General features: G+C 34.2%; 55 protein-coding genes (1 of these 55 only partly in view). 44 read left to right on the forward strand and 11 right to left on the reverse strand.

The features are described 5' to 3' along the window. Positions 1–509 carry the 3' end of a multicopper oxidase family protein gene (locus ACXVYO_RS25670; RefSeq protein WP_458468977.1) on the forward strand. Its footprint begins 1132 nt before the window's first position, so the window shows 509 of its 1641 coding nt (coding positions 1133–1641); the start codon falls outside the window, past its left edge; its stop codon occupies positions 507–509. Between the two features lie 51 nt (positions 510–560). Here ACXVYO_RS25670 and ACXVYO_RS25675 read toward each other — a convergent pair whose 3' ends face one another. Beyond that, positions 561–1106 (reverse strand): hypothetical protein, encoded by a 546-nt coding sequence (locus tag ACXVYO_RS25675; protein WP_458468979.1) that lies wholly within the window; start codon positions 1104–1106, stop codon positions 561–563. Positions 1107–1438: 332 nt separating this feature from the next. Here ACXVYO_RS25675 and topB point away from each other — a divergent pair, with 332 nt between their 5' ends. Next, the gene (gene topB, locus ACXVYO_RS25680; RefSeq protein WP_063260205.1) at positions 1439–3583 is read left to right on the forward strand and encodes a DNA topoisomerase III; all 2145 of its coding nucleotides are present in this window, start codon (positions 1439–1441) and stop codon (positions 3581–3583) included. Between the two features lie 349 nt (positions 3584–3932). Continuing rightward, positions 3933–5180 (forward strand): DUF4153 domain-containing protein, encoded by a 1248-nt coding sequence (locus tag ACXVYO_RS25685; protein WP_458468980.1) that lies wholly within the window; start codon positions 3933–3935, stop codon positions 5178–5180. 125 nt (positions 5181–5305) lie between these two features. Here the strand turns inward: ACXVYO_RS25685 and ACXVYO_RS25690 are convergent, their stop codons facing one another. After that, positions 5306–6271: an arsenic resistance protein gene (locus tag ACXVYO_RS25690; RefSeq protein ID WP_458468982.1), complete on the reverse strand. Its 966-nt coding sequence runs from the start codon at positions 6269–6271 to the stop codon at positions 5306–5308. 296 nt (positions 6272–6567) lie between these two features. On the opposite strand from ACXVYO_RS25690, the gene ACXVYO_RS25695 reads away from it, so the two are divergent. From ACXVYO_RS25695 to ACXVYO_RS25715, 5 genes are all read left to right on the forward strand, one after another. Continuing rightward, positions 6568–7260: an FMN-dependent NADH-azoreductase gene (locus ACXVYO_RS25695; protein WP_061676831.1), complete on the forward strand. Its 693-nt coding sequence runs from the start codon at positions 6568–6570 to the stop codon at positions 7258–7260. A 234-nt stretch (positions 7261–7494) separates the two neighbouring features. Beyond that, the gene (gene brnQ, locus ACXVYO_RS25700; RefSeq protein ID WP_458468984.1) at positions 7495–8850 is read left to right on the forward strand and encodes a branched-chain amino acid transport system II carrier protein; all 1356 of its coding nucleotides are present in this window, start codon (positions 7495–7497) and stop codon (positions 8848–8850) included. A gap of 85 nt (positions 8851–8935) precedes the next feature. Then, positions 8936–9355 (forward strand): VOC family protein, encoded by a 420-nt coding sequence (locus ACXVYO_RS25705; protein ID WP_000750833.1) that lies wholly within the window; start codon positions 8936–8938, stop codon positions 9353–9355. A gap of 332 nt (positions 9356–9687) precedes the next feature. Next, positions 9688–11337, forward strand: coding sequence for a copper resistance CopC/CopD family protein (locus tag ACXVYO_RS25710; RefSeq protein ID WP_458468985.1), 1650 nt, complete (start codon positions 9688–9690; stop codon positions 11335–11337). A gap of 89 nt (positions 11338–11426) precedes the next feature. Then, positions 11427–12047 (forward strand): YcnI family copper-binding membrane protein, encoded by a 621-nt coding sequence (locus ACXVYO_RS25715; protein ID WP_458468987.1) that lies wholly within the window; start codon positions 11427–11429, stop codon positions 12045–12047. A gap of 41 nt (positions 12048–12088) precedes the next feature. Here ACXVYO_RS25715 and ACXVYO_RS25720 read toward each other — a convergent pair whose 3' ends face one another. Next, positions 12089–12994 carry a DMT family transporter gene (locus ACXVYO_RS25720; protein WP_458468989.1) on the reverse strand — a complete coding sequence of 302 codons (906 nt, stop codon included), beginning with the start codon at positions 12992–12994 and terminating at the stop codon, positions 12089–12091. 97 nt (positions 12995–13091) lie between these two features. Here ACXVYO_RS25720 and ACXVYO_RS25725 point away from each other — a divergent pair, with 97 nt between their 5' ends. The 4 genes from ACXVYO_RS25725 to ACXVYO_RS25740 all read left to right on the forward strand — a co-directional run bounded on the left by ACXVYO_RS25725 (position 13092) and on the right by ACXVYO_RS25740 (position 15895). After that, positions 13092–13961: a LysR family transcriptional regulator gene (locus ACXVYO_RS25725; RefSeq protein ID WP_458468990.1), complete on the forward strand. Its 870-nt coding sequence runs from the start codon at positions 13092–13094 to the stop codon at positions 13959–13961. A 120-nt stretch (positions 13962–14081) separates the two neighbouring features. Then, complete coding sequence (locus ACXVYO_RS25730) at positions 14082–14513, forward strand: Rrf2 family transcriptional regulator (RefSeq protein ID WP_458468992.1); 432 nt, start codon at positions 14082–14084, stop codon at positions 14511–14513. 71 nt (positions 14514–14584) lie between these two features. Continuing rightward, the gene (locus ACXVYO_RS25735) at positions 14585–15235 is read left to right on the forward strand and encodes a DsbA family oxidoreductase (RefSeq protein ID WP_458468994.1); all 651 of its coding nucleotides are present in this window, start codon (positions 14585–14587) and stop codon (positions 15233–15235) included. A 57-nt stretch (positions 15236–15292) separates the two neighbouring features. Next, positions 15293–15895, forward strand: coding sequence for a nitroreductase family protein (locus tag ACXVYO_RS25740; protein WP_458468996.1), 603 nt, complete (start codon positions 15293–15295; stop codon positions 15893–15895). Positions 15896–16046: 151 nt separating this feature from the next. Here ACXVYO_RS25740 and ACXVYO_RS25745 read toward each other — a convergent pair whose 3' ends face one another. After that, positions 16047–16466, reverse strand: a complete 420-nt coding sequence (locus ACXVYO_RS25745) for a GNAT family N-acetyltransferase (protein WP_458468997.1) — start codon at positions 16464–16466, stop codon at positions 16047–16049. Between the two features lie 178 nt (positions 16467–16644). On the opposite strand from ACXVYO_RS25745, the gene ACXVYO_RS25750 reads away from it, so the two are divergent. From ACXVYO_RS25750 to ACXVYO_RS25760, 3 genes are all read left to right on the forward strand, one after another. Next, a complete protein-coding gene (locus tag ACXVYO_RS25750) occupies positions 16645–16776 on the forward strand; it encodes a hypothetical protein (RefSeq protein ID WP_000997341.1) in 132 nt (43 codons plus the stop codon). A gap of 109 nt (positions 16777–16885) precedes the next feature. Further along, on the forward strand, positions 16886–18496 hold the full coding sequence (locus ACXVYO_RS25755; protein WP_458468999.1) for an amidase family protein: 1611 nt from the start codon (positions 16886–16888) through the stop codon (positions 18494–18496). 178 nt (positions 18497–18674) lie between these two features. Next, a complete protein-coding gene (locus ACXVYO_RS25760; protein WP_458469000.1) occupies positions 18675–19688 on the forward strand; it encodes an AI-2E family transporter in 1014 nt (337 codons plus the stop codon). Between the two features lie 77 nt (positions 19689–19765). Here ACXVYO_RS25760 and ACXVYO_RS25765 read toward each other — a convergent pair whose 3' ends face one another. Next, positions 19766–20710 carry an L-lactate dehydrogenase gene (locus ACXVYO_RS25765; RefSeq protein ID WP_064476369.1) on the reverse strand — a complete coding sequence of 315 codons (945 nt, stop codon included), beginning with the start codon at positions 20708–20710 and terminating at the stop codon, positions 19766–19768. Between the two features lie 201 nt (positions 20711–20911). Between ACXVYO_RS25765 and ACXVYO_RS25770 the strand changes: the two genes are divergently transcribed. The 7 genes from ACXVYO_RS25770 to ACXVYO_RS25800 all read left to right on the forward strand — a co-directional run bounded on the left by ACXVYO_RS25770 (position 20912) and on the right by ACXVYO_RS25800 (position 28300). Then, positions 20912–22348, forward strand: coding sequence for a flavin monoamine oxidase family protein (locus ACXVYO_RS25770; protein ID WP_458469002.1), 1437 nt, complete (start codon positions 20912–20914; stop codon positions 22346–22348). A 103-nt stretch (positions 22349–22451) separates the two neighbouring features. Continuing rightward, positions 22452–23369: a CobW family GTP-binding protein gene (locus tag ACXVYO_RS25775; RefSeq protein WP_458469004.1), complete on the forward strand. Its 918-nt coding sequence runs from the start codon at positions 22452–22454 to the stop codon at positions 23367–23369. A 286-nt stretch (positions 23370–23655) separates the two neighbouring features. Further along, a complete protein-coding gene (locus ACXVYO_RS25780) occupies positions 23656–24873 on the forward strand; it encodes a substrate-binding domain-containing protein (RefSeq protein WP_458469005.1) in 1218 nt (405 codons plus the stop codon). Positions 24874–24962: 89 nt separating this feature from the next. Continuing rightward, positions 24963–25736, forward strand: a complete 774-nt coding sequence (locus ACXVYO_RS25785) for an ABC transporter ATP-binding protein (protein WP_210627216.1) — start codon at positions 24963–24965, stop codon at positions 25734–25736. Next, positions 25714–26415 carry a branched-chain amino acid ABC transporter ATP-binding protein gene (locus ACXVYO_RS25790; RefSeq protein ID WP_458469006.1) on the forward strand — a complete coding sequence of 234 codons (702 nt, stop codon included), beginning with the start codon at positions 25714–25716 and terminating at the stop codon, positions 26413–26415. The genes ACXVYO_RS25785 and ACXVYO_RS25790 overlap by 23 nt, the downstream gene beginning before the upstream one ends. A gap of 21 nt (positions 26416–26436) precedes the next feature. Further along, positions 26437–27297, forward strand: a complete 861-nt coding sequence (locus tag ACXVYO_RS25795) for a branched-chain amino acid ABC transporter permease (RefSeq protein ID WP_431142451.1) — start codon at positions 26437–26439, stop codon at positions 27295–27297. Between the two features lie 49 nt (positions 27298–27346). After that, on the forward strand, positions 27347–28300 hold the full coding sequence (locus ACXVYO_RS25800; protein ID WP_458469150.1) for a branched-chain amino acid ABC transporter permease: 954 nt from the start codon (positions 27347–27349) through the stop codon (positions 28298–28300). A gap of 96 nt (positions 28301–28396) precedes the next feature. Here the strand turns inward: ACXVYO_RS25800 and ACXVYO_RS25805 are convergent, their stop codons facing one another. Next, the gene (locus ACXVYO_RS25805; protein WP_458469008.1) at positions 28397–29185 is read right to left on the reverse strand and encodes a LysR family transcriptional regulator; all 789 of its coding nucleotides are present in this window, start codon (positions 29183–29185) and stop codon (positions 28397–28399) included. A gap of 120 nt (positions 29186–29305) precedes the next feature. Here ACXVYO_RS25805 and ACXVYO_RS25810 point away from each other — a divergent pair, with 120 nt between their 5' ends. From ACXVYO_RS25810 to ACXVYO_RS25865, 12 genes are all read left to right on the forward strand, one after another. Next, positions 29306–29854, forward strand: coding sequence for a DUF4865 family protein (locus ACXVYO_RS25810; RefSeq protein WP_458469009.1), 549 nt, complete (start codon positions 29306–29308; stop codon positions 29852–29854). 41 nt (positions 29855–29895) lie between these two features. Next, positions 29896–30291 (forward strand): tautomerase family protein, encoded by a 396-nt coding sequence (locus ACXVYO_RS25815; protein WP_458469011.1) that lies wholly within the window; start codon positions 29896–29898, stop codon positions 30289–30291. An 11-nt stretch (positions 30292–30302) separates the two neighbouring features. Then, complete coding sequence (locus tag ACXVYO_RS25820; RefSeq protein ID WP_458469013.1) at positions 30303–30626, forward strand: carboxymuconolactone decarboxylase family protein; 324 nt, start codon at positions 30303–30305, stop codon at positions 30624–30626. Positions 30627–30779: 153 nt separating this feature from the next. Beyond that, positions 30780–31223 (forward strand): MarR family winged helix-turn-helix transcriptional regulator, encoded by a 444-nt coding sequence (locus ACXVYO_RS25825; RefSeq protein WP_001205523.1) that lies wholly within the window; start codon positions 30780–30782, stop codon positions 31221–31223. Between the two features lie 83 nt (positions 31224–31306). Next, a complete protein-coding gene (locus ACXVYO_RS25830; RefSeq protein ID WP_458469014.1) occupies positions 31307–32362 on the forward strand; it encodes an LLM class flavin-dependent oxidoreductase in 1056 nt (351 codons plus the stop codon). Between the two features lie 616 nt (positions 32363–32978). Next, positions 32979–34382, forward strand: a complete 1404-nt coding sequence (gene cydA, locus ACXVYO_RS25835) for a cytochrome ubiquinol oxidase subunit I (RefSeq protein ID WP_458469015.1) — start codon at positions 32979–32981, stop codon at positions 34380–34382. Beyond that, complete coding sequence (cydB, locus tag ACXVYO_RS25840; RefSeq protein ID WP_458469017.1) at positions 34369–35385, forward strand: cytochrome d ubiquinol oxidase subunit II; 1017 nt, start codon at positions 34369–34371, stop codon at positions 35383–35385. The genes cydA and cydB overlap by 14 nt, the downstream gene beginning before the upstream one ends. Then, positions 35385–37100, forward strand: a complete 1716-nt coding sequence (cydD, locus tag ACXVYO_RS25845; protein WP_458469019.1) for a thiol reductant ABC exporter subunit CydD — start codon at positions 35385–35387, stop codon at positions 37098–37100. Before cydB ends, cydD begins: the two co-directional genes overlap by 1 nt. Positions 37101–37102: 2 nt before the next feature. Then, on the forward strand, positions 37103–38827 hold the full coding sequence (cydC, locus tag ACXVYO_RS25850; RefSeq protein WP_458469021.1) for a thiol reductant ABC exporter subunit CydC: 1725 nt from the start codon (positions 37103–37105) through the stop codon (positions 38825–38827). 436 nt (positions 38828–39263) lie between these two features. After that, a complete protein-coding gene (locus ACXVYO_RS25855) occupies positions 39264–41825 on the forward strand; it encodes a glycosyltransferase (RefSeq protein WP_458469023.1) in 2562 nt (853 codons plus the stop codon). A 206-nt stretch (positions 41826–42031) separates the two neighbouring features. Further along, a complete protein-coding gene (locus ACXVYO_RS25860; protein WP_458469025.1) occupies positions 42032–42253 on the forward strand; it encodes a hypothetical protein in 222 nt (73 codons plus the stop codon). An 89-nt stretch (positions 42254–42342) separates the two neighbouring features. Next, a complete protein-coding gene (locus ACXVYO_RS25865; RefSeq protein ID WP_458469027.1) occupies positions 42343–42789 on the forward strand; it encodes a DUF6376 family protein in 447 nt (148 codons plus the stop codon). 87 nt (positions 42790–42876) lie between these two features. Here the strand turns inward: ACXVYO_RS25865 and ACXVYO_RS25870 are convergent, their stop codons facing one another. Continuing rightward, positions 42877–43878 (reverse strand): S66 family peptidase, encoded by a 1002-nt coding sequence (locus ACXVYO_RS25870; protein WP_458469028.1) that lies wholly within the window; start codon positions 43876–43878, stop codon positions 42877–42879. Positions 43879–44066: 188 nt separating this feature from the next. Between ACXVYO_RS25870 and ACXVYO_RS25875 the strand changes: the two genes are divergently transcribed. Both ACXVYO_RS25875 and ACXVYO_RS25880 read left to right on the forward strand, forming a co-directional pair. After that, positions 44067–45020: a D-alanyl-D-alanine carboxypeptidase family protein gene (locus tag ACXVYO_RS25875; protein ID WP_458469029.1), complete on the forward strand. Its 954-nt coding sequence runs from the start codon at positions 44067–44069 to the stop codon at positions 45018–45020. 245 nt (positions 45021–45265) lie between these two features. Next, positions 45266–45868, forward strand: coding sequence for a nitroreductase family protein (locus ACXVYO_RS25880; RefSeq protein WP_458469031.1), 603 nt, complete (start codon positions 45266–45268; stop codon positions 45866–45868). Positions 45869–46018: 150 nt separating this feature from the next. Here ACXVYO_RS25880 and ACXVYO_RS25885 read toward each other — a convergent pair whose 3' ends face one another. Continuing rightward, positions 46019–46189 (reverse strand): hypothetical protein, encoded by a 171-nt coding sequence (locus tag ACXVYO_RS25885; protein WP_011040231.1) that lies wholly within the window; start codon positions 46187–46189, stop codon positions 46019–46021. A gap of 696 nt (positions 46190–46885) precedes the next feature. Here ACXVYO_RS25885 and entFM point away from each other — a divergent pair. Further along, complete coding sequence (gene entFM / locus ACXVYO_RS25890) at positions 46886–48178, forward strand: enterotoxin EntFM (protein WP_458469033.1); 1293 nt, start codon at positions 46886–46888, stop codon at positions 48176–48178. Between the two features lie 98 nt (positions 48179–48276). Here entFM and ACXVYO_RS25895 read toward each other — a convergent pair whose 3' ends face one another. After that, positions 48277–49041: an alpha/beta fold hydrolase gene (locus tag ACXVYO_RS25895; RefSeq protein WP_001194295.1), complete on the reverse strand. Its 765-nt coding sequence runs from the start codon at positions 49039–49041 to the stop codon at positions 48277–48279. A 240-nt stretch (positions 49042–49281) separates the two neighbouring features. On the opposite strand from ACXVYO_RS25895, the gene ACXVYO_RS25900 reads away from it, so the two are divergent. From ACXVYO_RS25900 to hitS, 3 genes are all read left to right on the forward strand, one after another. Further along, positions 49282–51042: an ABC transporter ATP-binding protein gene (locus ACXVYO_RS25900; protein WP_458469034.1), complete on the forward strand. Its 1761-nt coding sequence runs from the start codon at positions 49282–49284 to the stop codon at positions 51040–51042. 88 nt (positions 51043–51130) lie between these two features. Next, complete coding sequence (hitR, locus tag ACXVYO_RS25905) at positions 51131–51808, forward strand: envelope stress response regulator transcription factor HitR (RefSeq protein WP_458469036.1); 678 nt, start codon at positions 51131–51133, stop codon at positions 51806–51808. Continuing rightward, positions 51805–52878 carry an envelope stress sensor histidine kinase HitS gene (hitS, locus tag ACXVYO_RS25910; protein ID WP_458469038.1) on the forward strand — a complete coding sequence of 358 codons (1074 nt, stop codon included), beginning with the start codon at positions 51805–51807 and terminating at the stop codon, positions 52876–52878. The genes hitR and hitS overlap by 4 nt, the downstream gene beginning before the upstream one ends. A 24-nt stretch (positions 52879–52902) precedes the next feature. Here the strand turns inward: hitS and ACXVYO_RS25915 are convergent, their stop codons facing one another. Next, positions 52903–53490, reverse strand: a complete 588-nt coding sequence (locus ACXVYO_RS25915; protein ID WP_458469040.1) for a DUF3139 domain-containing protein — start codon at positions 53488–53490, stop codon at positions 52903–52905. Positions 53491–53686: 196 nt separating this feature from the next. On the opposite strand from ACXVYO_RS25915, the gene ACXVYO_RS25920 reads away from it, so the two are divergent. From ACXVYO_RS25920 to ACXVYO_RS25935, 4 genes are all read left to right on the forward strand, one after another. Next, positions 53687–54406: a 3-ketoacyl-ACP reductase gene (locus tag ACXVYO_RS25920; RefSeq protein WP_000818985.1), complete on the forward strand. Its 720-nt coding sequence runs from the start codon at positions 53687–53689 to the stop codon at positions 54404–54406. A gap of 361 nt (positions 54407–54767) precedes the next feature. Next, a complete protein-coding gene (locus tag ACXVYO_RS25925) occupies positions 54768–55640 on the forward strand; it encodes an aminoglycoside 6-adenylyltransferase (protein ID WP_458469042.1) in 873 nt (290 codons plus the stop codon). Positions 55641–55757: 117 nt separating this feature from the next. Then, complete coding sequence (locus ACXVYO_RS25930; protein WP_458469044.1) at positions 55758–56585, forward strand: peptidoglycan-N-acetylglucosamine deacetylase; 828 nt, start codon at positions 55758–55760, stop codon at positions 56583–56585. Positions 56586–56656: 71 nt separating this feature from the next. Next, entirely contained in the window at positions 56657–56995 is a 339-nt protein-coding gene (locus ACXVYO_RS25935) for an SdpI family protein (protein ID WP_458469046.1), read from the forward strand. A gap of 48 nt (positions 56996–57043) precedes the next feature. Here ACXVYO_RS25935 and ACXVYO_RS25940 read toward each other — a convergent pair whose 3' ends face one another. After that, positions 57044–57652, reverse strand: a complete 609-nt coding sequence (locus ACXVYO_RS25940) for an NUDIX hydrolase (RefSeq protein WP_458469048.1) — start codon at positions 57650–57652, stop codon at positions 57044–57046. Positions 57653–57671: the final 19 nt, after the last annotated feature.

Genomic DNA, 57671 nt, shown 5'->3' on the forward strand with positions numbered 1-57671 from the left:
CAAACGAAAAAGAAAAACTACCGAAATTAGATATGACGACATATGGTGCTAAAAAATTAGGAAGTTTCACGTTAGATCAGCAGTATACTGCCACATATAATATGGACTTAAATACGCAAATGAATGGAAGTGAAATGGTATATACAATTAACGGAAAGGTATTTCCAGATATTGACCCAATTCCAGTGGAAAAGGGTGATTTAGTAAAAGTAAAATTAGTAAATCGCTCTAAAATAGACGATCATCCAATGCATTTACATGGTCACTTCTTCCAGGTGTTGAGTAAAGATGGAAAACCGATAGAAGGTTCTCCAATTGTGAAAGATACTTTGAACCTAAAACCAGGTGAAGAATATGAAGTGGCCTTTGTAGCAGATAATCCGGGTGATTGGATGTTCCACTGTCATGATTTACACCATGCTTCCACGGGGATGGTAACAGAAGTGAAATATACAGATTATAAATCTGATTATGTTCCAAACCCAAACATTCCTAATAAGCCAGAATAATATGAAGCAGTTATCCTATGGATAGCTGCTTATTCATTTTTGGTGCAAGAGTCAATGTATATGTTGATCATGCCCGGGTGAAGATGGGGGAGTATGATCTGGGAATGTCACGAATACGGCAACGATAATTACCACACTAATTGATAGTAATAACAAAAAACGCCTTTGGATAAAAGCAGAAAAGGTTTCTGATAAAAGTTGAATCATACATGACATAGTTATTGTTATCGTAAGTAAAAGGCTAATAAACAGTATACTATGAGCTTGTTGAGCGTTTAGCATTTCTGTAATCATTGCTCCCATCATACTGGCCATTAATCCAGAGAACATTCCTTCTAAAGCAGTAAATAGGTGAAACTGTAGACCGACTAAAAAACCGATAAAACCACTGATCAAAATCGCAAGCAAAGTAGAATATAGTAATTCCCCTTTAAAAAGAATACCTAAATAAAACCCGATACTTAAACCTGTACTCATGCTAAAAGACATAATAAATACCATATACTCCATTAGGGTACCCTTGCGATTAGACATATATGATGTAATAAGAATAGAGATACAACAAAGTGTTAAGGCAGTTAATGTGTAAGCGAACATTATGATACCTCCCTGTCCTATCGTTCATTTCATCATATGTTTATATGGAGAGTACTTATGCTTATTTATATCTGCATATTATCTGCACAATTTCATAATTGTAAGCAAGAAGGCTACTGATTTTTTAGGGCGTCTTTTTAATTATGAGCATGTGAATGTAAGAGTTAAATGAAGAGTTTCTATTGTGAAGCCATAAAGAATAAGCGTATAATATTATAGGTCTCCCATTTGCGAGACAAACCGCGAATGATAAATAAGATTGTTGTTTTATCATCGCCTCTAAACAGATAGACAATGAAAGTAACACTGGAATACAGATAGGGAGTTATAAAATGAAATTAATTATTGCCGAGAAACCAGATCAAGGTTTGGCTCTTGTTTCACAATTTAAATATCGCCGAAAAGATGGATATTTAGAAGTAGAAGCGAATGAGTTATTTCCAAATGGAGCGTACTGTACATGGGCAATTGGTCATTTGACGCAGTTATGTAATCCAGAGCATTATCATGCAGAGTGGAAAAAATGGTCACTTAATACGTTACCGATGATTCCAGAGCGTTTTCAATTTGAAGTAACAAAGTCGAAGTATAAGCAATTTAACGTTGTGAAACAGCTGTTACATAATCCACAGGTAACAGAAATTATTCACGCGGGCGATGCCGGGCGTGAAGGGGAATTGATTGTACGAAATATTATTAATCTTTGCAACGTGCAAAAGCCGATGAAACGTCTTTGGATTTCATCTTTAACGAAACAAGCTATATACCAGGGATTTAAAAATTTACTAGATGAAGCAGATACAATTAATACGTACTATGAGGCGTATACAAGGTCATGTGCGGATTGGGTCGTTGGTATGAATGCGTCACGTGTCTTTAGTATTTTGCTAAAGAAAAAAGGAATGAACGATGTATTTTCAGCTGGTCGTGTACAAACACCGACACTTGCATTAATCGTAAAGCGTGAAAAAGAAATAGAAAACTTTAAGTCAGAGCCGTTTTGGGAAGTGTTTGCAACCTTTAATATAGAAGGAAAGAAGTATGAGGGGAAATGGGAGAAGGATAGTGAATCCCGCTTACAAGACCCTGATATGGCAAATAAAATTGCGGCATTTTGCCAAGGTAAACCGGCTGTTGTAAAAGAAATGAAAACGGAGCGTAAAGAGTTTCAGCCGCCGTTTTTATTTAATTTATCAGCACTGCAAGCGACAGCTAATAAAGCTTTTAAATTCTCACCGAAAAAGACGCTTGATATAACACAAGCACTATATCAAAAAGGGATAGTTTCTTATCCGCGTTCGGATTCTAACTATGTTACACAAGGAGAAGCAGCGACGTTCCCTGATATTTTACAGAAGTTAAGTCAGTTTGATGAATATAAAGGATTATTGCCAGCACCAATTGAATCGATTATGAATAATAAGCGTTATGTGAATGAAAAAAAAGTTACAGATCACTACGCTATTATTCCGACAGAGCAAGTTACAAATCCAAGCAAACTATCAGGTGATGAAAAGAAAATTTACGATATGATCGTAAGAAGACTGATTGCGGCGCATTATGAAGTAGCAATCTTTGACTACACAACGATTACAACTCTTGTAGATGAACGTGCTGAATTCATTTCAAAAGGAAAACAGCAAATTCAAGAAGGTTGGCGCAAAGTAATTTTTCAAGATGATAAAGATGATGAAACAATTCTTCCAATTGTCGCAGAAGGTGAACAAGGGAAAGTTGTAAAGGTAAAAGTGAAAGAAGGAAAAACACAGCCACCGAAGCGTTATACAGAAGGACAACTTATTACGTTAATGAAAACGGCAGGTAAGTATTTAGAGAACGAAGAGCTTGAGAAAGTATTAAAGAAAACAGAAGGTTTAGGTACAGAGGCAACTCGCGCTGGAATTATTACGATGCTGAAAGACCGTAAATATATAGATGTGAAGAAGAACCAAGTGTATGCAACCGATAAAGGGAAAGTATTAATTACTGCAATCGGAGACAAAATACTAGCTTCACCAGAAATGACAGCGAAATGGGAGCAGCGCCTCGCGGAAATCGGTGAAGGTACAGCATCACCAGCTACATTTATGGAACAAACGAAAAAGCTATCAGCGAAAATTATTGAAGATGCAGTGGAAATGTCAGAGAAGTGGGATTTCACTGGATTACATGTTGAATCAATTGAGCGAAAAGGATCGAAATTTACAACAGGTAAAAAGGTAGGTAGTTGTAAAAAATGCGATGGCGATGTGATTGATAAGTCAACGTTTTACGGTTGTTCTAACTACAACACGACACAATGTGATTTTACCATCTCAAAGAAGATATTAAGTAAAACAATTTCGCAAAAGAATATGACAAAGCTCTTAAAAGGTGAAAAGACTGATTTAATTAAAGGTTTTACAAAGGGCGAGAAAACATTTGATGCGAAGCTAGAGTGGAAAGATAATAAAATTAATTTTGTGTTTGAGAATTAAGTGGTTTTAACAAATAACAGGTTAATTTTGAAAAAGCGTGACGATTTTATGTCATGCTTTTTTATTTTGTATGCAAACGATAAAAAATATTTGAAAAGATAGTATTTATATAGGATGTTTATATTATCTTTATCATTTTTTTATATAAAAGGAAAAAGTAATTAAGAGAAACTGAGAGTAGTTTATACAGATGTTTGTGGGAATATGCAATAAAAATATCGTATAAATTAATAAAATTTTATTGTAAAACGATAAATTTTATATTAAAATCAAAAACAGAATAAATAAGTGTGGTGCTTTTTATGGAAAAGGTAACAACTTTATTTTTTTAATTAGAGGAGGTATAAATATGGACATTAACAATTTGATTATTGAAAATATGGATAACCCTCATGAGTTGGAGAGAATGTATAGAAAAGACCCGAAAGCTTTTAAAAAGTCATTCTCACAAGCATGGGATGAAAATCCTGATTCTCAGGTTCTAGCTGCTTGGTATGAAAGGATGCATTTCAAGGAAACAGAAAATGTAGAAAAAATATCGCTATTTCAAAAAGGTTTCTTATTCATGGGCATGTTAGCTATTCTAGCTGGGCTAAGCACCAGAATCATTTTTCATTTTGTTGAGCAGGAAGCAATCGCTCCAATTAACTTGGCTTTTGGTGTAATTCCCTTTATTGCTGCTTATTTTATTTACAATAATACTCCGAAAAAAAGTATTATTTATTTCCTTGCAGCGTTGTTCTTAATTGCCGGGTTGTATCTTAATATGTTGCCATTAAATTATAAAGACAGCAGTATCCTTGCGTATTTACATCTTCCTATATTGTTATGGGTCTTATTGGGACTTGCGTTTACAGGAAATGAATATTCAAAAGGTAGTACAAGGTTAGCGTATATTAAATTTAATTTAGAATATGGTCTTCTCTACGCGAGCATGGCAGTGAGCGGGATGGTACTAGCAGTATTCACGATGAAGCTATTTAGCTTTGTTGACTTGGATATAGGAGAATTCTATTTTAGTAATGTTGTTTTATTTGGAGCTGCGTCTCTCGCTATAGTGGCTACATACTTAGTATCAATGAACCTTAAACTTGCTAAAAATATTACACCATATATAGCTAAAATTTTTAGTCCGCTTGTACTGATTACATTGTTGATCTATCTTATAACGGTTATATGGAGTGGGAAAAATCCATTCTTGGACCGCAATTTCCTAATGGCCTTCAACGGAATACTCCTTGGTGTATTGGCTGTTACCATATTTTCTATCGTTGAGAGTGACTCAGACGAGAAAAAGAGCATTTCAGATTATATAAATTTTGCCTTAATTGTTCTGGCACTTATTATTGACACTGTCGCTTTGTCAGCCATCGTATTCAGACTTTCTTCTTACGGGATTACACCTAATAGACTTGCTGTTTTAGGCGTAAACATACTGATTTGGGCAAATCTCATTTGGATTATGTTTTCCTATATGCGTTTTCTACAAAACAAATCAGGACCGACAGCTATCCAAGACGCCGTTACGAAGTATTTGCCAATCTACGGACTTTGGGCAGCGTTCGTCATATTTACTTTTCCTTTAATGTTTAATTAGAAAGGATTTGTTAATGTAACGACAAGCTAATTTCAATAACGTATAAAATCCTTAGAGCTGATAATTATCGTTACTTCTATAATTTCTCGACAATAAAAAAACGTCCTAAAGTAGGACGTTTTTTGTTATGTGTATTGCTTTTTTTTCTTAATAAGCAACAACACCTGTGAAACACAAGTAAGTACTGGCAGTTCAATCAACGGTCCAATAACGAGTGCAAGTGCAATAAGAGGTTCATCTGGAAAAGCTGTTACAGCAATAGCGAGTGCAACAGGCGAGTTTCTTGCTAATGTTGTTAAGCTTAAACTTACTGTATCTGTATAAGATAAACGCATCATGCGTCCGATAAATTGTCCGAGTACAAAATTAATGATGAAGAACAATAGAACAGGAATGAGTAATAGTAAAACGACATTCATATTTTGTAGTAAATATTTACCTTGTGATGCAAACATCGCTACGATAGCTAAACTTAAAAATACAATTTGAGCAGAGCTGAAAAACGGAATGAGTTTATTCTCGAGTGTTTCAGTTCTTTTCAGTTTATTCATAATGAATTTTGTAGCGTGTGCAAGTACAAATGGTAAGACGATTACGATAACAATACTTTCTACTAAAACCGAAACCGCTACAGTCTTCATGACACCAGCAAATAAAAATAAATAAATGGGAAGGAGTAGTACTTGCAATATTAAATTTACAGGCAAAATTGCAGTAGAAAGTGCTACATTTCCTTTTGCTATTTCAGTAAAGATTAAGTACCAATCTGTACATGGAGTAACCATTAACATAATAAATCCAACCCAAAGTGCTGGGTGATCTGAAAGAAATAGTGCACCTAATCCCCAAGCGAGTAAAGGTGTCCATACAAAATTAATAGTAAGGCTCGTTCCAGCGAATTTTAAATTGCGGAATCCATTTTTTATTTCTTTCAATGGAATGCTGAGGAATAATCCATACAGCATAAAAAATAAGGAGGGGACAATAAATTGCTCTGAATACATATGTATCAAATTAAATTGTCCGAGTACGATGCCGCATGTAACAGCAAAAAGAATAATAAAAGTTTGAATCTTTTCTATAGTGCTCATGAGTAAATCCTTTCTAAATATGAATTGCCCTCTCTACATCCATTATACAAATAATAAAGTTATAATGGGTGTTTTAATTGTATTGGATAGATTACCTTTAATCCGAGATAATATTTTTTATTTAAAGTTACTTGACTAAAGTAAGTGATGTGCGTTACAATCACTTACATAAGGTAATTAAATAACAAAAAGTTTTTCGGTATCTTTACTTAAGGTATCAATTGGAACTTTTTATTAGAATAAGAATTTTTATGATGATAAATAATGAATATGACAAGAAAGCTTAGGTGAAGAAAATGGGATTATTTAGCTCGTTATTTGGTAAAAAAGAAGAAAATACAAAAGTAGAGGGGAATAAAACAATGTCAAAAGTATTATTTGTAAAAGCAAACGATCGTCCAGCGGAGCAAGCAGTTAGTTCAAGAATGTATGAAACATTTGTAAGTGCTTATAAAGAAGCGAACCCAAATACAGAAATTACGGAGTTAGATTTATTTGCATTAGATCTTCCGTATTACGGAAATATCGCTATTTCAGGTGGATATAAACGTAGTCAAGGAATGGAGTTAACAGCAGAAGAAGAGAAGGCTGTAGCAACGGTAGATCAGTATTTAAATCAATTTTTAGAAGCTGATAAAGTTGTATTTGCGTTCCCGCTATGGAACTTCACAGTGCCAGCGCCATTAATTACGTATATTTCATATTTATCTCAAGCTGGAAAAACATTTAAATATACAGCAAATGGCCCAGAAGGTTTAGCTGGTGGTAAGAAAGTAGTTGTGTTAGGTGCGCGTGGTTCAGATTACTCTTCAGAACAAATGGCTCCTATGGAAATGGCAGTTAATTATGTAACAACTGTACTTGGATTCTGGGGAATTACAAATCCAGAGACGGTTGTAATTGAAGGACACAATCAATATCCAGATCGTTCACAACAAATTGTTGAAGAAGGTTTAGAGAACGTTAAAAAAGTAGCGGCGAAATTTTAATTGATAGTAAATGTAAAAAACCAACATGGATGACCATGTTGGTTTTTTAGTCTATTTCTATGTTAAAAAATGTATATTTATAAAATAAAAGAAAAGTTTGAAAATAGTATTGCAAAATATTATATGACAAACTATAATGAGTTCAAGAATAGTTGATAGTCGAATTTAATATTCAGAAAATTCAATTAGTTAAAAATGGAAATGAGATAAGGAAATTTGAATGGGGGTTATATTATGGCGAATAAAGTACCGTTTTCGTTCATAGTAGTTATTGGATTAATGTTATTTGCACTATTTTTTGGAGCAGGAAATTTAATATTCCCGGCAATGCTCGGTCAATCGGCAGGAGAGAATGTATGGATTGCTAATGCTGGATTTTTAGTAACGGGTGTCGGATTACCATTACTAGGTGTACTAGCATTTGGTTTTTCGGGTAAAGATGATTTACAGTCATTAGCAAGTCGTGCTCACCCAGTGTTCGGGATTGTGTTTACAACCGTTTTATACTTAGCGATTGGCCCGTTATTTGCAATACCAAGAACAGGAAATGTTTCTTATGAAATTGGTCTTAAACCGTTTATGCCAGAAGGATTAGGTTCTACACCTTTAATTCTTTTCACAATTGTATTCTTTAGTATCACTTGTTTTTTTTCGCTAAATCCTGCGAAAATTGTCGATATTGTTGGAAAAATCTTAACGCCAATTAAGTTAACTTTCATTGGTATTTTAGTAATCGTTGCTTTTATACATCCGATTGGAGATATGCAAGCACCAGTGGAAGCTTATACATCACATGCATTCTTTAAAGGGTTCCAAGAAGGATACTTAACAATGGACACGCTTGCATCATTCGTATTTGGAATCATCATCATTAATGCAATTAAAGAAAAAGGTGCGAAAACGAAAACACAGATTATGATCGTTTGTGCAAAAGCGACAATCATTGCAGCATCTATTTTAGCAATTATCTATACAGCTCTTTCTTATATGGGTGCTTCAAGTGTTGCAAAGCTTGGACATTTAGAGAATGGTGGAGAAGTATTAGCGAAAGTTTCTAACTACTATTTTGGATCATATGGTGGAGTATTATTAGGATTAATGATTACAGTAGCGTGTTTAACAACTAGTGTGGGACTTGTATCAGCATGTTCTTCATTCTTCCATAAGTTATTCCCAAATGTTCCTTACAAAGCGATTGCAATCACGCTATGTGTATTTAGTGCAATTGTTGCAAACGTAGGATTAACACAATTAATCGCAGTTTCTGTTCCAGTACTAACAGCAATTTATCCACTAGCAATCGTATTGATTTTTTTAACATTCTTCCATTCATTATTCAAAGGAAGAGCTGAAGTTTATCAAGTGAGCTTAATCGTAACATTTATCATCAGCTTATTCGATGGATTAAGTGCAGCTGGAGTTAACATTGAAGTAGTAAGCCGAGTGTTCACTATATTCCTTCCGATGCAAGAAGTAGGATTAGGATGGATCTTCCCAGCGATTATCGGTGGATTTATCGGATATGGTATTAGCGTTTTAAAAGCAAAAAATCAAGTTCAACCAGCTAGTACGAATAAGAAAATAAGTTAAATGAAAAAAGTTATAGAATTTGATTCTATAACTTTTTTTGTTACTATTGATTAGGATAAAAAAATAAAGTAGTAGGGGAAATAAAATGAAAAAAACAATTGATCATATCGGCATCGCAGTTCGAGATATAGATAGTACGATACGTTTTTATGAAAAGGTGTTATTAGGAACTTTAATAGATCGTTACGTAAGTGAAGCTCCTGGTGTGGAAAGCGAAGTAGCCATTCTTGAAGTGGATGGAGATAGAATTGAATTACTTGCACCGACGAATAATACGACATCTCCAATAGCTCGCTTTATTAAACAAAAAGGTAAAGGTGTTCATCACGTTGCATATCGTGTTGATGATTTAGATGTGGCCCTAGAAGAGCTAAAAGAACAAGGTATTCGAACGTTAGAGCATACACTTCGAATTAATAAGCACGGTAGAAGATTAATATATCTTAACCCAGCTGATACAGAGGGAACAATCATTGAGTATTGTGATTATCCAGAAGAGAAGTAAAGAAATTTTATGATGGAAGAAGGGTATTGCGTAATAACGTAATACCTTTTTTATTTATGTATTTCACACTTTCTTCACAAATGATTCACGATAACTTTTCTTCTTCAGGAACTTACATAAATATATTTTATGATATAATAACAATCGACTTTAAAAATGTAAGTTGTATTACTGAAGGTAGTTACTATTGTATTGGAAGTTAAGGGGTGAGAGAGAAATAAAGAGTTACACTGTATAGAAATTTATATTTAATCAGGTTAATATTTCGTCGGTAAATTGAACTTGGGAAGTTAAAGGAATGAAAATATAGTGATGTGGAAGAAAGAAGTGAATTGAGCGTGAAAGTAATGAGAAGGTTGGGGGTATGGCTATTAATTGCATGTGTGCTTATTATATCGATACCAAAAAGTGCATCTGCTCATGCGTACATTGTGAAATCAAACCCTGCTGAAAATGAAACGTTGAAGAAAGCACCAGCTGTTGTGAAAATTGAATTCGATGAGGATATACAAGTTTCTCATTTTAATACATTGTTTGTAAGAGATACATTAGGTACAAGAGTAGATTTAAAGGATGCTCATATTGATAAGAGAAATAAAAAAATATTAGAAGCAGGGTTAAAAGAAAATTTGAAAAATGGACTCTACTCTATTCAGTGGAAAGTGATTTCAGCTGACGGTCATCCCATTCAAGGAGTGATTCCGTTCCGAATTGGATCAGCAGAAGCGGGAGCGGACGATGTACAAGTAGAAGAGATGGGGTATGTCCCGCAAATAGATATGATTATGGAACGTGGAGTACTATATACAAGTTTCTCACTATTTATAGGAGTGCTATTCTTTAATCTTATTATGTATAAAGGGAATGCAGCCTCGGTTCGACTAAGAAGTAAAAAAATAATATGGATCTCATTAATTGGTATATTCATTAGTTTACTATTCAATCTACCATTGCAAGCGAAAATAAATGCTGATGTTTCATGGCTAGAAGCATTCGATCCTTTACTATTAAAAGAAACATTACAGCTCTCTGTTTTTAGTTACGTATGGCTCACTCAAATGGCTCTTATTAGTTTGCTTATCATCGTTACGTATTTTGCGCTGAAGTGTGAGAAGCTATCGTCGTTTAAAGTATGGAGCATTCCGATAGTATTGTTTATTGGGATACTTGTTATGAAAGCCTTTAATAGTCACGCATATGGTTTAAAGTTTAAAGAGATTGCGGTCGTTATGGATTTTCTGCATTTATTTGCAGCATCATTATGGATTGGTGGTCTATCATCCATTATTCTTCTTTTACGTAAAGAGGGTGACAAGTGGAGTATGTATTGGGATATGATTAAGCGTTTTTCGCCGTGGGCAACAGGTGCTGTCATCGTGATTTTAATAACAGGTCTTTTTAACAGTACATTCTTTATACCAACAATCCACTCGTTATTTGATACGAAGTATGGATTAGCTTTATTAGCGAAGATACTATTATTCATTTTCATGGGGATATTAGGAATTGTTCATTATGTGAAAGGAAAAATGAGAGCACAGCAAGGATTAGGCGCTACGGTGAAAGTAGAGTTTATCATTGGAATAATCATTTTCGTCATCGTAGCTTTTATGACAAACGTACAAACACCGCCGATGCCACCTACTGGACCTTTTACAGAGAGTAAACAATTAGATAATGGATATGAACTTACTTTACATGTAAGTCCTAATAAAGTAGGACAAAATACATTCCATATTACTTTAAAGGATGAGAACGGACAACCTGTTACTGATATGGAGCAAATTATTTTAACTACACAATCATTGGATATGAACATGGGAAAAGGTTCATTTAAAGTTTCGGCCGTGTCACCAGGAGAATATGAAGCGGAAGGTATGTATATTAACATGACAGGAAACTGGAATATACAAGTACACGGATTAACAAAATCTCTTGATAGCTTTGATACGGATTATAAATTTATTGTAGGCGGCAGATAAAGTGAAATTTTAATCGGCCCTCATCAATCGGGCTGCCCGGCGAATAGCGGGATAAAGAGAAGGTATAAATAAAAAGGAGTTAATAGAAAATGAAACGTATAAAAAAATTTGGCACAACAATGATCGCAACAATTATTGCACTGGGCATTTTTTCGTTACCTGTTAGTGCACACGTCACTGTGAAACCAGCGACTTCGGACGTTAATTCTTGGGAGACTTACACGATAAAAGTACCGGTTGAAAAGAATGTAGCAACGACAAAAGTTACACTGAAAATACCGTCTGGAGTGGAGTTTCAACAGTATGAACCCGTGCCAGGATGGAAAGTGGAAGAGCAGAAAGACAATGCTGGAAAAGTTAAAACTGTAGTGTGGGAAGCAACGGGAGAAGGGATTTTACCCGGCCAGTTCCAGCGATTTACTTTCGTCGCTAAAAATCCGGATAAAGAACAAAAAATCGCTTGGGATGCATATCAACAATATAAAGATGGAGAAATTGTTGAATGGACAGGCGATGAGAAAGCTGAAAAACCACATTCACTTACTGCAATTGCAAAAGGTACGTCATTAACAGGAGAACATGGTGAAGTGTCTAATGTAGAAAAGAATGAAAGCACTAATAATATGCAAGTGATAGCAATTGTCTTATCTATTTTAGCGATTGTATCTTCGGTAGGGATGTGTGTTTTTGTAGTACGTCGTAAAAAATAAATATGAGAAAGAGCCTACAAACAGTAGGCTCTTTCTCATATTTATTTCACTTCAACCTGCTGCGTTACAGCAAGTGTTTTCGGCTTTATATTTACGAAACAAATACTCACCACAATAAATAATAGTCCGATGAATAAGCTAATAGTAATGGCCTCATGTAAGAAAATTGAACTTACAATAATAGCGATTAGTGGAATAAGAAATGTATAAGCCCCAACTTTACTTGCTTCACCAGCTCCAACAAGAGTAAAGTATGCAAGCCATCCCATTGCAATAACAAAGAATGAAATAAAAAGTAGTACGCTAACAAATGGTATACTCCAAGCGATGCTAGACCAGCTTTCAAACTCTGAGCCAAATCCAATTAAGCAAAGCCCACCAATAATAAGCTGAAGTGTTACCATCCAAATAGCATTCACGCGGTGCCCAGTTTTCTTAATAAATACTGTACCTAGTGCCCAGCCAATCGCGCATCCTATCGCGAGAAGGATTCCGATAATAGAGATATGTCCAGTTAAACTACTAGAGCTAATCACACCTACGCCAATAAATCCAAGAACAAGCCCGAAAATTTTTAAGCCGTACATAGATTCTTCAAGCCAAATCCATGAGAAAATGCCGAGTAAAACTGGTTGTAGAAATACGATGGCGGAAAATAGCCCAGCAGGCATATATTGAAGGCCGACAGTTTGTAATCCGTAAAATATAATGATGTTAAGTAAAGAAGAAATAACGTATAAATGCCAAGTTTCTTTTAAGTGTAACTCTTTGTATTTCGGTAATGCGAAAAGGAGTAAAATGAATCCTCCAATTAAAGTTCGAACGCCTGCAAATAAAACGGGTGGTGTATAATGCAGGGCAAACTTAGATAAAGGCCAATTGATTCCCCACATGAAAACGAGAAAGGTAAGGATTATGGCCGTCTTAGTTCGAGAAAGCTGTGTCACAGTAAGACCTCCTTGTTGTTATTCATTTCACTATGATATGATATCGACAGTAATAAATAAAATGAATCTTTTTTATAAGGAGTATAAGTGATTAGTTATGACCATTACACAACTGCAAGTATTAATAAAAACTGTTGAGTTAGGTAGTTTTACGAAGGCTGCTCGGGTGTTAAATATGACGCAGCCAGCTGTAAGTCATGCCATTTCAAGTATTGAGTCAGAGTTAGGAGTTACGATTCTTATACGTGATAAACGAAAAGGATTAATCGTTACGGATGTAGGAAACAGAATTCTTGTACATATTAGAGAGATTTTGAACGGTGTAGAGAAGATTGAACAAGAGGTTGCGATGGAGAAAGGACACGAAGTGGGGACGATTCGAATTGGGAGTTTTCCGAGTGCTTCTGCACATTTCTTACCGAAAATGATAAACCATTTTAAAGAAAAGTATCCGAATTTAGAAGTCGTTCTTTGTGAAGGAACAATTAAAGAAGTTGAAGATTGGTTAGTATCGAGGGTTGTTGATATAGGAATTGTTATTTTGCCTAATAAAGAGATGGAGATTGTCCCGTTAACGAAGGGAAAAATGGTTGCTATCTTAAGAGAGGATCATCCTCTTTGTAAGAAGGCCTCTATTACAATTAGTGATTTAGAGAATGAACCGATCATATTATGTAAGGGCGGATACGAACCACCCATTATTGATATGTTTAAACAAGCTAACGTACCACTTCGGGCTGAGTATGTAATATCGACCGTTACTACAGCTTTAAACATGATTCAAGAAGGGCTAGGTATTGCAATATTAGCTGAATTATCTTTAACGAATTTACCACAGAATGTACAAACGAGAGAATTGGAGCCGCAAGTATGGAGAGAAATTGCTTTAGCTGTTCCTTCATTGAAGGACTCTTCAATCGCTGTGCAGCTATTTATTGAGGAATTTCAAGTTCTATTTGCAGAATGAAAAGAGGTGTTCCATATATCTTAATGGGACACTTTTTAATTTGCTTATAAAAAATTTATGAAAAGGATTGACTTATCTTTTGGTTGTAACTATAATGATTACATCGAGGTGGTGATCACGATGAAAATTAGTAGCCGCTTTTCTATAGCTGTTCATATTTTATCTATTTTGAAAAACAATCCATCTTCACTTTGTACTTCAGACTATATGGCTGAAAGTGTAAATACGAATCCAGTAGTTATTCGTAAAATGATGTCGTACTTGAAACAAGCTGGCTTTGTATATGTAAATCGCGGTCCAGGTGGTGCGGGATTATTAAAGGATTTACATGAAATCACATTGTTAGATGTGTATCATGCAGTGAATGTAGTGGAAGAAGACAAGTTATTTCATATTCACGAGCAACCAAATCCAGATTGCCCAATTGGAGCAAATATTCAAGCGGTATTAGAAGTTATATTAATACAAGCACAATCTGCGATGGAAGAAGTATTGAGAAATATTACGATGGGGCAGTTGTTTGAAACTTTACAAGCAAAAATGAATGCTTAAATCATATTTATATTTTTTTGTTATTAATGTAACTGATTTGATTACAACTAAAAAGGTAAGGTGTAAAAGTTATGACTGTAAAAATGAAAGTATACTCAGATTTTATATGTCCATTTTGTTTTTTAGCAAAAGGTCCATTAGATGAGGTAGCGAAAGAGAATGATGTAGAGATTGAATGGATGCCTTTTGAATTACGTCCAAGTCCATATTCAAAAATAGATCCATGGAATGAGCCAGAAAAATTAGGTTCATGGGATGCTTTCATTCTTCCAACTGCGAAGAAATTAGGAATTGATATGCGTTTGCCACGTGTTTCTCCGCATCCATATACACATTTAGCTTTCGAAGGATGTCAATTTGCGAAAGAACGTGGACTTGGAAATGAATATCATCACCGCGTATTCACAGCATTTTTCCAAGAAGAGCAAAACATTGAAGATATTGATGTTTTAACAAAATTAGCGGTAGAAGTAGGCCTTCCTGAAGCCGAATTTAAAGATGCGTTAGTAACTCGTAAATATAAAGAAAAGCATCAAGAAGCGATTCAGCACGCATATGATGAAGCGAATATTATGGCTGTTCCCACTGTCATGATTGGAGAGGAAGTCATTCAAGGGCTTGCTAGTAAAGAAACGCTACAAAGAGTCATTGATAAAGAAATGGAAAAGCTTAAAACAAATTCATTTGAAGGTATGCAATGTAATACAGATGGATATTGCTAATTCACTTGTTATGAAATAACAAAATAAATTATAAAACAAATATTTGGAGGAATGAAAATGTCAGCAACTACAACAAACTTAAAAGAAGCAATCGTGAACCGTCGTTCCATTCGTAAAGTAACAAAAAACGATGCAATTACGAAAGAAAGAATTGAAGAAGTTTTAAAAACAGCTTTACACGCACCAACATCTTTCAATATGCAAAGTGGTCGTATGGTTGTATTAATGGATGGAGAACATGAAAAGTTTTGGGATATTGTTAAAGAAACACTAAGAGCCCGCGTACCAGCAGAAAACTTTGAAGCGACTGTAGAAAGATTAAAAGGTTTCCATACAGGTGTTGGGACTGTGTTATTCTTTGAAGATCAAGCAACAGTAGAAAAAATGCAAGAAAATGCACCATTATATAAAGATCAGTTCCCATTCTGGTCTCATCAAGGAAATGCAATGTTACAACATACTGTATGGATGTTATTATCAGCTGAAGGAATTGGTGCATCATTACAACATTACAATCCAATCGTAGATGCTGAAGTGAAAGAAACTTGGAATATTCCAGCAGAGTGGAGCTTAGTAGGACAAATGCCATTTGGTGAGCCAAATGAACAACCGGGAGAAAGAACTTTCTTACCTACTGAAAATGTAGTGAAATTTTATTAAAAAATTTAATATATAAAGAGTGAAATAAAAGGAGAGTACATATTAGCCATATATGTACTCTCCTTTCGTATGTAATGTTAAACTTTTACCGCAAGAACAAATTCCTTTATAAGAACCGAAGTGTTTCCTTACAATTAAAAATCTATTATGTTTATGTTTTTGAAATGACAGTAAACATCCCCGTCATGTTTGGTGAGTAATCTTTAAAATCAAATTTCTCATAGAACGATTCTTTACCTTCTGATGCAAACAAACCGACAAACGCCTTATCAGGGGCATTTTCATGTAAGTATGTAACTAAGCGATGCATGATCTCTTTCCCGATACCATGTTTCTGATAGTCCGGATGAACTACTATATCTTGAATATGGAAATAGATAGATCCATCGCCAACAATTCTCCCCATGCCGATCATTTGTTCATTATCTTTTACTGTGATGCAGTGAATAGAATTCTTCAGTGAAATATCTGCTACATTAAAATTCATATAATCAGTCCATCCAACAGAATCACACAAGTATTTGTACTCTTCTAATGTTGGAATGTTATGTTTAAACTCATATATTTTCAAAATGTACCCTCCAAGCTCTTAAATTCAACAAGTATATACATTCGACATTTTATTATCGTTTCCTCTTACGTAATTGCCCTTAGGTATTGATTTTCGGACAGTTTCCTTATTTGTATTAATTTATAAGGGTTTAGGGAAAAAATATTAGAAATAATGCAATAGAAAGGGAAGTGGAAAAATGAATGATGAGAAAAAATATACAGTGGTAGGTACTGATGTTGAGGAAGTAAAACGTTTAAATAAAAATTCGGGATTAACATATAATCAGGTGAAAGAATTATTAGCGAAGCAAATGCAAAAAAAGAAGTAATGAAAGTGAAATTCTTCATTTTTTCATTTAGCATTTTAAAAAGAGAGGGTTACAAGGATAACTCTCTTTTTCAATACGGTTGAGGAACTTTTAGAGCGGAGGAAACAGCATGAAAAAGTGGGTAAAGGTAACGTTGTCGATCGCTGGAGGTATTGTCCTATTGGCATGTGGCGGAGGATATTACGTGTATAAAAATTTTTTTCCAAAGGAACCGGAGCTTATCGTATATGATAAAGATAGAGTGTTAAAACCGATACATAATCAGTTGAAAGGAATTAATATAGAAAATGTAAAGATAAAAGAAAAAGAAGTCGTTAATGCGACTGTAGATGAGCTTCAAAAAATGATTGATGATGGGAAATTATCATATGAAGAATTAACGAGTATTTATCTTTTTAGAATACAAGAACATGACCAAAATGGAATATCATTAAATGCTGTTACAGAGATTAATCCAAATGCAATGGAAGAAGCGCGAAAGCTAGATAAAGAAAGATCTTTCAATAAGAAGTCGAACTTATACGGCATGCCAGTTATCGTAAAAGATAATATACAAACAGAAAAGGTGATGCCGACAAGCGCGGGTACGTATGTGTTAAAAGAGTGGATTGCAGATGAAGATGCGACGATCGTGAAGAAGTTGAAAGAAGAAGGTGCTTTCGTTTTAGGAAAAGCGAATATGTCTGAGTGGGCAAATTATTTATCTTTTACAATGCCTAGCGGATATAGCGGGAAAAAAGGACAAAATTTGAATCCGTACGGTCCGATTACGTTTGATACATCGGGATCAAGTTCAGGGTCTGCTACAGTAGTTGCGGCAGATTTTGCACCACTTGCAATTGGGACGGAAACGACTGGATCGATTGTAGCACCAGCGACGCAGCAATCAGTAGTTGGATTACGCCCATCACTAGGTATGGTGAGTAGATCAGGCATTATTCCATTAGCTGAAACACTTGATACAGCAGGACCGATGGCAAGAACGGTAAAGGATGCGGCAACGTTATTTAACATAATGGTAAGTTTTGATGAAAAAGATGCTATGACAGAAAAAATGAAAAATAAAGAAAGAATTGATTATACGAAAGATTTATCAATAGACGGATTGAAAGGGAAAAAAGTAGGAGTTCTTTTTTCAATAGACCGACAAGATGAAAATAGAAAAGAAGTAGCAGAAAAGATTAGAAAAGACCTTCGAGATGCAGGTGCAATCTTGACTGATGATATTCAGTTAAACGCTGAGGGTGTAGATAATTTGCAAACGTTAGAATATGAGTTCAAACATAATGTTAACGATTATCTTTCAAAGCAAAAAAATGTACCGGTAAAATCACTAGAAGAGATTATAACGTTTAATAAAAAGGATAGTAATAGGCGAATAAAATATGGACAAACATTAATTGAGGGATCTGAAAAATCTGCTATAACGAAAGATGAGTTTCAAAAAGTAGTGCAAACGAGTCAAGAAAATGCAAGAAAAGAGCTAGATAGGTATTTAGTAGAAAAAGGTTTGGATGCTTTAGTTATGATTAACAACGATGAAGTTCTTCTATCAGCTGTAGCTGGCTATCCAGAATTAGCTGTTCCAGCAGGATATGATAACAATGGAGAGCCAGTAGGTGCAGTGTTTGTCGGGAAGCAATTCGGTGAAAAGGATCTGTTCAATATGGGATATGCGTATGAGCAGCAGTCTAAAAATAGAAAATCACCAAAATTGTAAAAGGGTAAACGAAAAAAAGAGTACCACTAAATTATGTTGATGTGCTAATAGAAAAAGAATCTAACATTATTAAAAGAAAAAAAGGATTCTTCTCAATTAGTAAGAAAGATTGTCTATAGAAGTTCATAAAATGTAATATATTCAATTTCCATCCATTGAAGGGGGAGGTTAAATCTTAATGAATGAAGTGAAAAATTTCTTTCGAAGTAGAGGGTTCCAACGGTTTCTCGTTTTAATAATAGTAGCGCTTGTATTATATGGATTAAAAAGTATGATTAATTTAATATTAATTACGTTCATACTGACATTTTTAATGGATCGGTTTCAACGTTTTATTTCAAAGAAATTGAAAGTGAATCGGAAAATTGTTATCGCATGTTTGTATATCATATTAGTTACTTTTATCGGCACAACATTATATAAATACTTACCTGTGCTAACGATACAAATTTCCCAATTGATTTATCAGTTTAGGTTGTTTTTTCAAAATCCACCTGATAATGAGATCATTAAATATGCACTTTCAACAATTAATGGGATGGAAGTCTCAAAATATATAGAACAAGGTGTAGATGTCATATATCAATCGATTGCAAATATAGGAAAAGTCAGTTTGCAAATACTGCTCTCTCTTATTTTAAGTTTATTTTTCTTGTTAGAAAAAGAACGCATCATATCATTTACTTCGAAATTTAAAGATAGTAGTCTGAAGGTTTTTTATGAGGAGATTGCATATTTTGGTGAAAGGTTTGCAAGATCGTTCGGTAAAGTAATTGAAGCGCAGTTTTTAATTGCAATTGTCAATTGTATTCTTACTGTCATTGCATTAATTGTTTTAGGATTTCCGCAGCTTCTCGTATTAGCTGTCATGATTTTCTTACTAGGATTAATTCCTGTTGCCGGTGTATTCATTTCCTTGTTCCCGCTATGTATTATTGCTTATAACGTAGGCGGAGTTATGTATGTTGTATACATACTTGTGTTCATTACAATAATCCATGCTCTTGAAAGTTATTTTTTAAACCCGAAGTTCATGTCTGCGAAAACGAATTTACCAATCTTTTATACATTTATGATTCTCATCTTTTCAGAGCATTTCCTTGGAATATGGGGGCTTATTATTGGTATACCAATCTTCATCTTCTTATTAGATGTACTTAATGTAAATAATGAGGGGTCGATTAAAAAATAGAAAATAACTGATGTTTTCAATGAGTGAACAATGAAAAAGCAATCCAAAATAAATTGGATTGCTTTTTACTATACATATTAAAGAACTGGAGCCATTGTTTCTTTCAACACTTGAACAGAGTGATCGAATTTTAATTCTTCTTCTTCACTTAATTCCACTTCTAAAATTTCACGAACACCGCCGCGATTTAAAACAGCAGGGACGCCGATATAAACATCTTTTTGACCGTATTGACCTTCTAAGTAAGCTGATACTGTTAATACACTATTTTCGTCGTTTAAAATCGCCTTAGTAACACGTAGAAGTGACATGCCAATACCATAGTAAGTTGCACCTTTTCGCTCAATAATATGGTAAGCTGCATCACGAACATTTATGAAGATTTTGTCTAAATCTTCTTGCGTGTATGTGTTGTCTTTGTCAAGAAGCGTTTGTAGTTTTTGAATACCAATGGATACGTGACTCCAAACAGGAAGTTCCGTATCACCATGTTCTCCAATAATATAAGCATGAATGTTGTGTGGACCAATATCGAAATACTCACCTAACATATAGCGGAAACGAGCAGAATCAAGAGTTGTACCAGAACCGATTACACGTTCTTTTGGTAAACCAGATTCTTTCCAAGTTACGTAAGTTAAAATATCGACAGGGTTAGTGGCGATTAAGAAGATACCATCAAATCCGCTATCCATAATACTACGAACGATTTGTTTAAAGATTTTCGCGTTTTTCTCAACTAAATCTAAACGTGTTTCGCCTGGTTTTTGTGGTAATCCAGCAGTAATAACTACAAGGTCAGCGTCTTTACAATCTTCATAGCTGCCTTTCCATACTCTAGTTGGAGCTGGTGCAAAAGGAACAGCATGACTTAAATCCATTGCTTCTCCTTCAGCTTTTGCCTCGTTTACATCAACTAAAACAAACTCTTCAGCTACAGCTTGGTTAATCATGCAGTAAGCATAACTACATCCAACCGCTCCTGTTCCTACTAATACAACACGGTTAATACCTTTTTTCATTTCAAAATTCCTCGCAATTTCATTGATTTTATTATGTAAGATAATACGTCTTACTTCTATAGAGTCATATCTAGTTTATTACATTTTATAAAAGATATTCAAGTATTTGAAAATGTATCCGTGCAATTTCTTGCATGAAACATAGTAAGTAAGTTAACCGAATATAATGCAATAAAATCCTTTATTGAAGGAGAAAAGGGCATGATGCAGCCATTAACGATGGAAAAAATGCTTCATATTATTAATGTGGGGCTCGTTAAAACGAAGAAGCCAAAGCAGATTATTATTGCTGGTGCAGGGATTTCGGGCTTAGTTGCAGCATCGTTATTGAAAGAAGCGGGTCATAACATAACAATTTTAGAAGCGAATAACCGAATAGGCGGAAGAATATATACGATCCGGGAACCATTTAGCTTTGGTTTATATTTTAATGCAGGGCCGATGCGAATTCCTGAAACACATGAATTAACTATAGCTTACATTCGTAAATTTAAATTACCGTTAAATCTGTTTATAAATAAAACCGCTTCAGATATTATTTATACGAATAATATTAAAACGAGATTGAGCATATTCGAAAAAAATCCAAGTATACTTGGATATCCAATTTTAGAGAACGAAAAAGGAAAAACGGCAGAAGAGTTAATGTTAGCAGTATTAGAACCAATACTTAATTTTATAAAAAAAGATCCTAATAAAAACTGGATCATCGTTGAAAAAAAGTATAAAACATACTCGCTCGGATCATTTTTAAGCGAGTATTATTCAGATGGAGCAATAGATATGATTGGGATACTTCTTGATATGGAAGCATATATGGGAATGTCTTTAATTGAAGTATTACGTGAAATGATCTTTTTTACCTCAACGACAAAATATTACGAGATAACGGGCGGGATGGATGCATTACCAAATTCATTTTTACCGGAATTAAAAGATAATATTTTTATGTCGTATAAAGTAGAAAAAATTATACAGGAAGATAATAAAGTAATGATGCAAGTGATACATGAACAAACGTTACATTCATTTATGGTAACAGGCGACATCGCGATTGTCACAATTCCATTTTCAGCGTTACGCTTTGTAGAAGTTCAGCCATATCATTTACTCTCTTATTTTAAAAGACGAGCAATTCGTGAGTTGAATTATATTGCTGCAACTAAAATTGCGATAGAGTTTAAAAGTCGATTTTGGGAGAAGGCGGGACAGTGTGGAGGTAAATCTATTACAGATTTACCTATCCGATTTACATATTATCCGAGTTATGGCATTCACACACCAGGGGCAGCTATCGTTTTAGCTAGTTATACGTGGGCAGATGAGGCGTTAACGTGGGATAGTCTCTCGCATAGAGATCGTATTCGTTGCGCATTAAAAAATTTAGCGAAAATATACGGTAACATCGTTTATAGTGAGTTTGTTACTGGAACATCTTTTAGCTGGAGTCAAAATCCGTATTCTTGCGGCGCATTTACAGCTTTCGAACCGGGTCAAGAGCTCGAGTTATTTCCGTATATTACACCACCATCTGGAAAAGTACACTTTGCAGGAGAGCATACGACATTAACACATGGATGGATGCAAGGAGCAATAGAATCTGGAATTCGAGTTGCTTATGAAGTAAACGAACAGTGAAGATATATTTACAAATCACTATTCTTTTAATAAAATGATTAATATAAATCGTAATTATTACGCTTTGAATACGTTTGAAATAAAGAAATGGATGGTCGATCAAATGAAAAAAGTAGAAATTCATATATTAGGTGGCTTTTTAGGTAGTGGAAAATCAACATTATTACAAAATTTATTGTTAGCGGAGAAAAAGAAGAATAGAAAAGTTGCAGTATTAATGAATGAAATTGGTGAATACTCGGTAGATACCGATATTATTGGAAAAGAGAATGTTTTAAGAGAGCTTCTGAAAGGATGTATTTGTTGTACGCTAAAAGAAGAGCTTGAAATACAGTTGCATTCGTTATATCAGCAAGAAAAACCAGATGTCATTTATATAGAAACGACAGGTGTTGCGCATCCAATTGAAGTGTTAGATGCATGTGTATCACCAATTTTAGCGCCTTTCCTGGAAGTGAAATCAATTGTAGTCGTTTTAGATGCAGTAAGATGGTTAAATCGAAGTGTATTAAGTGCAAACGTTCAGCAATTATTGCATGAGCAACTAAAGTTTGGTAGCCACATTTTAATTAATAAATCAGATTTACTAACAGAAGCGGATAAGAACAAAGTAATTGAAGAAGTGAAAGCGATAAATAATCATGCGAAATTGTTTGAAACAAAATATTGTAATATATCTTTAGAAGATATAGAAGAAGCTGAATTTATGAATGATGGGGAACATGAGACACTACATGTCAAACAGCATTTACATATACAAACGATGACGTATCAATTTACGAAATCGATCGATCAAGACAAATTATATGAATGGCTTTCGAATTTACCAGATAGTATTTATCGCGTAAAAGGATTTGTGAAATTTCATGGAGATAAATACCCGCACCTATTCCAATATTCGTTCGGGGTACCGATTTTACTGGAACAAGACTTCGGTTTCCCGACGAACTTGGTAGTAATAGGAGAAGGGCTAGATAAGGAACAATTGGCTGAAGGGTTAGAGAAGGTAGAAAATAATTAAGTGTTTTTTAGATAGGCTGCAATAATTGACTTAAGAACTTAAGTTAATTATTGCAGCCTTTTTCGTGATTAATACTGTAACGAAACAGTATTTTCAACTGGGAAGCAGAATATATATTGATTGTATGTCCGTTTCCATTAAATAGGAAGGTGATTATAGATTTGTGCCGAATGTAGAGGATACTACAAGAGTTTTCCATTACCTATCTTATAGTTAGTCATGATTACGGACAGGGGACTTTGGCGTGTTTGATTCTATCAGAAAGAAAAGTATGGGGAGGATCACAATGTCGATGAAAAAACGTAAATGGCTAAGAACGGTGGCTACTGGTTGTATTTTAGGTTCGTTATTAATAACGGCAGCTTGTTCAGGAAAGAAAACAAGTACAGAGGATGAAAAGACGATTAAGGTAGGGGTTCTTGCTTCATTAACAGGTCCATTAGAATCGTATGGAAAACAAACAATGAACGGATTTGAATTAGGGTTAGACTATGCAACGGGTGGAACTGGGAAAGTGGAAGGGAAGAAGATTAAGTTTGTTGTAGAAGATACGGAAACAAAAGCAGAGGTGGCGGTTAAAAAAGCTACGAAGTTATTAGAAGAAGAGAAAGTCGATTTTTTAGTCGGATCATCTAGTTCAAGTGATACATTAGCGGTATTACCACTAGCTGAAGAATATGAAAAAATAATGGTTGTTGAACCGGCAGTTGCTGATAGTATTACCGGAAAGAACTGGAATAAATATATTTTTAGAACAGGAAGAAGTTCTTCGCAAGATGCGATTGCAGGAGCAGCGGCAATTGCAAAAAAAGATGTAAAGATTGCGACGTTTGCCCCGGATAATGCATTTGGCCGTGAAGGGATTGCAGCGTTTAAAGCTGGAGCGAAGAAATTAGGTGCGAATATTGTAAACGAGCAATATGCTGATATAAATTCGACTGACTTCACTGCAAATATTCAAAATATCATTAGCTCAAAACCGGATTATTTATTTATCGTTTGGGCTGGGGCAAATTCACCTTGGAAACAGTTAAAAGATATGAATGTGGAAGCGCAAGGTATTAAAATTTCTACCGGTGCACCAGATATACCGGCATTAAAAACGATGGATGCGTTAGTAGGAATGCAAGGTTTTTCTGTTTATTATCATACACTCCCGAAAAATAAGGTGAATGATTGGTTAGTGGAAGAACATAAAAAACGATTTAATGGTGCGGTGCCAGATTTATTTACAGCAGGAGGAATGTCAGCGGCAATTTCAATTGTAGAAGCTTTAAAGAAAACAAAAGGTGATACAGATGTAGATACATTGATTAAGAAAATGGAAGGAATGGAATTTGATACACCGAAAGGAAAGATGAAGTTTAGAGAAAAGGATCACCAAGCGATGCAGACACTGTATTCCATTACATTGAAAAAGCAAGATGGTGTTGATTATCCGGTGCCAGTATTAGAGCGAGAATTAACGATGAAAGAGACAGAACCACCAGTTCAAAATAAATAGACTGAATTTTCTGTTGTTTTTGTATAAAGAGGGAATACCCTCTTTATACGTATTTCTTTCGCACTGAAAGCTTTAAAGGGAGGGATTTCGTGACACACTTGCTTGAAACGAAAAATCTTAGCGTATCTTTTGGTGAACATCATGTTATTAAGGATGTGAATGTAACAGTACAAAAAGGAAAGCTCATTTCCATTATTGGACCAAACGGTGCAGGAAAGACAACATTATTTAATTTACTTAGTGGACAAATTTCTCCAACGAAGGGTGAAGTATATTTTAAAGGACAAGAGATTACAAAATTATCAATTTCGGATCGAACTCGATTAGGAATTGGTCGTTCTTTTCAACTTACAAATATATTCCCGGAGTTAACGGTACTTGAAAATGTTCGTTTAAGTGTTCAATCATTTGTTCAAGATTACTATAGTTTTTTTCCGAGTTCGGCAAAATTTAAACAACAAGTGGGAGAAGCGAGACGGTTCTTAAAAACGGTATTACTTCAGGAGAAAGAACATGTATTAGCGAAAGATTTAGCGCATGGAGAAAAACGAAAGTTAGAGCTTGCGATGTTATTAGCTTTAAAAACGGATGTGTTACTACTTGATGAGCCGACGGCAGGTATATCAGTCGAGGAGGTACCGGCAATTTTACAAGTGATTGAAAATATTAAGAAACATCCAGAGAGTACAATTGTACTGATTGAACACAAAATGGATATGGTACTAGGTTTGTCAGACCATCTTATCGTTTTATTCCATGGAGAGTTATTAGCTGAAGGTTTGCCCGAAGAAATTATGAAAGATGAGCGTGTACAAAGTGCTTATTTAGGGGGATTATATAGTGGCACTATTACAAGTGAATAATATAGAGACGTATTTAGATCAGTTTCATATTTTACAAGGAGTATCTCTTGCTGTTGAGAAAGGAACGATTACTGTACTGTTTGGAAGAAATGGGGCAGGGAAGACTACGACATTACGTTCGGTTATGGGGTTTCACCATATCGCACATGGTGAAATTTATTATGATAGTACACAAGTAAATGGATTATCTACACATTTAATTTCAAGGAAAGGAATAGGGTATGTACCAGAAAATCAAGGTATTTTTTACGACCTGACAATAGAAGAAACATTCGCTCTTGCTAGAGGGAAGGGAGAAGAAGCGGAAGATAAAATTGAATGGATGCTTGAATTATTTCCGGATCTAAAGCAGTTTTGGCACAAAAAAAGCGGACTCTTAAGTGGAGGACAAAAGCAAATGCTAGCAATTTCAAGAGCGTTTATAAATAGTGATGGTTTATTACTTATTGATGAGCCGAGTAAAGGCTTGTCCCCCATTATGATAGAAAAATTAATGATAGCCATTTTGAAAATGAAGGAGAAAACAACAGTTTTACTCGTTGAACAAAATTTTATGATGGCTAGTCAAATTGGTGATTACTTTTATATTATGGATAACGGAAAAATTGTTCATAACGGTTTTATGCATGAATTAAAAGAGGATAAGGAAATGTGTCATAAATATTTAGGAATCTCTTAACATGAATCCGGGGTGAAAAAGATGGATGTGTTAATCAATTTATTTGTAAATGGGATTTCAACAGGGATGCTCATTTTTTTATTAGCATCAGGTCTTTCACTTATTTTCGGTTTAATGAGCGTTCTAAACTTCGCACATGGTGGTTTATTTGCGTGGGGAGCGTTTACAGGTGTTTGGCTATTTAATATGACAGGTAGTTATGTATTAGCGTTAATTGGAGCAATTGCTATGGGGATGTTTCTTGGATTCATTTTAGAAAGATTCCTTATTAGACCGGTATATGGAAATCATGTTCGCCAGCTTCTTGTGACGCTTGGGGGAATGCTTGTACTTAGTGAATGTATTAAAGTATTTTGGGGACCAAATCCAATTGGTGCCAAATTACCGTTATGGTTACAAGGTAGTTATACATTTGAAGGTATTATATTAATTAAATATCGTCTATTCGTTATTTTAATTGGGATCATCATTTACATTGCCTTACTATTATTGCTGAAGAAAACAAAGATAGGTCTAATGATTCGCGCAGGTGTAATGGATAAAGAGATGGTTCAAGCACTCGGTATTAACGTAAAAGCGATATTTTCTTTCGTTTTTTTATTAGGAGCAGGGATGGCAGCGTTGGGAGGCTTCTTATTAGCACCGTATTCAGGCGTTATTTTTGCCGAGATGGGTATGCAGTATGCGATTTTAGCTTTCATAGTAGTAATCATTGGAGGGTTAGGAAGCGTACAAGGTTCAGCAATCGCTTCTTTAATTGTCGGATTAGCTGGTGCTTTTACAGCGTATTTTATACCGGATTTATCACTTGCAATCAATATGTTAATGTTACTATTTTTCTTAATAGTGAAGCCAAACGGACTTGTTAGTGAGAAGGGGTGAAATGGTGACCGGTACATCAACTCGAATTAAAGTATACTTCGGAGTATGTATGCTCATTTGTTTAAGTGTATTTCCATTCGTAAATGATTCACGGAGTTTGTTAATCTTGTTCACTCAAATCTTCATCTTTGCTATTTTTGCAATGAGTTTTGATGTATTGCTTGGGTATACCGGAATTGTATCATTCGGCCATTGTATGTTCTTCGGAATAGGAGCATATGGAGTAGCGCTTTTATTTGATCGGCAAGGAGTATCCATAACGAACTTTTTAATAGGGATAGTAGCTGCAATTATTATTTCAGCAATTGTTAGTTATATAATCGGTTTGCTTTCTTTACGGTTGAAAAGTCATTTTTACGCAATGTTAACACTTGCTATTTCACAGTTATTTTTCGTACTGGCTGAAAAATGGCGTGGGCTCACTCACGGAGGGGATGGTTTTACATTTGGTGTACCAGATATATTCCGTGATCGTTTTACCTTTTATTATGTAACACTTATATGTTTAATTGTTATTTTTATTCTGTTACGTCTTTTCACAAAATCTTCAATTGGAAAAGTATTAAAAGCAATTTCACAAAATGAGCAACGTGTTGAGGCACTAGGATATAAAGTTCTTCATTATAAAATTATTGCTAGCATTGTGGCAGGAGTAGTAGCTGCGATTAGTGGTGGTTTATTTGTTATCACATTGCGTTTTGTTAATACGACTGTATTTTCAATTGAAATGACATTAAATGCATTATTGATGACAATGATTGGAGGCGTTGGAACGTTAATTGGAGCAATTGCTGGAGCTGGAATTATTGAATCACTGAAATATTATTTATCAGAACTAGCTACAGCGTATCCGATTTTTGAACGATGGACGATTATTCTTGGTTTATTGTACATTATCGTATTGCTAGTTTTTCCGAAAGGATTAGTTGGGACGATTAAGAGCCTGAAGAATATGAAACGGAGTAAGAAGGAGAAAAGTGCAGAAGTGGAGCAAAACGTGTGAAAAATCAATTGTATAGAATATAAAAATCCCTCTTTTAGATTCGTAAAGGAGGGATTTTTATTGGTGTATGTAATTAGTTAGTTTAAAGCTATTATCCTAATCAAATAATTCATTAGGTATTTGTTTTAAAGAGTTTTGATTTGTAAAAAAATGAACAGCTAATTTCTCAATTGGAACATCTTCAATTTGTACTAATTTATCATTTTTAATCGGTAAAAAGGCTATTCCTTTTCCATCCTGAATAAACTCTTCCATAAGCGAATAAGAATCTAATTGTTGAAGTTGACGTTGAGATAAATTATTTTCTTTTAGAAATTGTATCGTCTTATTTCTAAAAGGGCACTTTTTATCATTACTAACGAAGAAGAGTTCCTTTGAATAGTCAATGATAGGCGTTTTTTTCGCTTTTAATAAGCCTACAGAAATGGAAGTAGTAAATACCTTTTTAAAAGCTGCTTCGGGGTCATCCTCGTAAGTGATGACCATATCAACTTTTTGTTGTTGCAGTAATTTATGCAAATGACTACTATTTTCTACATATATTTGATAATTCCTGAAATTCTCTTTAATACGCTTACTTACATAATTGGTCAAAATAGATTGTGACGTTGCGATTATATAAGAAGAACCACTCGTTTTAATTTTTTCTTTTGCTGCTTCTACTAGAGTTAATATTTGATTCGTGTAGTCTAATAAAATGTCACCAGAAGGTAATAAGGAAACGCCTTTGTTATCTCTATGTAGTAAAGGAGTTTCTAATTCTTGTTCTAATTTTTTTATTCGCTCAGTTACGTTTGGCTGAACATATCCTAACTCTTTAGCAGCCTTACTAATAGAGCCTTCACTAGCTACAGTTTTGAATATAATAAGATCATTTATTTCCATGTATCACAGCTCCTTATACGGTATCATTATAAATGATATCAAACATAATTTATACCTATTTTACGCTAGTCAATCATCGGTTTATCATTGTGTATATAAGATAGAAAGTGAGTGATAAACATGATTGGAATGCAATATAAAGTCATTTTGCCGAAGGATTATAATATGGAGATCATTAAAAAAAGGGTAAAGGATAATGGGCATAAAACGGATGGTTTTCAAGAATTGAATTTCAAAGCATATTTAATTACAGAGGCAGGGAAGGACGGGAATTTTTATAACTGTTATGCACCTTTATATATTTGGAATGGCCATGAAGGAATGAACAAATTTATATTTGAAGGGTATTACGATAATATTTTACAATCTTTTGGATGGCAACAAATAAATATAGGTGTTCCATTAGTTGTTAATCTAAGTGATGATTTTAAAAAAAGTAAATATGCTGTTGAGTATACAGGGAATATTTCAAAAAGTAATTCACTGAAGAGTATGCAATTAAATACTATAAATGAAAATGTGCAAAACATAGAAAAGTGTATAGGAAATGTAATCATTTATAATCCAGATAAATGGGGATATAGTCAATTCAGATTTTATAATGAAAAGCCTGATATGGTAACGAATAAAGATGTTACAGTATATAAGATTTTGCACATTTCACGATGAAAATTTGTTGAATGTTAAATTAAGAAAAGGAATGAAAATGTATGCCTTTTGTGAACGTTTATTATCATGAAAATAAATTAAATAAAGAAGAGATCAAAAAGATAGGTGAATGTATTCATCTTTCATTAATTGAACATTTTAACATCCCTGAAAATGATTATTTTCAACTGTTTTTATCTTACTCGCAAAATCACTTTTTATATAATCCATATTATTTGTTGGAAGGAGGAGAAAAAAGAACAAAGAATATGATTTATGTTTCTATTACATGTGGACCGGGAAGAACAATAAAACAGAAAAGTGATCTGTATCAGTCGATATCCTTGAAGATTTCTGAATGTTCTAGTATAAAAAGTGCAGACATTTTTATTACACTAAATGAGACAGCTGCTGAAAATTGGTCGTTTGGTCAAGGATTGGCGCAATTGGTAAAATGAAGGGGAGTGAAATGATGAATGAGTCCATTGAATATTGTATTCAAAAGAAAATGAGAGAAATCGCATCTGCATTTGCTCATTATAGTGAAGAGATATTGTTCGAGGAAGTGTGGCGGGATGCCACTTTAACATTAAGAGAAAGAAGTTTATGTACAGTGGCGGCACTAATTAGTATTAATCAGACAGAACGATTACCATTTCATTTGCAGCTGGCAAAGCAAAATGGAATTATGGAGAATGAAATGATTGTATTAATAACACATATGGCTTTTTATGTTGGCTGGCCAAAAGCGGTAGCAGCTTTAAATATAGCAATGAATGAAATGGAAAGTTAAGAATAGCGATAAGAAAGAATTCATGTTGAAATGAATTCTTTCTTATCGTTATTTGTGCAATACTCTAATGAGATATTTTTCACGTTTTCTCTTGCTTTTTTATCACTTGCGTAGTAAAGTGATAGTAAGATTCACGATAGGAAGTGATCAAATATGCGTGATAATACGATAGGGTCATTAATATGGTTACGTTTAATACGATTTACGAACCAAAGTAATCAGATGTCAAACGAGTTTTTAAAACGTTTTGATTTAACGACAGCTCAATTTGATGTGCTTTTACAAATACGTACGTATCAGCCGCTAACACAAATGGAATTAGCTGAAAAGGTAACTGTTACACAAGGCGGTATTTCTCGAATGTTAACTCGTCTTGAAAAAGAAGGATATATTGTGCGAAAACAAGACTGGAAAACGAAAACAATTAGTCTTACAGAGCAAGGGGAAGCAGCTTTGGAGAGAGCGTTGCCAGAGCAACTTGCATTTCAATCTTCGTTTTTTGATGATGTATTAAATGAAGAAGAGCAGAAAATATTATACGAGCTAATGACGAAAGTTCATAAGCATAGTGAAAAAAAAGAATTACCACAAGAGTAATTTTTTTTACACCATCAATTGACTAATCAAGTGATGGTTGAATGTAGAAAATTAATACGACTGAATTAAAGGAGAGAGCAACTATGGAAAAATACCGTATGGATAGAAGTAAAGGAATGGAGTTTGGATTATATTCAATTGGTGATCATGTTTTAAATCCACATAACGGAGAGAAAATTAGTGCAGAACAAAGAATTCATGAATTAATTGAAACAGCTAAGTTAGCGGATGGAGCTGGACTTGATGTATTTGCTGTCGGTGAAAGTCATCAAACTCATTTTACAACACAAGCTCATACCGTTATTTTAGGAGCTATTGCACAAGCTACGAAAAATATAAAAATTGCAAGTTCAGCAACGATAGTAAGTACATCTGATCCGGTACGAGTATATGAGGATTTTGCTACAATTGACTTAATTTCTAATGGACGTGCAGAAATCGTAGCTGGTCGTGGATCTCGTATTGGGGGATATAGTTTACTTGGTTATGATGTGAATGATTATGAAGAGTTATTTGAAGAGAAAATGGATCTTTTATTAAAAATTAATAAAGAGGAACATGTAACATGGAACGGACAGTTCAGAGCGCCGCTTGCACATGCATCGGTTATTCCAAGAGCTAAAAATAATAACTTACCAATTTGGCGTGCAGTTGGTGGCCCACCAGCTAGTGCGATTAAAGCAGGACGTGCGGGTGTACCAATGATGATAACAACACTAGGTGGCCCAGCTATTAACTTTAAAGGATCAGTAGATGCCTACCGTGAGGCTGCGGCGCAAAGTGGATTTAATCCAGCGAGTTTGCCAGTTGCAACAACGAGTTTATTTTATACAGCAAAAAATTCACAAGATGCATTTAATGAATACTATCCTCATATTAATGCTGGTATGCTTACACTGCGCGGCGGTGGGTATCCGAAGCAACAATTTACAAATGCAGTAGATTACCGTGACGCATTAATGGTTGGTAGCCCGCAACAAATTATTGAAAAAATGCTTTACCAATATGAATTGTTTGGACAACAACGTTTTATGGCACAAATTGATTTTGGTGGTGTACCACTTAATAAAATTGAGAAAAACATCGAATTAATTGCTACTGAAATTTTACCGGCTGTTAGAAAACATACAGCAAAATAATTTAAAAAATACCGAGAGTCTAATCGATTCTCGGTATTTTTTATGTATGAATTCAGTTTGGAAAAATGACAAAAAAATGAATTTTTAGTCTGGAAAGAGGGAGGGTATTTTCTATTTTTGAATAACAATATTTTGTGTTTGAATTTTTAAAATACATTTTCCTCTTGACAAAAAACTAACTGATTTCTTCATTGGTTAAGAGGACATTTTTTTGTGAAAAAGTCAAGTGTACAAAGAGAAAAGCGATTGTTTTATTGATGCGAAAGTAAGTCTTATATTAAAAAAATACATTTTAGTAATGAGAAAAATCTAATTCAAAAAAATGACAAAAGACATATTTCAGACAAAATGATGTCAATAATACGTCAAAAATCAGCTGAATTTACTATGCAGGTATATTATACAATTCGATTAACGGATAAAACACTACTGAAATAGTGAAAAGGTAAATTTTATGAGAAAGTTCTTTTGTAATTATCTTGAAAACTGAAAATTTCTATTTTCTAAAAGTACATATACAAATTTATCTTTCTATATTTCTAAGATTTGAGTTGTTTTATTCATACAACTCAATCGAAATTACGATATAAAAAATTATGAAGGAAGTGATTGTAGTATGGAAACGCTCGAATTGGCACGAATACAATTCGCATCAACAACGATTTTCCATTACTTTTTTGTTCCGCTGTCTATTGGTTTAGCTTTTATCATTGCGTTAATGCAAACGTTATATGTGGTAAAGGGACAAGAAATTTATAAGAAGATGACGAAGTTTTGGACACAAATATTCCTTGTAAACTTTGCGGTAGGGGTAGTAACTGGTATTCTACAAGAATTCCAGTTTGGTATGAACTGGTCAACATATTCACGTTTCGTAGGTGATGTGTTTGGTCCATCACTTGCGATTGAAGGTTTATTAGCATTTTTCATTGAGTCTACATTCTTAGGGTTATGGGTATTCGGTGAGGATAAATTACCGAAGCGCATTCACCTTTTATGTATTTGGCTCCTTTCAATTGGAACAATGTTATCAGCATTTTGGATTTTAACTGCAAGTGCATTTATGCAATCGCCAGTAGGGTATGAAATGGCAGCAGATGGACGTGCACAAATGAATGATTTCTTAGCAATCATTCAAAACCCACAATTATGGGTACAATTCCCGCATACAATTACAGCGGCGATTGCAACTGGTGCATTCTTTATTGCAGGTGTGAGTGCATGGAAAATAACGAAAGCTCAAGAAACTGAAGTGTTTAAAAAATCGTTCCGCATTTCTATCATTGTTGGAACACTTACAACTGCGCTAGTATTATTCTTCGGTCATGCGCAAGCACAACAATTAATTAAGACACATCCAATGAAAATGGCAGCAGCTGAAGCGTTATGGAATACGAGTGAGGATCCAGCGCCATTTACAGTATTTGCGAAAATTGATGCAGAGAAGCAAGAAAATTCGTTTGAAATTCAAATCCCTTATATGCTAAGTCTATTATCATTTGATAAATTTAGTGGTCAAGTAGAAGGAATGAATCAAATTCAAAAACAATATGAAGAAAAATATGGACCTGGAGATTATATACCGCCAGTACACACTATGTTCTGGAGTTTTAGAGCGATGGTAATGAGTGGAACATTTATGCTTCTTCTAGGAGCATATGGATGGTTCTTATCAAGAAAAGATCGTTTAGCTGAAAAAACTTGGTATTTAAAATTAATGGTGTATGCAATTGCACTACCGTTTATCGGTAATACAGTAGGATGGATTATGACTGAAATGGGACGTCAGCCTTGGGTAGTTTTCGGTGTTATGAAAACAGAAGATGCTGTATCTCCAAATGTTACGTTCGGAGAAGTATTATTCTCTTTAGTTTCGTTCACATCACTATATTTAATTATAGGTGGAATTACTATTTACTTATTCGTTCGTATTATTAAAGGACATGAGAATAAGAAAACGAAACAGGATTCTCAAAGCCATGATCCATTTGATAAGGAGGAAGAGTATGTTATCTCTTAATGAGTTGTGGTTTATCATTATTGCAGTTCTATTCGTAGGCTTCTTTGTACTTGAAGGTTTCGATTTCGGTGTAGGTATAGTTTCAAGGTTTTTAGGGGAAAACGATTTAGAGAAAAGAATTTACTTAAATACAATTGGTCCATTTTGGCACGCGAATGAAGTATGGCTTGTTTGTGCAGGTGGAGCTATGTTTGCAGCATTCCCGCACTGGTATGCAACTTTATTTAGCGGGTTTTACATTCCGTTTGTATTTATGCTTCTTGCTTTAATTATTAGAGGTGTTTCCTTTAAATTCCGTGCGAAAATAGATAATCATAAATGGAAAGGTTTTTGGGATTGGGGTATGTTTTTAGGAAGTTTGCTACCGCCTATCCTTTGGGGAGTTGCCATTGCTAACTTTATGGTAGGTATTCCAATTGATGAGACGAAAAATGCTGTAGGTGGATTCTTACCATTACTTCATCCATTTGCATTACTTGGAGGAGTGATGTTCCTTCTGCTATGTATTGTTCACGGATTGCAATTCCTTACTATACGTACAACTGGTAAACTAAGAGAACGTGCACGTATTGCTGCGTTGAAAATTGCACCGCTTGCAATTATAGCACTTCTTATTTTTGCCGGTGTAGGATTATGGAAAACAGATATATTCACTGGTCATGGTACAGAGTGGATTATGGTTCCGATCGGAGCTTTTGTAGCATTATGTGCGTCAACATTATTAAATAAAAGAAGAAGAGATGGTTGGGCTTTCGTTATGACGAGTTTAACAATCATTTTACTAAGTGCGAGTGTATTTGCCGGCATGTTCCCACGTGTCTTAATTAGCTCGTTAGGGTCAATATACGATTTAACAATTTATAATGCAGCATCAGGAGATTATGCACTAAAACTGATGACGTATTTTTCAATTGCTATATTGCCATTTGTTATGGGAAGTCAAATATGGAGTTACTATGTGTTTAGACAACCTGTTAAGTCAGATAAAGATTTGGAGTACTAATGAAAAGAAAAAGAGGACTTCCGTCGTATCCTGGTAGCCGAGTTTTATATGTAGTGTTAACGATCATTAGCATTTTAGAAGCTATAAGTATTATTGCACAAACAGTGTTTTTAGCACGGGCTATTACGTTTTTATTTCAAGGAGAAACAGTGCAATCTGTGTTAAATGAAACTGTTTATTTTGGAATCACGTTTGCAGTACGTCACATGCTAGTGCGAATATCGCAAATATTAGTGGAACGTTTCGCTGAAAAAACAGGGTCGCTACTGCGAAAACAATTAATAGAGGCGTATTTCACATTAGGTCCAAGGTATGTTCAAACTGCTGGAACAGGTCATCTGGTTACCTTATCGATTGAAGGTATTGAGAAATTTAAGACATATATTGAATTAACAATTCCTAAAATGATTAGAAGTAGTATCGTACCGGGACTAATTGTACTATATGTTTTTACGCTAGATATTGAGTCTGGAATCATTTTAGTTGTAACGATTCCTATCGTAATTACATTTATGATCCTACTAGGATTAGCGGCGCAGAAAATGGCGGATAGCCAATATGAAACATACCGTGTACTTTCTAATCATTTTGTAGATACGTTAAAAGGATTAGAAACATTAAAGTATTTAGGTAAAAGTAAACAGCACGAAGGAAAGATTGAAAAAGTAAGTAAAAGGTATAGAAAAGCAACGATGCGTACTTTGCGAGTTGCTTTTCTTTCTTCTTTTGCATTAGATTTCTTTACGAGCTTATCCATCGCATTTGTGGCAGTCGGATTAGGGATACGTTTAATAGATGGGGCAATTGTACTATTGCCCGCCCTTACGATTTTAATTTTAGCTCCAGAATATTTTCTGCCGATTAAACAAGTTGGAGCGAATTATCATGCTACGTTAGATGGACAACTTGCAATGGAACAAATAGAAGAGATTTTACAGCAACAAAAAGAAATAGGAAAAAAAGAATCAAATGTAGATTTAATATGGAATTCCTCTAGTAACTTGAAATTACAAGATGTAAAAGTAAAGAGTGATGAATCTGAAAAAGCTATATTAGAGGGAATTGATTTTACTTGGAAAGGCACCGGCGCTATAGGTGTAATTGGTGAAAGTGGAGCAGGAAAATCAACATTAATCGACGTATTAGCAGGATTTTTAACTCCTTCAGGTGGAAAGATGATTGTAAATGGTGTGGAAATTGACGGGGCTACTCGTGAAGAGTGGCAAAAGAATATTGCTTATATTCCGCAGCAACCTTATATTTTCCCACTTTCATTAAAAGATAACATTTGTTTTTATGAAACAAATACAACTGATGAAGAAGTGGAAAGAGTTATTAATGAAGTTGGTCTTCGTTCACTCGTAACATCGCTTCCGAATGGGATGTACGAAAGAATTGGAGAAGGTGGGCGTATGCTTAGTGGTGGACAAGAACAACGTGTCGCTATGGCACGTGCACTTTTAAGCAAAAAGCCAATTATTTTATTAGACGAGCCTACAGCACATCTTGATATTGAAACTGAATTTGAAATAAAACAAACGATGTTACGTCTGTTTGAAGGTAAGTTAGTATTTCTTGCAACACATCGTCTTCATTGGATGAAACAGATGGATCATATTCTTATTTTAAATAACGGGAAAATAATAGAAAGTGGAACATATGAAGAGCTTTTAAAGAATGAGGCATTACATTTTCGCAGGAAAGAGAGGAGATAGAGATGAGTAACTGGATTAAACCTTATATACAGCAAAATAAAGGTAGAATGACTTTAACTATTTTCCTTGGTCTTCTAGGAGTTAGTTCAGGTGCGATGTTACTTTTCATTTCAGGTTATTTAATCTCTAAATCTGCTCTTAGACCAGAAAATGTAATGGCTGTATATGTTCCTATCGTTGCAACACGTGCGTTTAGTATAGGACAAGCGGTATTTCATTATTTAGAGCGTTTAGTTGGACACGATGTCGTACTACGCATATTAGAAAAAATGAGAACGAAACTATATAGAATAGTAGAACCGCAGGCGTTATTTTTCCGTTCGCGATTTCAAACGGGCGATATGTTGGGTGTATTATCCGAAGATATAGAGCATTTGCAAAACCTATATTTACGTACAATATTTCCTAGTATATTAGCATTAGTTGTATATAGCATATTCGTACTTGTTATCGGAGCATTTGACGTAGTGTTTGCGCTTATTGCAGGGTGTATGCTAGCGATTATCGTCTTTCTGCTTCCATTTGTATCATTACTTTTAATGAAGCAACATCATGTTACTTTAAAACAAGGAAGAAGCCGTTTGTATCAACAATTAACAGACGCTGTTTTTGGATTATCTGACTGGCAAGCAAGTGGCAGAAAAGATGAATTTATTGATAAGTATGTAGAGCAAAATAATCAGTTGTTAAAAACGGAAAAAAGAATGAAACGCTGGAATCATATTAGGGACAGTATCATTCAAGTAGTAGTGGGGATTGTAGTTATTTCAATGATCATATGGACTGGAAATGAGGCGGCAAGTGAACAGATTGCACCTACCGTTATTGCGGCTTTCGTCTTAATGACGTTATCAGTTACAAACGCGCTTATTCCTCTCTCAGATGCTATCGATCGAATTCCATCATATGTAGAATCTGCTCATCGTCTAAATCAAATAGAAGATAATGCTGTTTTACAGGAAGAAGAGGAATTACGCGGGGATAAAGGTTATGTTGCATCAAAACATATAGACATTGAATTAAATAATGTATCGTATAGTTACCCAGATAGTAATGAATTTGTATTGAAAGAAGTATCACTGCAAATAAAGGCAGGAAAGAAAATCGCCATTTTAGGAAGAAGCGGAACAGGTAAATCTACTTTGTTAAAATTATTAACAGGTGCGCTAAGCCCGTTACAGGGTGAAGTTTTATTGAATAGTGAACATGCTCATACGAATCTTTTATCAAAATATATTTCTGTATTGAATCAGAAGCCGCATTTATTCGATACGACAATTGGAAATAATGTGCGAATCGGTAAACCAGAGGCTGCGGATGAAGAGATATGGACAGCTTTAGAGAAAGCGCAATTAGCTTCGCATATAGCTTCTCTTCCAGATGGATTGCAAACAAAAATGCATGAAATGGGAAAAAGGTTTTCTGGCGGGGAAAGACAACGGGTTGCTTTTGCTAGAACGCTCATGCAAGAGGCTCCAATTATTGTCCTTGATGAACCGACGATTGGCTTAGATCCGAAGACAGAATTATCTTTAATAGAAACAATGTTTTCTGCAACGGAAGAAAAGACAGTAATTTGGATTACCCACCATCTTGTAGGAATTGAACATGTAGATGAAGTTATATTCCTTGATCGTGGTCAAATTGTGATGCAAGGTAGTCATGAACAACTTCTGAGAGAAAACGAGAAGTATCGTATGCTTTATGAGTTAGATAAAGGAATATAGTTTGAATAAGTAATAATTGTAAAATAGCTACGCCTAATGGTGTAGCTATTTTTTGTTAAGAAATATATTTTCTTTTTAAGGTATAGATTTATCCCGCTATTTGTAGGGAGTAAGACTCCTATCTTAAGATCCGGCTGATGTGAGGAAATTAGGCGGGAGAGTAACTGTACGTAAAAATCCGATTGGTGAGGGGGGATAATTAGAAGGGATGGAGAAGCCTCCTCTAATTAAGGTTTCGTTTTATTTGTCTTACATTATTTTATATGAATAAAAAGCAGCTAATCAAATGCTTATATGATTGGATATGTATATTTACGAGTGAAAAGTTGGATATTTTGTTATGGGCTTGCATAAAAGTATAAAGTTCTCATACGGTTTAAGTAATGTGATATTATGTCGCGTATATAAATAATATGCGAAAAGGTGGAGGGAAAAGATGGGGAATCGTTTTGAAAAAAGTGAAGAGGCAATAGAGCGAATTCCGTTGGTAAGTGTTTTAATTCCTACTTATAATCGTCCTGACTACTTTGAAAAAGCATTGTGTAGTGTATTACAACAAACATATTCTAATATAGAAATTATTATTGGAGATGATAGCACGAATGACGAAACAGAAAATGTGTTACAAAAATACTTATGTGATCATTCAAATATTATTTATATAAAAAACAGGTCAACTCTCGGACAATTTGAAAATGCGCTAATGTTATTTAATGAAGCAAACGGTGAGTATATAAATTTTTTAATGGATGATGATATATTTCATGTAAATAAAATTGAAAAAATGATGAAGTATTTTTTCAATGATCGAGATAATGAAATCAAACTTGTAACATCTCATCGTCAAGTAATTGATAATAAAGGGAAAGAACTACGACATATTTATTCAACTGTTCGTTTATTTGAAGAGGATACGATCATAGAGGGAACAGAATTAGGAAATAGGGTAATTGTGGATCAAAAAAATTATATTGGAGAACCGACAACAGTTTTATTTCGTAAAAATGATTTACAAGAACCGTATGGGATTTTTGATAAGAGAAGGTATCTATGTAATGTAGATATAGCCTCATGGTTATCTTTATTAAGTAAAGGAAAAGCAGTATATATTGCAGAGACACTTAGTTACTTCCGATTACATTCAGGTCAACAGTTGAATGAATCTAATAAACTTATGGATGGAGTAGAGGATTTTTCACATAGTATTATAGTTGGAGAAAAGTATGGTTTTTTATCTACTGAAAAAGAGTTATATAAAGCGATAACTAATTTTCTAGACTATGCAAAAAAATTAGTTCCATCATCAATATTATATACATTAGACTACTACCGACAGATTAAGCAAAAGGAGATAAATATAGAAAAGAAAAAACAGTATCGGAATAACAACTCTCATTTACCGAAAGTCAGTATACTTGTTCCTGCCTATAATAAACCTCATTACTTGGAATTAGCTCTCAAAAGTGCTTTGAATCAAACATATGAAAATATTGAAATAATAATTTCTGACGATAGTACAAACGGTGAAGTTCAAGCGATGATCCAACCATATTTAAGTGAATATAAATGTATTACATATGTTAAAAATAAACCCCGATTGGAAGCAGAGAACTTTAATAAGTGTATAGAACTTGCAAATGGAGATTATATAAACTGTTTATTAGATGATGACTTATTTCATCCTGAAAAGATTAAAAGAATGATGAACTGTTTTTTTAGTCTAGAAAACATTTCGTTTGTGACGTCATATCGTGAATTAATTGATGACAGTGGAAAAGTATTACCACCAGCAACATTGAATATGAAAATTGCCAAAGAAACTACACTTTTTGAAGGAAAAGAATTAGGGGATTATATGTTAAAAAACTTAAAAAATGTAGTTGGTGAGCCTACAACAGTTCTGTTTAATCGGAAATTTTTGGGAGGAGATTTTGGGTGTTTTAAGGGGAAGGCTTACTCTGCTATTCATGACATTGCAACATGGCTAGATATGATGAGGAAAGGGAAAGTAGTTTATATAGAGGAACCCCTTAGTTATTTTAGACAACATAGTGGGGAAAATCAAAAACAAATGCAATTTACATTAAAGACAGTTGAAGAATGGATTGAATTAATACTAGATGCATATAATAGTGGGTTTTTAAATTGTGAGCAAGATTATAAAGAATGTTTAACTCATTGTTTGGAAAATGCGATGTTAATAATTAAGGATGTGGTAAAAAATAATCAATTAAATCAAATTGATAATGAAAAGATAGAGAAGGAACTAAATAAGCTAGTTCATCGTATATTTGAGAAAGAAGTCTGCTATTGTCAATTTTGCAATCAACAATTTGAAAAATTTTCTCCTTGGCCAGAACATTACGATTTTCCAAAATATAAATTCGAGATGTGGAATAAAGATACGGGGATTTGTCCGGTATGTGATTCGATGGACCGTGAAAGGTTATATCGTGTATATATTGAAATGGAAACGGATTTATTAAGTGGAAATGATACTATGCTTCATATTGCACCAGAAGTGAAGTTAAGAAGTTGGTTTACTCAGTTTAAAAATATTACATATGTATGTGGAGATATTGAACCAAAGGATCCATTAATGCAGGAAATTGATGTTACTAGAATTCCATATGAAAATGATACATTTAATGTGATTTTATGTGGTCATGTATTACAGTACGTTCAAGATGATGAAAAAGCGATGAGAGAGTTATATAGAGTATTAAAAACAAATGGATGGGGAATTATTCAAGCGCCAATCGTAATGAATGTAGATAGTATTATAGAGAATGAATTAATTTTAACGCCAAAATTGAGAAAATTAGCTTTTGGTCATGAAGAACATGTAAGAATATATAATCAATCAGGATTTATACAACGATTAATGAATGTAGGATTTAAGGTTGAATTGTATAACATAGCTGAAAAACAAGGAATGAGAAGTGCGAAGAAATTTGGTTTATCTGAAACTGATGTACTCTATATTGTTCGGAAATAAAGAATTGAGGGGAATTGAAATAATTTGCATAATAGATATTATGGACAGTTAAATCAAAGTTTTGAAGAAGTATTAAACCTTAAATAAAGAATTAATGCTTCTTATTTTTATTATAGAGCGATGTGCAACTTATTTTTTTGTTTTAAATTTAGCTGACAAAGGCAATACTGAGCCATAGTGAATGTAAAGTTGGAGGGCGAGTGTATATGTTTGAAGAGGACGGAATTGTTTTAATTATGGAGCCTGCTGATGAAAGAAACTTGAGGAAATTTATTTTTTCAGTGCCAAAGTCAGTATATGAAAAGAAGGGGCTTACATTACACTATGGAGCAGCTATAGGACAAGGATATATGGATATAATTGAAGATATTATTAGTGTACATATAGAAATGGATGTTGTAACGATAATAGGGCATGTGAGCGGTTAAATAGCTATTTGAAAAAGGTTGTAGGTGATTTAGCTAGAAGTTATGATAAAGAAGATTACAGACAAGTATAATGACGAAGGGAGTCTACAATGAAAATCAAATCAATTTTATTAGTATGTATAGTTTCAATTGGTTTAATGGGATGTTCAATAGTAGAGCAAGGAAAGAACTCCATAGATTATGCTCAAAAAGCGACAGACTATGTAAATGAAATAAGTGCATTTGCAAATGATGCACCAGCATTAGCTGAAAAGGCTGTGAATGATAGCGAAGCTCGAAAAGAATTAGAAACGAAGCTTAGTGAAATTAAACAAGATATACCCGCATTCAATGAATTAACACCGCCGGATGTAGCGAAGGATCTTCATCAGCAAATCGTCGGATATAACGAAAAGTTAAATACGTTAATTGATACGGCGATGACCAAGATAGAAGAAGGGAAAGTGGATGTAGAGCAATTTAAAAACTCTGAGCTTATGCAGACGGTAGATCAAGTTCGTGAATTGAAAGACAAGGTTCAAAATTTAGGACAATAATAAAAAAGGCTCCGTGACGAACGGAGCCTTTTTATGTTTCCTAATGGAAAAGTTTGAAATGTTTTCTTCCTATAATATAAGCGTCGTTTATATCTTCCATTTTTCTAAAATATGTATTGTTTTATTGGTTGCATCCATGTTCACTTGAACACCTATCGGCATAGTGATCATCGGATGGGTATGACAACAATCAAAGTCAGCAAGTAAAGGAATGCTTTGGTTTTGCAGTACTTCTAATAATATTTCGTACGGTTTGCGCTTTGTACCACAATCATCAAATTGCTCATGTTTTCCAAGAAGTATACCTGAAACTTTATCAAATACACCGTTAATTTTAAGTAATGAAAAGCTTCTTTCAATAGTAGCTGCATCTTTTGAGCTATCCTCAATAAATAAAATATCGCCTTCTTGAATGCTTGGCATATAAGGGCTACCCAAAATGCCTTCTATTGTATTTAAGTTCCCGCCAATAATACGTCCAGTAGCTTGTCCATTTGTTACAGAAATCCAACTATTATGTCTACGTTCTTTTTCTTTCGTCTTCATTTCCCAATTTATAAACTCATCTGACCAAAATAAAGGCTGTTTTATGTTGTAAGGAAGTACTTGATCATGTAGTAATGTTTCTAAAAAATAGTTGTATGTATAATCTACAAAAGGCTCAAATTCTCCAAAGGAGGGGACGAGTGCCGGACCATAAAATGTAGGGATTCCTGTTTTGGCATAAATCCCTAGCAATAAAGCTGTTGCATCTGAATAGCCAATCATTATTTTAGGGTTATTTTGAAAAGCATTATAATCAATATAAGGTAATAAGGAATTAGAATTCATACCGCCAATTGTTGACATAATGCAAGATACATTAGGATTTCTTATTAGAGCATTGAGTTCCTCGGCACGCTCTTGTATACTGCCAGAACGATAATAATCATATCGACCTGTTAGTGAACCTTCTAATGTGTGAAATCCTTTCTGTTGTAAGTAGGATTTCGCTCGTTCAAATCTTTTTGGAGAAGTGTAGGTTGCTGGTGAAGAGGGCGAATAAATGCCGATTGTGTCACCGTATTTTAATGTTTTTGGAAGTAGCATCGTAAGAATCCTTTCTATTAAATAGTTAAATTACGATAATATAACATTGAATATTCTTATATTTCGGTATTTTAAGTGTAACATAAATGTATGAGATGAATAAATATGCTTTTTACCTTGACGATATAAAGTGATTATTGTTATGGTTAAACGTGAGTGTATAAAAGGTTTGCTAAAGGAGTTTTGAAATGAAGCAGTTAAAATGGGGAAGGCTGACGATCCTAGTAGTCATTATTTTAGGGATATGTTGGTTCTTATTCCAAGGAACTCAAAAGAGTGCAACAAATGTAGAAGGACAACCTTTACAGGTGGCAGAATTACCTAAAACAGGATTAACTGAAAAAGTAGTGCCACCAAAGTACATACCACCTGAAATTGATGCAAAAGCAGCTATGATTATCGATGCGAGTAATGGAAATATTATTTATCAACATAATGAAAATGAAGCTTTTGCGCCAGCAAGTATGTCTAAGATGATGACAGCGTACCTACTATTAGAAAATGTACATAATGGGAAAGTTCGTTGGGAAGATCCGGTGAAAATGAGTGCGAAAGCGGCACAAACAGAGGGTGCGAGAATCCCAGTCCAAGTTAATGACACATTAACTGTTAAAGATTTGTACCATGCATTAATGATTGAATCAGCAAATAATTCAGCTGTAGCTTTAGCAGAACATATGGCAAAAACGGAGAAAGATTTTGTTCAGCTTATGAATGAAAAAGCAAAGCAGTTAAAAATGTCGGAGTATGCTAAATTTGCAAATGCGTCAGGACTACAAGAACCTGATGGAAGTGAGACGAAGATGACAGCTGCTGATGTAGCAAACTTGGCGTATCATCTTATAAAAGATTATCCAGAAATATTAGAAGTGACTCATTTACGTCAAAGTCAGTTAGCATTTAATAATATTAATGTTACAAGTACAAATGATATGTTAAACAAAAATAATAAAGCTTTATATATAGAAGGAATAGACGGATTAAAAACAGGGTTTACAGATAGCGCGGGGTATTGTTTTACGGGTACAGCAAAACAAGGTGATACTCGTATTATTACAGTTGTAATGGGGACAAAAGGAAAAACGAAGCGTTTTACAGAGACGAATAAGCTAATGTCTTATGCATTTGGCTTAGTTAATTAAGTAAAATATTGAGTTAGATCATTATATAAGAAAGGCAATTTGTTGTTACTTATTATAGGTAACAATAAATTGCCTTTTTATTTTTAGAATTAGGAAATAAAAAGGTAAAAAATGTGAGTGTTATTATTTGAGTTTATTATTGTTTGTTGATAGTATAAAGTTAGAAGCTTATTAATGATAAGTTTTAAGAGGCAGAATATGATGTGTACATATGAAAAAGCCTCAAATGAAAATTGGAGGGAATTATGATGGCAAAAGATTTTTACTCAGCAATTGAAGACAGAAGATCTATTTACGCGATTAGTAAAGAGCAAGTAGTTTCTGATGAGAAAATTCAAGAAGTGATTTATCATGCTGTAAAACATACACCTTCAGCTTTTAACTCTCAGAGCGCTCGCGTTGTCGTCTTGCTTGGAGAACAACATGATAAGTTATGGGATATTACGAAAGAAACGTTACGAAAAATTGTACCTGAAAATAATTTTGCATCTACTGAAGAAAAAATGAATGCATTTAAAAGTGGTTATGGAACGGTTCTATACTTCGAAGATAGTCAAGTAGTGGAAGAACTGCAAGAAAACTTTGCCTTATATAAAGAGAATTTTCCCGTTTGGTCTCAGCAATCCTCAGGAATGTTACAATTTGCAATTTGGACAGCTTTAGAAATTGAAGGATTTGGTGCTACATTGCAGCATTACAATCCATTAATTGATGAAGAAGTGAGAAAAGAATGGGAAGTCCCAGAAAGCTGGAAACTTACTGCGCAAATGCCGTTTGGTAAACCGGTGGTAACTGCAGGTGAAAAAGAATACCACCCTTTAGAAAACCGTGTGAAAATTTATAAATAATGTAAGAACGATAAAGTGAAACTTTAATCAGTGGGAGAGTTTTTTCATCCCCCACCTATCTTCTTTGCTTTCGCTGAATTTTGAGGTGGGGGTCTTACTGCCCGTTAATACGGGATAAAAGGTGAACAGAAATATAATCTGTTCACCTTTTTATAAGTAGTAAGGATTTTTTTGATAGGAATTTTTCATCTGATTTTTTAATTCGTTTTTACGTGTTTCAATAGTCGATATTTTTTGTAAGGTAATAATTGAAACGAATTGAAAAAAAGCATAATACAGTTCTATATTTTTATTTATAGGATCATCTATTATGTTTTTCATAAATATACCTCCTTTTTTAATAATAAGACTTCCATCTCAAAATTTGATGATACGTGGAGAATACCGGCCCGTAAAAGTTCGATTGGTTTCCGGGTAGGTTGGATAAATCTTTGCATGGATTAAGACGCCACTGTACATATGATAATATAAATATCCTTGGAATTCCATATATAGCAGAAAATAGTGAGTGGAATGTACATTTTCGTCAAATTAGAACAGAATTTTTGAAGTTAAATCTTACAAATCGTCAAATCTTTTATAAGCGATAGGCAGTATCAAAAATAGTTTTCTAAAAATATTATACTATTGATAAAAAAAGTATTTTTTGTCATGATAAGAGTATGCTTCATGGAAAGAACTTTACTAGGGAATACATTCTTTGCATTGTATTAGATTAATAGAGTTTTTTGGAGTGGATAGGAAAACTCTATTAAGATAATGAATAGAATGTCGAATTTTCAATGAAATACATAAGGGATTTGAAAAAAGCATTGCAAAAACAGTAAGTTTAATGGTAAAGTTCACATGAAGTTCACACGGAATTCACTTCATTCATTTAAAATGAACTCTGTGTGAAAAATAAAACTCTTGTTAAAAAATGGAACTTAATGAATATTTTACTTTGATAATATTGTAATGTATTAAGTTTATAAGTTTTTTTAAGAGGATAGTAGGGAAAGGAAGTAAAGACAACTTATGAAAAAAGTAATTGCAGGTTTAGCAGCAGCTTCTGTAGTGGGTGTTGCAGTTCCAGGTATGGATTCTGCTCAAGCACAAGTTTCAAACGAGGCGCTAAAAGAAATTAATGGACAAAATCAAACTCAAAATCAAACGACTGTAACTGAAACAAAAACTGTAGAAACAAAATCTGACTTAAAATACACAGTAACTGCTGATGTATTAAATGTTCGTTCAGGTGCTGGTACAGGACATAACGTGATTTCTAAAGTGAAATCAGGTCAAGTACTACAAGTAATTGGACAAGAAAACGGTTGGTTCAAAGTAACTGTAAACGGTCAAACTGGTTATGTAAGTGGTGACTTCGTAACGACTGGTGGTAAAACAGGAACTACTGTTCAACAAGGAACTGGTACTTACACAGTAAACGTTTCTTCACTAAACGTACGTACAGGTCCAAGTACATCTCATACAGTATTAGGCTCTGTAAATAAAGGTAAAACAGTACAAGTTGTTGGAGAAGTACAAGATTGGTTTAAAATCAACTTCAATGGTGGAACTGGATACGTAAGCAAAGACTTCGTAACAAAAGGTGGTTCTGCTGTATCTAACGAAACAAACCAACCAACTACAAACAACAATACTACTACAGTTCAAACTGGTGGTTCTTATGTTGTTAACACTGGTGCTTTAAAAGTACGTACAGGTCCAGCTACATACAACGCTGTAATTGGTGGCGTAACACAAGGTAAAGTATTAAACGTTACTGGCGCTGAAAATGGTTGGTACAAAATTAACCATAACGGCCGTACAGGTTACGTAAGTGCAGACTTCGTTAAGTTTGTAAAAGGCGGAGTAAACAACGTTACAAATAACAATAACAATAACGTTACAAATAACGTTCAACAACCAGGTAAAGACGTACAAAAACCAACAACAGGTGGAGATACATCTTCAATCGCTGGATTCGCTAGATCTTTAAATGGTTCACCATACAGAACTGCTGGTACAACACCTGCTGGTTTTGACTGCAGTGGATTCATTCACTACGTATTAAATCAAACTGGTCATAAAGGCGCTCGTCAAACAGTTGCTGGATACTGGAGCTCTAAAACAAAAACTAGCAATCCACAACCAGGTGATTTAGTATACTTCCAAAATACTTATAAATCAGGTCCTTCTCACATGGGTGTTTACTTAGGAAACGGTCAGTTCATTAGTGCAGAAACTGATGCAACTGGTGTACGTATTAGTTCTGTAAGTAACTCTTACTGGAGCAAGCACATGTTAGGTTACACAAAAGCATACTAAGAAAAAGTAGTTTATATACTTTTCGTATAGAGAAAAGGCTTTCCAGGGAAACTTGGGAAGCCTTTTTATAGTTGAATAAATTGGGAATGTAGTAGTTTTTACTGTAACTTCCCATTTAAAAATCGAGCATATAGATCATGGAAGTAGTTCGGGCGAAATAAGTTTGCTGCATGTCCTGCTAACGGTATTTCTTTATATAAAACGTTAGGAAGAATGGATTTCAAATCAAAAAGACAAGATTTATAGAGATGATCATGTTCACCCATTACCCATAGAATAGGGTGGGGAAGTGATTTTAATTTGGATTTTAAATCGAATTCTAAACGATGCCGTAATGATTGAGCAATAATTGATGAATGTAATTGCAATCCGAAACGGTAATAAATATTTCTTGAAATGACTGCGAACGGATTTGCTTTTAGCATGCCACTTGGGAAAATGGTATTTGCGTATTGAGAGAGCCATTTAGAGTATTCGTCTCCTCGCTTCTCCCAAAACTTTTGAAATACGTTATATAAAAGGGATGGATTATTATAATGTCCACCAATGTGACAAATGCTCAGTACTTTTTCTGGATGCATTTGTGCAAAAATTGTAGAGATATAACAGCCGTAACTTAAAGCACAAATATGAGCTTTTTGAATGCCTTCTTTTTCATATAAATTCAATAATTGATCTACGAGGCGCTGTAATGAAAATTCGATATCTGCACCTTTATCATCGCCATGGCCTAATAAGTCGTAAGTTATAATGTTATAGGTGGCTGAAAATCGTTTATGCTCTTTTTTGAAGGCACGACGATTGCCGACTAAGCCATGAATAAAAATAATTGTTTCCTTTTCGGAATGAATATTTGTTTGCAAAAAGGATACTCCTTTCAATAACGGGAGATTTATATAGTATCGTAAATTGGTTATCTATAATTCACATAGAATAATATTTAGTACTAGGTAATAATATCAGATATTTACATCTGTTGTAAAGATGAGTTTGCATGTATATTTTGTAAAAATAGAAAAGGTGTGTTTACATTCAGTTTACATTGGTATTGTATTCTATTTTTAGAAAGAACAGTTTGGTTTAACACGAGGAGATGAACAAAAATGGAAGTTAGAAATGAGATGGAGAAAAAAGGGAGCTGGAGGCAGTTTTTACGCCTTATTCAAGATACAAATCCTCCAAAGGGGATTCTTGCTTTTGCGTTATTAATGAGTTTGCTTTCTACGGGAGCGAGTTTATTTATACCGATGTTAACGAAAGGGTTAGTAGATAATTTTTCACTCTCATCAATAAGTACAGGACAAATCGTTGGGCTAATTACATTCTTTATTATGCAAACTATAGCCGCAGGATTGTCTATATATTTACTAAATTATATAGGACAGAAGATTGTAGCTGGACTGAGAGAACGTTTGTGGAAAAAGGTGCTTATTTTACCGGTAACTTATTATGATCAAAATAGAACAGGCGATACAATTAGCCGTATGACAAATGACACAGGTGTTGTAAAAACATTAATTTCTGAGCACTTGTCAAACTTATTAACAGGCGGTATTTCAATTGTTGGATCATTAATTGTATTATTTGTTTTAGATTGGAAAATGACACTTTTACTTTTAACGGTTATTCCATTATCAGTACTCATTTTAGTTCCACTTGGACGAAAAATGTATAAGATTTCAAAAGCACTTCAAGATGAAACGGCTTCTTTTACAAGTGTATTAACACAAGTGTTATCAGAAATTCGCTTAGTGAAATCTTCGAACACCGAAAAAAAGGAATATGAAACTGGAAATAAAGGTATTGAAAAGTTATTGCAATTTGGTTTGAAAGAGGGAAAAGTGCAAGCGTTAATTTCACCAGTTATGTCGTTTGTTTTAATGGCATTGCTTGTCATTATCGTAGGATATGGTGGAATGCGAGTTTCTAGCGGTGCATTAACAACAGGAGAACTAGTAGCATTTATTTTATATTTAGTTCAAATAATAATGCCGATGAGTCAATTATCTATGTTCTTTACACAATTCCAAAAGGCAATTGGTGCAACGGAAAGAATTAATACAATTTTAGAATATGAAGTAGAAGATCATGAAACTGGTGTGAAGGTCACAAATGCTAAGCAGCCAATCGTTCTTGAAAATGTACATTTCGAGTATAACGAAGAAGAGCAAGTTTTAAAGAATATTGATTTCACAATTGAATCAGGAAAAGTAACAGCAATCGTAGGACCAAGTGGTAGCGGGAAAACGACGTTATTCTCACTGTTAGAACGTTTTTACGAGCCAACTAGCGGTGCCATTAAATTAGGAAAAGACTCAATTAAGAATTATTCACTACAGTCATGGCGACGTCAAATTGGTTACGTTTCACAAGATAGTCCGTTAATTGATGGCACGATTCGTGATAATATTTGTTACGGTGTTGAGGGCGAAGTGACAGATGAAGAAATTGAAAAAGTAGCAGCAATGGCATATGTTGATGCATTTATTCATGATTTGCCAAACGGATACGCAACAGAAGTTGGAGAACGTGGTGTGAAGCTTTCTGGAGGGCAAAGACAGCGAATTGCCATTGCCCGAGCATTGCTTCGAAATCCACAAATTCTTATGTTAGATGAAGCAACTTCCAGTCTAGATAGTAAGTCTGAGTCTGTCGTTCAAAAGGCATTAAATAACTTAATGAAAGGCAGAACAACGTTAGTTATTGCACATAGACTTTCTACTGTTGTAGATGCAGATAAAATTATCTTTATAGAAAAAGGGAATCTTACAGGAAGCGGTACACATGATGAATTATTACAGACACATGATATGTATCGTGAATTTGCAACGCAACAATTGAAAATTAAAGAGGGTGCATTATAAAATGAATAATCAGTGGTGCTTATACGCCACTGATTATTCATTTTTAAAAGCTTTATAAAGGATGCTAATTAGAAAGGAAATGGTTTCTTTGATACCTAACATTTTAATAGTGGACGACGATCCGCATATTAGAGAACTTGTTTCTGTATTTTTAGAACGCGAAGGCTTTCAAACATATGAAGCAATTGATGGACTAGATGCACTTAAGAAAATAGACGAAGTAAAAGTTGATATGGTTATTCTGGATATTATGATGCCAAATATGGATGGATTTGATGTATGTTTTGAATTAAGGAAGTACTATGATATTCCGATTTTGATGCTAACTGCTAAAGGGGAAACGTCTCAAAAAGTAAAAGGATTTCACCTTGGCACGGATGATTATCTTGTAAAACCATTTGATCCGATAGAACTAGTAGTAAGAGTTAAGGCGTTATTGAAACGTTACCAAATTACAGTGTCGCAATCGATTCAAGTTGGAAATGTACTGTTAAATCGTAAAACATTTGAAGTTACAATTGGAGAACGAATAGTTACATTACCGCTAAAAGAATTCGAATTGCTCTTTACTTTAGGTTCTAAAGCAGGAAGAACTTGTTCGAGAGAGCAATTAATTGAAGATGTATGGGGATATGATTTTGAAGGGAATGAACGTACACTAGACGTTCATATTAATCGGCTACGTGAGAAGTTTCAAGAAGAGAAGTCGAAGTTCAGTATTAAAACGATAAGAGGCTTAGGGTATCGCTTAGAGGTAAGTAAATGAGAAAAAGAAAACAAATGAGTAAGTTGAAGATGTTGAAAGTAACGGGAGCGATAATAGCGCTCTTTTCTTTTCTCACTATAATTTGGTCTATCGCATTTTATGTAGCAACTAGTATATTGAATGCTCTTGAAATACATGTATCGCCGTTTGTTGCCTTTTTAATTAGTGATATGGTCGGTTTTGTATTTATTGTTCTTATTTGGACATTGTTTGGGATATTAATGAGGCCAAAACGACAGGCGATGATTTGGACTATTATTGAACCTATACAAAAAATTGCAAAAGGGGACTTCTCTGTAAAAATACGAAATGAAGAAAAGTATGATGGAGAAATTGGTGTACTCGTAAAAAGTATAAATGATATGACAGATGAACTAAATGCGATGGAGAAAATGCGTCAAGAATTTGTATCGAATGTTTCACATGAAATACAGTCACCATTAACATCTATAAAAGGTTTTGCTAGAGCATTACAAGATAACGATATTTCCGAGGGAAAAAGGACGCATTATCTTACCATTATTGAAACAGAAACGACGAGATTATCTAAACTAAGTCAAAATTTATTGAAACTAACTCTTTTAGAATCGGAAGAGTACACACCAGAAAGAGTGACTTATCGATTAGATCAACAGTTAAAGCAAATAGTATTAAATAGTGAACCGCTCTGGGCAGAAAAAGAAATTGAGTTAGAACTTGATTTGGATAAAGTGCATGTTACTGCTGATCAAGAAAGTATGAGTCAAGTGTGGATCAATTTAATTCATAATAGCATTAAATTCACGCCGAATGGTGGCACGATTACAATTCAGTTGAAAGAACAAGTGAAATTAGTAGAAGTACGTATACGTGATATGGGAATTGGTATTTCAGAAGAACAAAAACAACATATATTTGAACGGTTTTTTAAAGCTGATTCTTCACGAAATCGAGCATATGGAGGAAGTGGTTTAGGATTAGCGATAGTAAAAAAAGTAGTCGACCTACATCAAGGAGAAATAAAGGTTGAGAGTGAGGAAGGGAATGGGACGGAATTTATTGTTTGTATTCCTAAATATGAAGAGAGATAGTGTTAGGAGGAAAATCTTCTAACACTATTTCTCTTTAAACACACAATCCCCGTTACTGCAACTATATTGATAGGCTTTTCCTTCGTTATTCATACGGTATGAATAACGTGATTGTTTATCTTTCTTAAAGTCAACGTATGCTTCTGCACCGTTTTTATCATCATCGATATTGATGAATTGAACATAGCGTATAGAATAATCTTTCTTTTCGCTTAAATCTCTTTCTTGTAAGTTTGTATGAATTTCGTCTACTAACTGGTCAAACAATGACCAGTTCAAATTAAGATTTTCAAATGACTCAGTATGTCTTCCTAAAATGCCGTTGTCTTGTATTATTTTTTTATTATTATCGTATGTATAAGAGTATGTAAAATAAGGTTCGTCTTTATATACGACTTCTGCATAATAGCCAATAGTATAAAGGGGAGTATATTTTCCGGTTATACTTTGTATTTCTTTTTGACTATATCCTTTTATAGTATGGAGATAGTCATTAGTATCTTTTTCTATTACTTTATAATGTAGTGGATTACCAAATATAAAGTACATAGCCAAAAATATGATACATAGTCCGAATACAGTTAGTGACAAGAACCATTTTTTTCTTTTCATACACTTACACTCTCCTATACCGGATTTATTTTTATTTTACATGAATCATGGCAAAAACATGAGACTTAAAAATAAAAAAATTCTATAGTTACCTACAAGTAACCTACGCACATGAAAGTGCATCATTGCCTTTTTACATAAACACAGATACAATTTTAATATAATACATAACTGAGATAATTAAGGAGTGTTATACTTGGCAGAATTATTACAAGGCAAAAATGCTTTAATTACAGGAGCAGGTAGAGGAATTGGTCGCGCTGTAGCGATCGCGTTAGCGAAAGAGGGCGTAAATGTAGGTCTTTTAGCTCGTTCAGAAGAAAACTTAAAAGCTGTTGCGAAAGAAGTAGAAGCGGAAGGCGTAAAAGCTGTTATTGCGACTGCTGATGTTTCTTCATATGAAGAAGTGACGACTGCGATTGAGACATTAAAAAACGGTTTAGGATCTATCGATATTTTAATTAATAACGCTGGTATTTCTAAGTTCGGTAAGTTTTTAGAATTAGACGTTGCTGATTGGGAAAAAATCATTCAAGTAAACTTAATGGGTGTATACTATGCAACTCGTGCAGCTTTACCAAGCATGATTGAACAACAATCTGGTGACATCATTAACATTTCATCTACAGCAGGACAAAAAGGTGCACCTGTAACAAGTGCATATAGTGCTTCTAAATTTGGTGTTCTTGGCTTAACAGAATCGTTAGCGATGGAAGTTCGCAAACATAACATTCGTGTAACAGCTCTAACTCCAAGTACAGTAGCAACTGATATGGCTGTAGATTTAGGATTAACTGACGGAAACCCAGATAAAGTAATGCAAGCAGAAGATATTGCAGAATTTATCGTAGCTCAGCTGAAATTAAATAAACGTACATTTATTAAATCAGCAGGACTTTGGTCTACTAATCCGTAAGGGATAAATGTATAAACAAAAGAAGGGATATTTATTCTGTAATGGAGTAGATGTCCCTTCTTTATTTTTACATGAAACGAAATGCTCTGTATAATCTACTATAAATGATAAACAGCTTTAAAAAGGAATGTTTTGTTTCTATGAATTAATAGCTGCTGAGCAACGTGTAAGTGCTACAATACGGAAGTAAAGGGATACGATTGATGGATATGGCAGTCGTATAAGAATGACGAAAGGAGATAAAAAGATGAAAAAGAAATTTCAAAAATTATAACATGTATCGTGTACAACGCAGTTAGCTCGTGGACCTCCAACATACTTGGAAATATAAGTTTATATAAAAATTGGAGGTTAGGAATAGATGAGAACTGAAAAAGAAATGTTAGACTTAATTATAAATACAGCAAAAGAGGATGAAAGAATTCGAGCTGTCATTATGAATGGATCACGTGTAAATCCAAATGTGAAGAGAGATTGTTTTCAAGACTATGATATTATGTATGTTGTACATGATATACAATCTTTTACGTCTAATCATAATTGGATTCAGAGATTTGGAGAAATAATGATTGTACAAATGCCAGAAGAAATGTCATTAATTCCAGCGGACGAAGACGGGAAATTTCCGTATTTAATGCAGTTTATGGATGGAAATCGAATTGATTTAACGCTCGTTCCATTTGATTTGATAAATAAGTTCATTGGACAAGATAGTTTAAGTGAACTGCTTCTGGATAAAGATAATTGTATGGATGAATTTCCAACAGCAAGCGATAGGGGCTACTTAATAAAAAAGCCTACAGAAAAAGAGTTTTTAGATTGCTGTAATGAATTTTGGTGGTGTAGTACGAATGTAGGGAAAGGACTATGGAGAGAAGAACTTTCTTATGCGAAAGGGATGCTCGATGGTCCAGTACGAGATATGTTCATCGTAATGCTAGAATGGCATATTGGTATGAAAACAGACTTTACAGGTAATGCAGGAAAGTTTGGGAAGCATTTCGAGCAATATATTGAAAAAGATATGTGGGAGCAATTTAAACGTACCTATTCGAATGCGGAATATGAAAATATATGGGAGTCATTCTTTGTCATGGGGAAATTATTTAGGGAAGTGGCGAACGAAATTGCTAACACATATGGATATCCGTACCCGCAAGGTGATGATGACAGAGTGACGAGCTATTTAAAACATGTGAAAGCTTTGCCGAAAGATAGTACATCGATTTATTAATAATATAAAGCAATAAGGCTGTCCTAATTATGGACAGTCTTATTTTTGTTCATGAATAGGAATTTCCCTAACAAAGTGCAGAGAAATCACATATGAAATTTTAGGGAGGTTTTTATTATGTATTATTTTTATTCGTCAGAAATGTTTGCCCCATATCAATGGGGACTAGAACGAGATGTTTCGTACACATATATGCCATATCACTCATTTTATTATGGAGACTATATAAGTTCATTGCCATACGCATATATCCCTCAAAACTATGAAATGCAAATGAAAGCATATGAGCGTGGATCGTGGACGCCATTTTCGTGGGTCGAAAAATATGCGTACGCATTTTCCGGACCATACAATAAAGCGGAAGTCGCTCTTACATTTGATGATGGACCAGATTTAGAATTTACGCCAAAAATTTTAGATAAGTTAAAACAACATAATGTAAAAGCGACTTTCTTCTTGCTGGGTGAAAATGCGGAAAAGTTTCCGGATGTAGTAAAGCGTATTGCGAATGAAGGGCATGTAATTGGCAATCATACGTATAGCCATCCGAATTTAGCGAAAGTAACTGATGCTGAGTACCGTAATCAAATTATAAAAACAGAAGAAATATTAAATCGTTTAGCTGGTTATGCACCGAAGTTTATTCGTCCACCGTACGGTGAAATACTTGAAGATCAATTGAAGTGGGCAACAGAGCAAAACTTTATGATTGTACAGTGGAGTGTTGATACGGTTGATTGGAAAGGAGTAAGCGCTGATACGATTACAAATAATGTGTTAGGGAATTCATTTCCTGGCAGTGTTATCCTTCAGCATTCAACACCAGGTGGGCATTTACAAGGATCTGTAGAGGCACTAGACAAAATGATTCCGCAGTTAAAAACGAAAGGGGCACGTTTTGTAACGCTGCCAAGTATGTTCCAAACATCGAAAGAGAGAAAATAGATGTGTTATAAATTGGTAAATATAGGGTTTTATCGTATAATGAAGGTGTAGGTTAGGAGGGGATATAATTGATGTATGCACTAATAAACATAGGAATGAGTATTTTGATTGGTATTATATTTATACTTGTGGCAATTATTATTCAAAAGAATCCACCGACGGACATAAACGCAGCATATGGTTACTGGACAAAACGATCTATGAAAAATAAGGAATTATGGGATGCGGGTAACAGGTATAGTGCAGAAGTGATGAAACAAAATGGATTCATTATGATGTTGATCGGAAGTGTAATTAGTGCACTATTTAGGTATCCACATACAATAATAGCAATTATGGTGATTATGCTGTTAGTAATCATTCATTTAGTTATACAAGTAGAGAGTAGATTAAAAATACTTGAACAATAATGAAAAAATAGGACTCTACGCAATATGATGCTAGGAGTCCTATCTTATTTATAAATTATTATTTTCTAGTAAGTCTTTTCCTTGCTCTATAACAAATTCATAGTATGCAAGATCATATGGATAAATATCTTCAAATGTTATCGTTATCGGTTTATTGCTTAAAACAGAAATAGCTGTAAAATATGAAATCTCTCTTTTTAGTAGTTGTAGAAAAGAAGTTGCATGTACTTTCATCACATCGTCTACTTCTTCACCTAGTGCGAATGGAAGTGGATTGATGACATTGTGAAAAAACATATGACAAAACTCGCGATCTGTAAGATTTGAAATTTCATAATCTATTTTAAAGATGCCTTTGTATGCTAACTCAGTCGTTTGAAAAGAAAGCCCCAGTTCTTCTTTAATTTCACGAAGACCACCAATTTGTACATCTTCATCATGCATAATATGTCCGGCTGAAGTAATATCCCATATACCCGGAGCTTCTTTTTTATTTTTAGAGCGTAATTGGAAATATAAGAACATATCTTCATCATCTTTTTCTACAAACCAACAATGAAATGTTTCGTGCCAATCACCGTCACGATGCACTTCATCACGCAATTTCTTCCCAAGTGTATTTCTTTCAGGATCAAATATTGTTAACCACTCTGTCATTTAAATTCCCCTTTCTGCA

It is taken from the genome of Bacillus sp. BC08, from assembly GCF_054326875.1.

Coding starts and splice junctions, on each gene's coding strand:
- ACXVYO_RS25825 (WP_001205523.1), top strand. CDS start 30,780: ATGCGTGATAATACGATAGGGTCATTAATATGGTTACGTTTAATACGA.
- ACXVYO_RS25755 (WP_458468999.1), top strand. CDS start 16,886: ATGAAAAAGTGGGTAAAGGTAACGTTGTCGATCGCTGGAGGTATTGTC.
- ACXVYO_RS25935 (WP_458469046.1), top strand. CDS start 56,657: ATGTATGCACTAATAAACATAGGAATGAGTATTTTGATTGGTATTATA.
- cydA (WP_458469015.1), top strand. CDS start 32,979: ATGGAAACGCTCGAATTGGCACGAATACAATTCGCATCAACAACGATT.
- entFM (WP_458469033.1), top strand. CDS start 46,886: ATGAAAAAAGTAATTGCAGGTTTAGCAGCAGCTTCTGTAGTGGGTGTT.
- ACXVYO_RS25795 (WP_431142451.1), top strand. CDS start 26,437: ATGGATGTGTTAATCAATTTATTTGTAAATGGGATTTCAACAGGGATG.
- ACXVYO_RS25765 (WP_064476369.1), bottom strand. CDS start 20,710: ATGAAAAAAGGTATTAACCGTGTTGTATTAGTAGGAACAGGAGCGGTT.
- ACXVYO_RS25805 (WP_458469008.1), bottom strand. CDS start 29,185: ATGGAAATAAATGATCTTATTATATTCAAAACTGTAGCTAGTGAAGGC.
- ACXVYO_RS25810 (WP_458469009.1), top strand. CDS start 29,306: ATGATTGGAATGCAATATAAAGTCATTTTGCCGAAGGATTATAATATG.
- cydC (WP_458469021.1), top strand. CDS start 37,103: ATGAGTAACTGGATTAAACCTTATATACAGCAAAATAAAGGTAGAATG.
- ACXVYO_RS25940 (WP_458469048.1), bottom strand. CDS start 57,652: ATGACAGAGTGGTTAACAATATTTGATCCTGAAAGAAATACACTTGGG.
- ACXVYO_RS25780 (WP_458469005.1), top strand. CDS start 23,656: ATGTCGATGAAAAAACGTAAATGGCTAAGAACGGTGGCTACTGGTTGT.
- ACXVYO_RS25730 (WP_458468992.1), top strand. CDS start 14,082: ATGAAAATTAGTAGCCGCTTTTCTATAGCTGTTCATATTTTATCTATT.
- ACXVYO_RS25830 (WP_458469014.1), top strand. CDS start 31,307: ATGGAAAAATACCGTATGGATAGAAGTAAAGGAATGGAGTTTGGATTA.
- ACXVYO_RS25690 (WP_458468982.1), bottom strand. CDS start 6,271: ATGAGCACTATAGAAAAGATTCAAACTTTTATTATTCTTTTTGCTGTT.
- cydD (WP_458469019.1), top strand. CDS start 35,385: ATGAAAAGAAAAAGAGGACTTCCGTCGTATCCTGGTAGCCGAGTTTTA.
- ACXVYO_RS25875 (WP_458469029.1), top strand. CDS start 44,067: ATGAAGCAGTTAAAATGGGGAAGGCTGACGATCCTAGTAGTCATTATT.
- ACXVYO_RS25885 (WP_011040231.1), bottom strand. CDS start 46,189: ATGAAAAACATAATAGATGATCCTATAAATAAAAATATAGAACTGTAT.
- ACXVYO_RS25685 (WP_458468980.1), top strand. CDS start 3,933: ATGGACATTAACAATTTGATTATTGAAAATATGGATAACCCTCATGAG.
- ACXVYO_RS25675 (WP_458468979.1), bottom strand. CDS start 1,106: ATGTTCGCTTACACATTAACTGCCTTAACACTTTGTTGTATCTCTATT.
- ACXVYO_RS25770 (WP_458469002.1), top strand. CDS start 20,912: ATGATGCAGCCATTAACGATGGAAAAAATGCTTCATATTATTAATGTG.
- ACXVYO_RS25750 (WP_000997341.1), top strand. CDS start 16,645: ATGAATGATGAGAAAAAATATACAGTGGTAGGTACTGATGTTGAGGAA.
- ACXVYO_RS25760 (WP_458469000.1), top strand. CDS start 18,675: ATGAATGAAGTGAAAAATTTCTTTCGAAGTAGAGGGTTCCAACGGTTT.
- brnQ (WP_458468984.1), top strand. CDS start 7,495: ATGGCGAATAAAGTACCGTTTTCGTTCATAGTAGTTATTGGATTAATG.
- ACXVYO_RS25715 (WP_458468987.1), top strand. CDS start 11,427: ATGAAACGTATAAAAAAATTTGGCACAACAATGATCGCAACAATTATT.
- ACXVYO_RS25870 (WP_458469028.1), bottom strand. CDS start 43,878: ATGCTACTTCCAAAAACATTAAAATACGGTGACACAATCGGCATTTAT.
- hitS (WP_458469038.1), top strand. CDS start 51,805: ATGAGAAAAAGAAAACAAATGAGTAAGTTGAAGATGTTGAAAGTAACG.
- ACXVYO_RS25705 (WP_000750833.1), top strand. CDS start 8,936: ATGAAAAAAACAATTGATCATATCGGCATCGCAGTTCGAGATATAGAT.
- ACXVYO_RS25775 (WP_458469004.1), top strand. CDS start 22,452: ATGAAAAAAGTAGAAATTCATATATTAGGTGGCTTTTTAGGTAGTGGA.
- ACXVYO_RS25695 (WP_061676831.1), top strand. CDS start 6,568: ATGGGATTATTTAGCTCGTTATTTGGTAAAAAAGAAGAAAATACAAAA.
- ACXVYO_RS25915 (WP_458469040.1), bottom strand. CDS start 53,490: ATGAAAAGAAAAAAATGGTTCTTGTCACTAACTGTATTCGGACTATGT.
- ACXVYO_RS25900 (WP_458469034.1), top strand. CDS start 49,282: ATGGAAGTTAGAAATGAGATGGAGAAAAAAGGGAGCTGGAGGCAGTTT.
- ACXVYO_RS25925 (WP_458469042.1), top strand. CDS start 54,768: ATGAGAACTGAAAAAGAAATGTTAGACTTAATTATAAATACAGCAAAA.
- ACXVYO_RS25820 (WP_458469013.1), top strand. CDS start 30,303: ATGATGAATGAGTCCATTGAATATTGTATTCAAAAGAAAATGAGAGAA.
- ACXVYO_RS25815 (WP_458469011.1), top strand. CDS start 29,896: ATGCCTTTTGTGAACGTTTATTATCATGAAAATAAATTAAATAAAGAA.
- ACXVYO_RS25855 (WP_458469023.1), top strand. CDS start 39,264: ATGGGGAATCGTTTTGAAAAAAGTGAAGAGGCAATAGAGCGAATTCCG.
- ACXVYO_RS25865 (WP_458469027.1), top strand. CDS start 42,343: ATGAAAATCAAATCAATTTTATTAGTATGTATAGTTTCAATTGGTTTA.
- ACXVYO_RS25725 (WP_458468990.1), top strand. CDS start 13,092: ATGACCATTACACAACTGCAAGTATTAATAAAAACTGTTGAGTTAGGT.
- ACXVYO_RS25740 (WP_458468996.1), top strand. CDS start 15,293: ATGTCAGCAACTACAACAAACTTAAAAGAAGCAATCGTGAACCGTCGT.
- ACXVYO_RS25880 (WP_458469031.1), top strand. CDS start 45,266: ATGATGGCAAAAGATTTTTACTCAGCAATTGAAGACAGAAGATCTATT.
- cydB (WP_458469017.1), top strand. CDS start 34,369: ATGTTATCTCTTAATGAGTTGTGGTTTATCATTATTGCAGTTCTATTC.
- ACXVYO_RS25735 (WP_458468994.1), top strand. CDS start 14,585: ATGACTGTAAAAATGAAAGTATACTCAGATTTTATATGTCCATTTTGT.
- ACXVYO_RS25860 (WP_458469025.1), top strand. CDS start 42,032: ATGTTTGAAGAGGACGGAATTGTTTTAATTATGGAGCCTGCTGATGAA.
- topB (WP_063260205.1), top strand. CDS start 1,439: ATGAAATTAATTATTGCCGAGAAACCAGATCAAGGTTTGGCTCTTGTT.
- ACXVYO_RS25800 (WP_458469150.1), top strand. CDS start 27,347: ATGCTCATTTGTTTAAGTGTATTTCCATTCGTAAATGATTCACGGAGT.
- ACXVYO_RS25930 (WP_458469044.1), top strand. CDS start 55,758: ATGTATTATTTTTATTCGTCAGAAATGTTTGCCCCATATCAATGGGGA.